The organism is Pseudomonas sp. UBA4617 (assembly GCF_002386445.1).
Classification (GTDB): Bacteria; Pseudomonadota; Gammaproteobacteria; order Pseudomonadales; family Pseudomonadaceae; genus Aquipseudomonas.
Genome location: NZ_DGIR01000019.1, coordinates 1 through 57,671 on the forward strand (window position 1 = coordinate 1; position 57,671 = coordinate 57,671).

A 57,671-nucleotide genomic window follows, 5' to 3' on the forward strand; every position below is an offset into this window, starting at 1 on the left:
CCCTGGACCAGCTTCGGCCGCCTGCGCCCGCTGCATACCAACCTGGTGATTTTCGCCTTCGGGGGCTGTGCGCTGTTCGGCACCAGCTACTACGTGGTGCAACGCACCTGCCAGACCCGGCTGATCTCCGACAGCATGGCCGCCTTCACCTTCTGGGGTTGGCAGGCGGTGATCGTCGGTGCACTGGTCACCCTGCCGATGGGCTACACCACCACCAAGGAATACGCCGAACTAGAATGGCCGCTGGCGATCCTGCTGGCCGTCGTCTGGGTCACCTACGGGCTGGTGTTCTTCGGCACCATCGTCAAGCGCAAGACCCGGCACATCTATGTCGGCAACTGGTTCTACGGCGCCTTCATCGTGGTCACCGCGATGCTGCACATCGTCAACCACATCTCGCTGCCGGTAAGCCTGTTCAAGTCGTACTCGGCCTACTCCGGGGCCACCGATGCGATGATCCAGTGGTGGTACGGCCACAATGCCGTGGGCTTCTTCCTCACCACCGGCTTCCTCGGGATGATGTACTACTTCGTGCCCAAGCAGGCCGAGCGGCCGATCTACTCGTATCGCCTGTCGATCGTGCACTTCTGGGCGCTGATCACCCTGTACATCTGGGCCGGCCCGCACCACCTGCACTACACCGCCCTGCCCGACTGGGCACAGTCACTGGGCATGGTGATGTCGATCATCCTGCTGGCACCGAGCTGGGGTGGCATGATCAACGGCATGATGACCCTGTCCGGTGCCTGGCACAAACTGCGCACCGACCCGATCCTGCGCTTCCTGGTGGTTTCGCTGGCGTTCTACGGCATGTCCACCTTCGAAGGCCCGATGATGGCCATCAAGACGGTGAACTCGCTGTCGCACTACACCGACTGGACCATCGGCCACGTGCACGCCGGCGCGCTCGGCTGGGTGGCGATGATCTCGATCGGTGCCGTGTACCACATGATCCCGCGCCTGTATGGGCGCGAGCAGATGCACAGCGTCGGCCTGATCAACGCGCACTTCTGGCTGGCCACCATCGGTACCGTGCTGTACATCGCCTCGATGTGGGTCAACGGCATTACCCAAGGCCTGATGTGGCGCGCCATCAACGATGACGGCACCCTCACCTACTCCTTCGTCGAAGCCCTGCAGGCCAGCCACCCTGGCTATATCGTCCGCGCCCTGGGCGGCGCGTTCTTCGCCAGCGGCATGCTGCTGATGGCCTACAACGTGCTGCGTACCGTGCGTGCCGCCAACCCGGTACAGGCAGAGGAAGCCGCCAAGATCGTCGTCGTGGGAGCGCACTGATGAAGCATGAAGCCGTCGAGAAGAACATAGGCCTGCTGGCCTTCTTCATGGTCATCGCCGTGAGCGTCGGTGGCCTGACCCAGATCGTCCCGCTGTTTTTCCAGGACGTCACCAACAAACCCGTCGAAGGCATGAAGCCGCGCACCGCGCTGGAGCTTGAAGGCCGCGACATCTATATCCGCGAAGGCTGCGTGGGCTGCCACTCGCAGATGATCCGCCCGTTCCGCGCCGAAACCGAGCGCTACGGCCATTACTCGGTGGCCGGTGAAAGCGTCTGGGACCACCCGTTCCTGTGGGGCTCCAAGCGGACCGGGCCGGACCTGGCCCGGGTCGGCGGCCGCTACTCGGATGACTGGCACCGCGCCCACCTGTACAACCCGCGCAACGTGGTACCGGAGTCGAAGATGCCGTCCTACCCGTGGCTGGTCGAGCACAAGCTCGACGGCAAGGACACCGCGAAGAAGATGGAAGTACTGCGCACTCTTGGCGTGCCGTACAGCGACGCCGACATCGCCGGGGCCCGCGACGCGGTCAAGGGCAAGACCGAAATGGACGCCCTCGTCGCGTACCTGCAAGGTCTTGGCACCATCATCAAGAGCAAACGGTGACGCTGATGGATATCGGGATGATTCGCGGCCTGGGCACCGTCGTGGTGATGGTGGCGTTCGTGGGCCTGGCGCTATGGGTGTTCAGCCCAAGGCGGAAAAAGGACTTCGACGAAGCGACCCAACTGCCCTTCGCGGATGACCCCTCAGCCTGCCGCCACGTCGAGCAAGAGCAAGCAAAAGCTTCTGGGAGCAAACAACAATGACAACCTTCTGGAGTCTGTACGTTACCGTCCTGACCCTGGGCACCATCTTCTCGCTGACCTGGCTGCTGCTGTCGACCCGCAAGGGCCAGCGCGAAGAGGTTACCGACGAAACCGTCGGGCATGCTTTCGATGGCATCGAGGAATACGACAACCCGCTGCCGAAATGGTGGTTCTGGCTGTTTGTCGGCACCATCATCTTCGCCTTGGGCTACCTGGTGCTGTACCCCGGCCTGGGCAACTGGAAAGGCGTGCTGCCGGGCTATTCGTACCTGGACAACGACAAGCAGACCGAGTTTTCCAACGGCCAGCCGGGCTGGACGGGCGTGCATGAGTGGGAAAAGGAAATGGCCAAGGCCGATGCCCGCTTCGGGCCGATCTTCGCCAGGTTCGCCGCCATGCCTATCGAGGAAGTGGCCAAGGACCCGCAAGCACTGAAAATGGGCGCGCGGCTGTTCGCCTCCAACTGCTCGGTATGTCACGGCTCCGACGCCAAGGGTGCCTTCGGTTTCCCCAACCTGACCGACAACGACTGGCGCTGGGGCGGCGAGCCGGACACCATCAAGACCACCATCATGGGCGGCCGTCACGGGGTGATGCCGGCCTGGGCCGAGGTGATCGGCGACCAGGGCGTGGCTGACGTGGCAGCGTTCGTGGTCAGCAAGCTGGATGGCCGCAGCCTGCCGGAAGGCGCGAAGGCCGATGTCGAGAACGGGCAGAAGATCTTCGCCGCCAACTGTGTGGCCTGCCACGGGCCGGAAGGCAAAGGTACCCCTGCCATGGGCGCGCCGAACCTGACCCACCCGCAGGCGTTCATCTACGGCTCGAGCTTCGCTCAGTTGCAGCAGACCATCCGTTACGGTCGCCAAGGGCAGATGCCGGCCCAGGCGCAGCTGCAGGGCAATGACAAGGTGCACTTGCTGGCCGCTTATGTGTACAGCCTGTCACAGCAGGCTGAACCGGCCAAGAGCGAATAACGCAGGCCCGGCCTCTTCGCGGGCTTGTCTGCGAAGAGGCCGGTACGGGCCGGTATTTCTCGCCGGGGAATGACCTGGATCAATTGACACCCGCCATAACACGATTCACGCCACAAACCCAACGCGACTAAAGGTCGCAGTGCGACCCCATACTGCCATCAGCGGCGTATCATGGGCCGCAGAGCGCTAGCAGATTGCGCCAGACTGCGGCCGGCACGCATTGGCCGCGGCGTTTTTCCACTGCCGTGGGACTTGATGATGAGCAAGCAAATTCCGGTACATGACGTCACCCCGCCTGCCAGCAAAGGGAAGGACTCCGTCGACCTGTACGCCTCCCGCGAGAAGATCTACACCCGTGCCTTCACCGGCCTGTTCCGGCGCCTGCGCATGGTCGGCGGTGCCGTGCTGTTCCTGCTCTACTTCGGTACCGTCTGGCTGAACTGGGGCGGCCACCAGGCCGTGTGGTGGAACTTGCCCGAGCGCAAGTTCTACATCTTCGGTGCCACCATCTGGCCGCAGGATTTCATCCTGCTCTCCGGCATCCTCATCGTCGCCGCCTTCGGCCTGTTCTTCATCACCGTGTTCGCCGGCCGCGTGTGGTGCGGCTACACCTGTCCGCAAAGCGTGTGGACGTGGATTTTCATGTGGTGCGAAAAGGTCACCGAGGGCGACCGCAACCAGCGCATGAAGCTGGACAAGGCGCCCATGAGTGGCAACAAGTTCCTGCGCAAGCTCGCCAAGCACAGCCTGTGGCTGCTGATCGGTTTCGTCACCGGCATGACCTTCGTCGGTTATTTCTCGCCGATCCGCGAACTGGCCATCGAATTCTTCACTGGCCAGGCCGACGGCTGGGCCTACTTCTGGGTCGGCTTCTTCACCCTCGCCACCTATGGCAACGCCGGCTGGCTGCGTGAACAGGTCTGCGTGTACATGTGCCCCTATGCGCGCTTCCAGAGCGTGATGTTCGACAAGGACACGCTGATCGTGTCCTACGACCCGCGCCGTGGCGAAACCCGCGGCCCGCGCAAGAAGGACCTGGACTACAAGGCCCACGGCCTGGGCGACTGCATCGACTGCACCATGTGCGTACAGGTCTGCCCCACCGGCATCGACATCCGGGACGGCCTGCAGATCGAGTGCATCGGCTGCGCCGCCTGCATCGATGCCTGCGACACCATCATGGACAAGATGAACTACCCGCGCGGGCTGATCAGCTACACCACCGAACACAACCTGTCGGGGCAGAAGACCCACCTGCTGCGCCCACGCCTGATCGGCTACGCGTTGGTACTGGTGGTGATGATCATTGGCCTGGCCACCGCCTTCGCGACCCGTTCGCTGGTCGGTTTCGATGTCAGCAAGGACCGCGTGCTGTACCGCGAGAACGCCCAGGGCCGGATCGAGAACGTGTACAGCCTGAAGGTGATGAACAAGGACCAGCGCGACCACGTCTACGTGCTGGACGCCGCCGGCCTGCCGGACCTCCGGCTCGAAGGTCAGCGCGAGATCCGCGTGGCGGCCGGTGATATCGTCAGCCTGCCGGTGCAACTGTCGATTGCCCCCGAGAAACTGCCCTCGACCACCAACGACGTCACCTTCATCCTCAAGAGCGCCGATGACAGCGACGCCCAGGTTGAAGCCAAGAGCCGCTTCATCGGCCCACAGATCCGCTGAGAGAGATAACCGACAATGCCTGCCACCGCCGCCAGCCCCTGGTACAAGCACCTCTGGCCCTGGATCATCATCGGCATCTTGGCCACTTCGGTATGCCTGAGCCTGAGCATGGTCAGCATCGCCGTGCGCAACCCGGACAACCTGGTCAATGACAACTACTACGAGGCCGGCAAGGGCATCAACCGCTCGCTGGACCGTGAACTGCTGGCGCAGAAACTGGGCCTGAAGGCCAGTGTGCACCTCGACGAGCTGACCGGCGAAGTGGAGCTGCGCCTGAGCGGCAGCAGCGACCCGCAGAGCCTGGAGCTGAACCTGATTTCGCCGACCCAGCCGGAGAAGGACCGCAAGGTACTGCTGAGCCGTGCCGAAACCGGGCGTTATGTGGGGCAACTGGAAGACAAGGTCGACGGGCGTCGCTTCGTGGAGTTGCTCGGCAGCCAGGACGCGCATGTGTGGCGGCTGTTCGAGGAAGAGAAGGTCGAGCATGGCGTGACCTTGCAACTGGGCGATGAAGCGCTTCAAGGTGCCGAACACCGATGATTGCACCATCACGCCCCCCTTGTGGGAGCGGGCTTGCCCCGCGAAAGGGCCTGACCTGTGAACATCATTTTCCAGGCCTGGCCCTTTCGCGGGGCAAGCCCGCTCCCACAGGGATCTACGTCCCCCTCAGAATTATTGTGTTCGCCTTATGACCCAACCCACCCCCTGCTACCACTGCGCCCTGCCCGTCCCCGCCGGCAGCCGCTTCACCGCCGTGGTTCTGGGCGAGCCCCGGCAGTTCTGCTGCCCCGGTTGCCAGGCGGTGGCCGAATCGATCGTCGCCGGCGGCCTGGAGCATTATTACCAGCACCGCAGCGACAGCAGCGCCAACCCCGAAGCACTGCCAAAACAACTCCAGGACGAATTGACCCTGTACGACCGCAGCGACGTTCAGCAGAGCTTCGTCCGCCATGCTGGGGACCTGGCCGAAACGACCCTGCTGGTCGAAGGCATCAGCTGCGCCGCCTGTGGCTGGCTCATCGAAAAACACCTGCGCAACCTGCCCGGCGTCGCCGAGGCACGCCTGAACCTGTCCAACCACCGCCTCCTGCTGACCTGGAACGACCAGCTGCTGCCTCTGTCGCGCCTGCTCGCCGAGCTGCGCCAGATCGGCTATGCAGCCCACCCCTACCAGCCCGACCAGGCCGCCGAGCAGTTGGCGCGCGAGAACCGCAGTGCCCTGCGCCGCCTGGGCGTGGCCGGGCTGCTGTGGTTCCAGGCGATGATGGCAACCATGGCCACCTGGCCGGAATTCAACATCGACCTGTCGCCCGAACTGCACACCATCCTCAGGTGGGTGGCACTGTTTCTCACCATCCCCATCGTCTTCTACAGCTGCGCGCCGTTCTTCAAGGGCGCCGCGCGCGACTTGCGCACCCGTCACCTGACCATGGACGTTTCGGTGTCGCTGGCCATTGGCCTGGCTTTCGCCGCCGGCATCTGGACCGCCATCACCGGCAGCGGCGAACTGTACTTCGACACCGTGGGCATGTTCGCCCTGTTTCTGCTCACCGGTCGCTACCTGGAACGCCGTGCCCGTGAACGCACGGCAGCGGCCACTGCGCAACTGGTCAACCTGCTGCCCGCCTCATGCCTGCGCCTGGATGCCCACGGCCACACCGAACGCATCCTGCTCAGCGAGCTGCAGCGCGGCGACCGGGTACAGGTGCTGCCAGGCGCGGTGATCCCTGCCGACGGCTGCATTGTCGATGGCCGCTCCAGCATCGATGAATCGCTGCTCACCGGCGAATACCTGCCGCAACCACGCCGCGCCGGCGATCGTGTCACCGGCGGCACGCTGAATGTCGAAAGCCCGCTGCATGTGCAAGTCGAAGCCGTGGGCGCCGATTCGCGGCTATCCGCCATCGTTCGCCTGCTGGAGCGTGCGCAGACTGAAAAACCGCGCCTGGCCGAAATCGCCGACCGCGCCTCGCAGTGGTTCCTGCTCTGCTCGTTGCTCGCCGCCCTGGCCATCGGCCTGTGGTGGTGGCACCTGGACCCGGCGCGGGCGTTCTGGATCGTGCTGGCCATGCTGGTAGCGACCTGCCCTTGCGCGCTGTCCCTGGCCACGCCCACGGCCTTGACCGCCGCCACCGGCACCTTGCACAAGCTTGGCCTGCTGGTTACCCGTGGCCATGTGCTGGAAGGCCTGAACCAGATCGACACGGTGGTTTTCGACAAGACCGGCACACTGACCGAAGGCCGCCTGACCTTGCGCAGCATCCGCCCGCTCGGCAACCTGCCGGCCGAGCGCTGCCTGGCCTTGGCCGCGGCCTTGGAAAACCGCTCCGAACACCCCATCGCGCGTGCCTTCGGCCGCAGCGCCAGCCCTGCCGACGATGTGCAGAGCGTGCCGGGCCTGGGCCTGGAAGGCCAGGTGGCAGGCCAGCTGCTGCGCATTGGCCAGGCCACCTTCGTCAGCGCCCTGAGCGGCGCAGCGCCTCCCGCCGTACCGGAACCGCGCGGCCAGTGGCTGCTGCTGGGCGACCGCCAAGGGCCGCTGGCCTGGTTCGGCCTGGATGATCGCCTGCGCGACGATGCCCCTGCCCTGCTGGACGCTTGCAAGGCCCGTGGCTGGCGCACGCTGCTGCTATCCGGTGACAGCTCGCCGATGGTTGCCGAAGTCGCCGCACAGCTGGGCATCGACCAGGCCATCGGCGGCCTGCGCCCGGACGACAAGCTGGACCGGCTGAAGGCGCTGCAGACGGCCGGGCGCAAGGTGCTGATGCTGGGCGACGGGGTCAACGACGTACCGGTGCTGGCCGCCGCCGACATCAGCATAGCCATGGGCAGTGCCACCGACCTGGCCAAGACCAGCGCAGATGCCGTACTGCTGTCCAACCGCCTGTCGGCGCTGGTACAGGCCTTCGAGCTGGCCCGCCGCACCCGCCGCAACATCCTCCAGAATCTGTTGTGGGCGACTCTGTATAATGGCCTGGTGTTGCCGTTCGCCGCGCTCGGCTGGATCACCCCGGTGTGGGCGGCCATCGGCATGTCGATCAGTTCGCTGGTGGTGGTGCTCAATGCCATGCGCCTGACCCGCGCGCCGCTGGCACCGGGCCTGCCTACGAATGAAGCGTCCTTGCCTGGGAGAAAGCCATCATGCCCGCCCTCTATGTCATGATCCCCGCCGCACTGCTGCTGGTTGGCGTGGCCGTGTACATTTTCTTCTGGGCGGTGGACAGCGGCCAGTACGACGACCTCGAAAGCCCTGCCCACAGCATCCTGTTCGATGACCAGGACCCGCGCCACCAGGCGGCAGTAGCGCCTGACGACGGCCAGGCCGCCCCCGCCAAGGAACCGCCACCCCGTGCCTGACCTGCTTGCCCTGCTCGGCTCGGCATTGATCCTCGGCCTGCTCGGCGGCGGCCACTGCCTGGGCATGTGTGGCGGCCTGATGGGCGCGCTGACCCTGGCCATTCCCCCGGAACAACGCGGCCGGCGCCTGCGCCTGCTGCTGGCGTACAACCTTGGCCGGGTGCTCAGTTATGGCTGTGCCGGCCTGCTGCTGGGCCTGGCCGGCTGGGCCGTGGCCAGCAGCCCTGCGGCCCTGGCGCTGCGGGTGCTGGCGGCGCTGCTGTTGATCGTCATGGGGCTGTACCTGGCCGGCTGGTGGAGCGGGCTGACCCGCATCGAGGCGCTGGGCCGCGGACTGTGGCGGCATATCCAGCCCGTGGCATCGCGCTTGCTGCCGGTGTCCAGCCTGCCGCGCGCATTGCTGCTCGGGGCACTATGGGGGTGGCTGCCATGCGGGCTGGTATACAGCACCTTGCTGTGGGCGGCCAGCCAGGGCAACGCCGGGCACAGCGCAGCGTTGATGCTGGCGTTCGGGGTGGGGACGTGGCCGGTGCTGCTGGCGACCGGGCTGGCGGCAGAACGGGTCAACACTTTGTTGAAACGACGCAGTGTGCGCGTGGCTGGCGGAGTGCTGGTGATGTTGTTTGGCATCTGGACCTTGCCCGGGCCGCACCAGCATTGGCTGATGGGGCATTGAAGGAGGCCGCTTTGCGGCCTCGCAATCCGCCGCCGATTCACCTTGATACAAATCAACACAGATTCCTGCAGACAACCCTAGACTCCGGTGCATTGCTGCTCTTTCCGGGGACCGCCCTCATGCTCGACGACCTACGTTGGGATACCGACCTGATCCGCCGCTACGACCTGGCCGGACCACGCTACACCTCATACCCGACCGCCGTGCAACTGCACAGCGAAGTGGGCTCGTTCGACCTGCTCCACGCCCTGCGCGAGAGCCGTCGGGCCGTGCGCCCGCTGTCGCTGTACGTGCACGTGCCGTTCTGTGCAAACATTTGTTACTACTGCGCCTGTAACAAAGTCATTACCAAGGACCGGGCCCGTGCCGCGCCGTACCTGCAGCGCCTGGAACAGGAAATCCAGCTGATCGCCTGCCACCTCGACCCCAGGCAACGAGTCGAACAGCTGCATTTCGGCGGCGGCACCCCGACCTTCCTCAGCCATGTGGAACTGCGCCAGCTGATGGCCACCCTGCGCCAGCATTTCCAACTGCTGGACGACGACTCCGGTGACTACGGCATCGAGATCGACCCCCGCGAGGCTGACTGGTCGACCATGGGCCTGCTGCGCGAACTAGGCTTCAACCGCGTCAGCCTCGGCGTGCAGGACCTCGACCCGGCCGTGCAGCGCGCAGTCAACCGCCTGCAGAGCCTGGAACAGACCCGGACCCTGATCGAGGCCGCGCGCACCCTGCAGTTCCGCTCGATCAACCTGGACCTGATCTACGGCCTGCCCAAACAGACCCCGGAAGGCTTCGCCCGTACCGTCGAGGAGGTGATCCGCCTGCAACCCGACCGCCTGTCGGTATTCAACTACGCCCACCTGCCCGAACGCTTCATGCCGCAACGGCGCATCGACAGCAATGACCTGCCCAGCGCAACCGCCAAGCTGGAGATGCTGCATGCCACCATCGACCAGCTGACCGCAGCCGGCTATCGCTATATCGGCATGGACCACTTCGCCCTACCCGACGACGAGCTGGCCATCGCCCAGGAAGAAGGCACCCTGCAGCGCAACTTCCAGGGCTATACCACCCACGGCCACTGTGACCTGATCGGCCTGGGCGTGTCGGCCATCAGCCAGATCGGCGACCTGTACTGCCAGAACAGCAGTGACCTCAACACCTACCAGGACAGCCTTTCCAACGCCCAGCTGGCCACCCAGCGCGGGCTGATCTGCAACCACGACGACCGCTTGCGCCGGGCGGTGATCCAGCAGCTGATCTGCCATTTCGAGCTGGACTTCGAGCCGATCGAGCAGGCCTTCAGCATCGATTTCCGCGGCTACTTCAATGACCTCTGGCCAGAACTGCTGACCTTGCAGCGCGACGGCCTGATCCGCCTGGACGACCAGGGCATCCGCATCCTGCCGGCCGGGCGCCTGCTGGCACGCTCGGTGTGCATGGTGTTCGATGGCTACCTGGGGCAGCACAACCGCCAGCGCTTTTCCCGGGTAATCTGAAACCGAGTCGTTCGACCGCATGGACAAGCTTCCTCGCCAGGCACACTATGGGCACAGTAATGGCCCCGGCACACGCACCGGGGCCTGGCCAGTTCGCCGCACGACAGCGCACGCTGGCCTACTACCTATGCCGTGAGTTACCCTTACGTCTTATGTGTGCTTTCCCACAAGGATCGAAGAAAATGTCCGAGCCAGTCAAACTGCGCCCACACAACCAGGCCCATTGCAAGGACTGCAGCCTGGCCCCCCTGTGCCTGCCCCTGTCGCTGAACCTCGAAGACATGGATGCACTTGACGAAATCGTCAAGCGCGGGCGGCCGCTGAAGAAAGGCGAGTTCCTGTTCCGCCAGGGCGACAACTTCGGCTCGGTCTACGCGGTACGCTCCGGCGCCCTGAAAACCTTCAGCCTCAGCGACAGCGGCGAAGAGCAGATCACCGGCTTCCACCTGCCCAGCGAGCTGGTCGGCCTGTCGGGCATGGACACCGAGGCCTATCCGGTGTCGGCCCAGGCGCAGGAAACCACCTCGGTGTGTGAAATCCCCTTCGAGCGCCTCGACGAACTGTCGGTGCAGCTGCCCCAGCTACGTCGCCAGCTGATGCGGGTGATGAGCCGGGAAATCCGCGATGACCAGCAAATGATGCTGCTGCTGTCGAAAAAGACCGCTGACGAGCGCATCGCCACCTTCCTGGTCAACCTTTCGGCGCGCTTCCGTGCCCGCGGCTATTCGGCCAACCAGTTCCGCCTGAGCATGTCGCGCAACGAAATCGGCAATTACCTTGGCCTGGCCGTGGAAACCGTGTCGCGGGTGTTCACCCGCTTCCAGCAGAACGGCCTGATCCGCGCCGAAGGCAAGGAAGTGCACATCCTCGACCCGATCCAGCTGTGCGCGCTGGCCGGCGGTGCGATGGAGGCCTGAGGCGGCGTTTAGCAGGTATACTTGGGCATTCGTTTTCCCAGGATACCCGCAACAATGCACAGCGACGCCTTCGACCTCAAAGCCCTGATCCGCCCGGTAGTGGACTTCCCCAAGCCGGGCGTGATCTTCCGCGACATCACCCCGCTGTTCCAGTCGCCGCGCGGGCTGCGCTATGTGGCAGACCAGTTCATCGAGCGCTATGTCGAGGCCGAGTTCAGCCACATCGGTGCCATGGATGCGCGAGGCTTCCTGATCGGCTCGATCATCGCCCACCAACTGAACAAGCCGCTGATCCTGTTCCGCAAGCAAGGCAAGCTGCCCGCTGATGTGCTGAGCGAGGCCTACCAGACCGAGTACGGCGAAGCGTTTCTGGAAGTGCACGCCGACAGCCTGTGCGAAGGGGATGCGGTGCTGATCTTCGATGACCTGATTGCGACTGGCGGTACGCTGCTGGCAGCGGCCAACCTGGTGCGTCGGACCGGTGCGCGGGTGTTCGAGGCGGCGGCAATCATCGACCTGCCGGAGCTGGACGGGTCGCGCCGACTGCAGGCGGCGGGTGTGCCGACATTCTGTCTGACCGAGTTTTCGCTCAGCGAATATTGAGTTGGAAATTGGGGCTGCCTTGCAGCCCCGATGACTCAGAGCGAAATCGGCCGCCGCCCGGCGAAGGCATGGGCCAGGGTTCCGCCGTCAACCAGCTCCAGCTCCCCACCCAGCGGCACACCATGGGCAATGCGCGACGCCACCAGGCCCTTCTCGCTCAGCAGCTGGGCAATGTAATGCGCAGTCGCCTCACCTTCCACCGTCGGGTTGGTTGCCAGGATCACCTCGGTGAAGGTGCCCTGCTCCTCGATCCGCGCCATCAGTTGTGGAATGCCGATCGCCTCCGGGCCCAGGCCGTCCAGCGGCGACAGGTGGCCCTTGAGCACGAAATAGCGGCCACGGTAGCCCGTCTGCTCCACCGCATACACATCGGTCGGTCCTTCGACCACGCACAACTGGGTATCGTCACGGCGCGTGTCGGCGCATTGCGGGCACAGCTCCTGCTCGGTCAGGGTACGACACTGGCGGCAATGCCCTACCCCTTCCATGGCCTGGGTCAGGGCCTGTGCCAGGCGCAGGCCGCCGCTGCGGTCACGCTCGAGCAGCTGCAGGGCCATGCGCTGGGCGGTTTTCTGGCCGACACCCGGGAGAATACGCAGGGCATCGATCAGTTGGCGGATGAGAGGGCTGAAGCTCATGGGAAAGGCCTGACAATTCAATAAGAGGCGGTTTATACCCAGCGGTGACAATGCCGTCAAATCAGCAGACCGCGTCCGCGGAGAAATCTCACCTGAAAAAAAAACCGCCGCTGTCATGAGCGGCGGTCCCTGGTAATGCAATGCCCTCAGAACGGCATCTTGAAGCCCGGCGGCAATTGCATGCCGGCAGTCATGCTGCCCATCTTTTCCTGGCTGTTCTGCTCGACCTTGCGCACGGCGTCGTTCAGTGCAGCGGCGATCAGGTCTTCCAGCACTTCCTTGTCGTCTGCGTCAGTCGACATCAGGCTCTGGTCGATGCTGACGCGCTTCACATCGTGACGGCCGGTCATCACAACGCTCACCAGGCCGCCACCGGACTGGCCGGTAACTTCGGCGTTGGCCAGCTCTTCCTGCATCTTCTGCATCTTTTCCTGCATCTGCTGGGCCTGCTTCATCAGGCCGGCCATGCCACCTTTCATCATGGGGTATACCTCGATTGGGTCATGTGATGCGGCCGGCACCTGGCCAGCCGCATGGTTATCCGTTACTGGCCCTGATTGGCCAGGGCCTCTACAGGTTCAATAGTATCCTGCCGCACCTTGGCACCGAACAGCTTGATCATCTGCTGGATCAACGGATCCTGCTCGATCGACACCACTGCATCGTGCTGACGCTCCCTGCGCTTGCGCGCTGCCGCCTGGGCCGGGGTTTCCTGCTCGGGCTGAATCAGCTCGATACGCAGGTTCAGCGTACGCCCCAGGTGCTGGTTGAGCGCTTCGTTCAGGCGTCGCTGCTGGGTGGCATTGAACAGCGCCCCTTGGCCAGGGTCCAGGTGCAGCAGCCAGTCGTCGCCATCGACGGCGATCAAGGTACAGTTCGCTGCGATGTTGCCTGTCATACCGGACACAGGCAACTGGGGGAACATTTCCAGCCATTGCAGGGCCAGGCCGGTAGCCGGCTTGGCCGCTGGCAGCGGCTCGGCGACTGGTTTGGGCGCCTCTTCCTGGACGTGTTCGGCCAGCTCGTCCAGGTAGCTGAAGCCGACCGGGTCGTTTTCGCCGCCATAATAGTCTTCGTCCAGTGGCGGCTCATCGTCGCGGTCCATGCCCACGGCAGCATAGGCCGACGGGTCGAAGGGCGGCTCGTCGTCGTGGGCCGGGGCCGCCTGCATCGGCGCGGGCGCAGGCGGCGGTGCAGGCGCGGGCTCAGGCGCTGCCGGCTCCGACTCTTCCCATGGCAGGTCAACCACCTCTGCGATGGCAACTGGCTCCGGGTCGGGCTCGGCTTGCGGCTCGGGTTCGATAACGGGGGCTGGCTCAGCCGGCGGCACAGGTGCATCAACCGGCAGTGGTGCTGGAACCACCGGCGTGGGTGCCTCCAACTGCGGCGCGGCAACCGCTGCAGCCGGTTGCACGGCAGCGGCTGGCGGTACCGCGGCAAGCGCCGGCGCTGCCACCGGGGTTGCTGGATCAGCTGTGGCCTGGCTGATCCCCACTGGCTTTAGCAGCGGCTTCGGCGCGTCGTCGGTGTCGGCCGGGCGAAAAGCCAGCATGCGCAGCAGGACCATTTCAAAACCACCGCGCGGGTCCGGTGCCAGGGGCAGGTCACGGCGACCGATCAGGCCCATCTGGTAGTAGAACTGCACGTCCTCGGCCGGGAATGCCGCGGCCAGCGCAAGTACCCGGTCGCGGTCGCCCTGGCCGTTGTCCACGGCTTCCGGCAATGCCTGGGCAATGGCCACGCGATGCAGCACATTGAGCATCTCGGCCAATACGCCAGCCCAGTCCGGGCCCTGTTCGGCCAGGTTGCGCACGGCCTCGAGCAAGGCCCGTGCATCACCCTCGAGCAGCGCTTGCAACACACCATAGACCTGGCCATGGTCAAGGCTGCCGAGCATGGCCCGCACATCGGCGGCCAGCACCTTGCCTTCGCCAAAGGCAATGGCCTGGTCGGTCAGGCTCATCGCATCGCGCATCGAGCCATCGGCGGCGCGGCCCAGCAACCACAGGGCATCCGTCTCGAATGGCACGTTTTCCGCAGTCAGTACGTGGCTAAGGTGTTCGACCACCCGCTCCGGGCTCATGTTCTTCAGCGAGAACTGCAGGCAGCGCGACAGGATGGTGGCCGGCAGCTTCTGCGGGTCGGTGGTGGCGAGGATGAACTTGACGTAGGGCGGCGGCTCTTCGAGCGTCTTGAGCAAGGCGTTGAACGAGTGGGTCGACAGCATGTGCACTTCGTCGATCAGGTAGACCTTGAAGCGCCCACGGCTCGGGGCGTACTGCACGTTATCGAGCAGTTCGCGGGTGTCCTCGACCTTGGTGCGGCTGGCGGCGTCGATCTCGATCAGGTCGACGAAACGGCCTTCGTCGATCTCCCGGCACACCGAACAGGTGCCGCATGGTGTCGAGGTGATGCCGGTTTCGCAGTTCAGGCACTTGGCAATGATACGGGCGATGGTGGTCTTGCCCACGCCCCGGGTACCGGTGAACAGGTAGGCATGGTGCAGGCGCTGGTTGTCGAGGGCGTTGATCAAGGCCTTGAGCACATGGGCCTGGCCGACCATTTCGCGGAACGAGCGCGGACGCCATTTACGTGCAAGGACCTGATAACTCATCGAAAAACCATCGTAGCCTGATCGAGCGGAAGATCGCTAATGCTAGCGGAGCGGGGGCAAAAATGCACCCCGCGCAGCTCGTCTAAGCTAGAAACTGTATGTGCTGTCCAGGGAGGATATGCCTTTGCCAAGACTGCTGGCCTTGCTGCTGTTGTGGACTTCGCAATGTCTCGCCGAACAGGCGGTGCTGCGTTTTTCCGTGGCCGAGAGCTGGAGCATGCCGCTGGTGCGCATCGAAGCCGACCAGCCAGTGGAAGGCCTGTTGTACGACCTGACGCAGGCACTGGCCCGAGAGGTGGGCGCACGCCCTGTGTACCACGTCATGGCCCGCCTGCGCCTGCAGGAGGCCATGGAGCATGGCGATATCGACGTGCGGTGCTATGTCAGCAACCAGTGGTTCGACGCCCCACCGAGGAATTTTGTCTGGAGCATCCCACTGATCAACCAGCGCGACCTGCTGGTCGGTCGCCTGGGCGACAGCACGGCAATATCCCCTGAGCAACTGCCGCCACAGGCGATCGGTACAGTTCTGGGTTTCAGCTACCCGGGCTTGCAGCCCTTGCTTGACCAGGGCCGCTTGCAGCGCGAAGACAGCCGCAACCAGTTGCTGGTATTGCAGAAGTTGCAAGCCGGCCGCTATCGCCACGCAGTCAGCAACCAGCTGTCATTGCAGTGGTTCAACCGGGGCCTGCCGGATGCGCAGCGCCTGCAGGCGCTGACGGTGCTGGACGAGCAGGAGCTGGGGTGCATGGTACGCAATGATCCGGCGATACCGACCCAGGGGCTGCTGCGGGCGCTGGCGCGGATGAAGCAGTCAGGGGAAATCGAACGGATTGTGCAGCGCTATGAAGGGCTGGGCCATCAGCACGCCATGCCGGTAGCCCAACCATGAGCAGGTCCGCCCCGCAAAAGCCCCTCACACCAGCGCCACCAGGGCTGCACTGAGGAACAGCCCTACCCCGAACACCGCGTGCGTCACCAGGCTCCTCAGGCAGTTACGCGCCGGTGCCGGTGTCTTTGAAGCGAAGAACCCTGCCCCCATCGCCGGCTGCATGAGACACAGCGGCGCCACCACCGTCCCTGCACCCACCATCAACGCCGGCCACAGGGTCGGCGCCAGCAACCAGCCTTCGCCGACTGTCAGCACCAGCAGCAGGGCGAACAGCACGCCGATGGCGTAATGAATCAGCCATCCCCACACCCGTTCGTGGCGCACCGGCTCCGCACGGGCAATGGCCTGATGTCGCACCCGCCCCTGCAACAAATGCCCCACCCAGCGCCCGACCATGGCGAAGTTCGGCGTGGCGACCCCCAGGCGCCGCAGCAACAAGCCCCACCCATCCATGACCAGCGTGGCACCCACGCCGATCGGCAAGGCAGCAGAAAGCATCGCAGTAAAGGTCATTGAAAAAGCCCTCGAAGGTTGACGGTCATCACTACGCCGCGCAGCATAGAAGTTGAAGTCAACTTCAAGTCAAGGGACAGAAATGGACATTGCCGATGTCGCCAGACGTACAGGCGTACCCGCCTCGACGCTGCGTTACTACGAAAAGAAAGGCTTGCTCAAGTCACTTGCCGGGCGCGGTCAACGACGGCAGTTTGCCGCGGATGTGGCAGACCGCTTGGCACTGATAGCGCTGGGGCAAGCGGCGGGGTTTTCCCTGGATGAAGTGGGAGCGATGCTGGTGGACCTGCAGGTCGACCGGCAGCTGCTGATCGCCAAGGCCGACGAACTGGATGCACGGATCAGGCGCTTGCAGGCAATGAGCAAGGGCCTGCGGCATGCGGCGCAGTGCCCGGAAGCGGATCACCTGGCATGCCCGACATTCCAGCGGCTGATGAAGTTATCGGCAGCGGGGTATGGAAAACAACGAGGCAGATCGACGTCTATCTCGAAACACCCAGGGTAGGACCGTCAACGCCGTGCACCGAGAACAGTACTTACGTTTCAACGACATTGCTGAGCAAAAGCGTTTATGCAAACGAAGTTCGCTGGCGCCAGCTCTAACAAGACCGTTTGCATCTCAGCGATCGCCTGGGGAAAATCCCCTCTTTTATGCACGAATGGATACGCGCATGCAGTTCGAAAAGACTTGGCAGTACAAGACCGATGAAGGAAATGGAGGGATCGACCCGCAGCGTTTTACCGTGAGGACGGTCATCAGGGCCTGAGGTGCTCTACATGCCTTACTTCATGCAAGCCGCCTCCTTCTGGTAGCGGGCGCAGTCGTCGTAAAATTCCTGAAACCCTATCCGCTACGCAAGTGGCTGGGCGTAACGTTGCTCGCAACGGGCTCGGTCGGCATTTTCAAAGTCGGCCAGCAGCAGGTGCTGGGCTTTGACCGGAGCTGTTGATGCTCCTGGCCATACCGCTGGGTACGGTACTGTTCCTGACCCGGCGGCGGTTCATGGAGGTGGACTGAAGCAGTCCACGCCCTTTCAGAAGCCAGCTCCCCAGCAATAAGGCATGCACTGGCAACAAGACCTTGGAGCAGGCTCCGCTTCGGATCGCCAGCCGTCCGTGCGAAACGCGGGACGATACACATCCGGTTAGAAAGTCGTCAGTATGCCGGGATGGCGCACCAAATAGTGGCATCAGGCACTGGTTAACTACGAAGTTCTGCGAGAAAGCCTTGAGAATTCAAGGACTTGTGTAATGGAGGCAGCCCCACCAGCCACACCCCGGCACTCGATGTTCCCGCTATGGCTGCTCCCTTCCGGGCCATGTCTAGGTCGCATGCAAGCATGCTGGTAATCAACGCAGACCTTATGGGGCAAGGGTTTCAGGCTGATGGGGCAACCAGAGTTCTATCGGTACGCACACCCAGCATGGGTGCTCAAAACTTGGGTGTAGCCAGCACTGTCACACTTTGCTGTAACACTTTGGTGTCACACCCATGGCCTACATCATCAAGCGCGGGGCGCTCTACTACCTGAATCTCAAGCTGCCAAAGCACCTATTCCCGAGGTGTAACACTTTGCGTTTGAGCCTGAACATACGGCATCGTCAAAGCGCCATCTTCATTGCCACATCACTGGTGCAGCGGTTGCATCACCACCTTAGCGAGCACCCTCTTGCAGACCCCCAGACGCTTCGTACGTTGTGTTCACAGTGGCGGGACTCTACACCCACGCCCACTATCCAAGCCGCTCCACGGATCGCTACGGCAGTCTCAGCGAAACGGAATAGCGACAGCCCTACCCTCGCTGCACTCTCCAAGCTCTATATAGAGGAAGGGAAACGGGGAGGCACATGGCGACAGGTCAGCACCGAGGAAGTCGAGCGAGCCTTATCAGACCTTTTCGAGTTGGTGGGTGACATGCCCGCCAAAGCCTTCGATGCGCACCAAGCACGCCTTCTAAAGGAACGGCTCAGCCTATGCCCGCAATATTTCGGCTTACGCCCCGAGTTCAAGGGAAAGACACTGAGGCAGGTGGTTGACTCAGGAAGTTCTTACAAGACCATCACCGCTGTCACAGTGAACAATCGGCTACGCAAGCTCACCGCCTTCCTGAACTGGTGCAAAACGAATGGGTACGTCACAGACAACCCACTGACGGGCATGAAAGTCATGACAGGATCAGCGAAGGAAGCCCGGCTGTCTTTTGAACGACACGACCTAAATGCCCTGCTGAACCACGATGTACTGCGAAGAGAAGCCCGAAAGCACCCGTGGCGTTACTGGCTGCCACTCCTTGGGCGAACCACTGGGGCACGATTGGAAGAACTGTGCCAACTGCGAGTCGATGACTTCATTGAGCAACAGGGCGTCCAGTGCATCCGCATCGATGACAGCCGTGAAGGCCAGAACCTTAAGAGTGCCAGCAGCCGCCGAGTACTTCCCCTGCACCCTTCACTGATTGAGCTGGGATTGTTGCAGTACGCTGAATCGGTGAGGACAGATGGAGCTGATCGCCTGTTCCCCGAGCTTGAAGCAGTACGTGGGAAGCTCGGGCATGCAGCCTCAAAATGGTTTGGCCGCTATAAGGCGAAACTGGGTATCACCGACCCACGCAAAACTTTCCACAGCTTCCGCCACACCTTCATCGATGACCTGCGTGATGCTGGCGTGCAAGACTCATTAATCAAACGCATGGTGGGACACGAAGACAGCTCCGTAACCTTTGGCATCTACGGCAGCAGGACGCCAATTAAGGCGATGGTCGAGGCCATGAAGCACATCAAATAACCTCGAATAACCTGCCGTAAACCTTGCCAAAACCTCGCTCTCGAACGACGCTAGCCATCCTCCGTGCTTTGTCAAACCCAGTGTTTACGGGGCGTAAAGGGGGTCTGAACTAAACAAAGCCCTTCCCTCTCCCTACAAAAAGGTTTTTCGCTTTTTTCTCCAAGATTGCGAAAGGCAAGAGATAGATCAGCCCCCGAGCGCCCTGTCAACACCTATTGACAAGCGGTCGCCCATTGTGAGACTATACGATTCTGCTCAGCGGCAGAACAGATTACCGAGAAACCTCTACGCGACCACGGTGTGTACAAGCCACCCGAAAATCGCAGGAGGTTTTTTAACGCCTGAATTTTGGCTGACCACCACCGACGGTCTATGCAGCTCATGAGAACTACCCATGACAAATGCAATCGCAGCAACACCAACCTTGAGGTCTACGACATCGAATAGCTGAGTTCCCACTCCTCCGTAACGAGAAGAATGACTAGCCCGATGCCGACCTTGAGTCGGTTTTTTTTGCCCATTTTTCAACTGAACGGAGGTAACAACATGTCTCACCCCAGAATCAATGACATCACACGGACCATCCTTGTAGCACCTTGCGTGGCCGGAATTCACCTTGACTACAGCCTCGGGGAAGAACTTCCGCTGTTCGGCCCACTGATCGGTGAGACATTGCTGTGCGGTGTCGGCTATAACTCGATTGAGAGAAGGAAGGCACTGGCCTTGCCTTATCACGAAAAAACAGCCCGCGCCTACTCCCACTGGAAATACATGCTGAATCGGTGCTACGGGTCAGATGCCTCAGCCTATGAGGGCTGCACAGTTTGCAAGAAGTGGCACGATTTCCAAGAATTTGCCGACTGGTACGTCGCCCAACCTTATGCGAACGCGGCGGACGCGGAACTGGACAAAGACATCCTCGACCGACACAACAGAATCTATTCGCCGGAGTTCTGCTCACTGGTTCCAAGGCTTATCAATCAGATGTTTCGGGACACCCGCAGTCAGCGTGGCAGATTGCCCATTGGCGTGAAGCAAGGACCAAGGCAAAAAGGGTTCACGGCTCGAATTTCCAAGTATGGCAAGCAAGTTCACCTCGGAACGTTTCGCGATGTATTCAGTGCATTCGCGGCCTTGAAGGCAGCATACTCGACCTACTGCTGTGAAGTTGCTGACAAGTATGAGGGCAAGATTGATCAACGTGTGATTGATAGACTTCGCACTTGCCAGCTTCACATTCACGACTGACGAACTGACTTCACACCACCGCAGGCTTGGACATTGGCCTGCGGAGTACCAACTTACCAACAAACCGGCACAACCCGAGAGGAATGCCTATCGAGAATGAACTAGAGGAGATTACGAATGCAGCACCCATCCGTTTTGAATTTGCCTGCCAGCTCGGCCAATGACGAGCACGCTCAAGCACCTGCCCCCACCCCACAAGAACCGACCACCACCGCGCCAACCCCAGAAGAATGGGCGGTGGAACTGCGTCGTGAGGGAAAATCTTACGCTGCAATCGTGGCAGCCACTGGGCTTGCTGAGCGTAAGGTAAAACTGCTTGTTAAAGATGTACCAAAGGAAATCGCCACTCCACTGAGCAAGTCGGTGAGTCGCGTATACGAGCTCGCAATTCGTGCACAAGGAGTCAAAGACTTTGAGCTCCGGGGCATTCTGCACGAAGAATACGGCTGTAAGTGGAACGCTGCCGAAGGACGCTATGAGAGCTCCTTTGATTCCAGCGTAATCAGACGTGTCAAAGAGAAGGTGCGTGAACGCTCCACCTCTAACGGCACCCAATCTGTGTTCGTTATGGATTGGGTCGATGACCAAGCACCTACTGCAAGTCGTCTGCACCTTGAGCAGTCAGCATTGAATCTGATGGCTCGGGTCGATGAAGTCATCAACGAATACATGGAGCTCCACGCTGTTTGTGCCTCAGAAGACAGTGAACGTGCTGACTTGGCTCAGCAAAAGCAAGCGTATGCTGCTCGACAGCACATCCTGAAGCTTGTCAGTGGACTTGGTACAGAGCCAACGGCAAAGCTCCTTGAACGCACTACCAAGGTCACGAATGCTCTTCAAGGTACTCCAGACGCCGAAGCACCATCGGTACGGAATACTGAGGATAGGCGCCATATGCCAGAGCCGACTGGTGCTGATCCCTTCCTTGACTTCGCTGAGTCACAGGGATGGCTGGCAGCAGCCAACTGACTCCTGCCATATGCGTGTCCGAACAGCGCCCACCATATGTATAGGGTCGGACATCGGACAGCACGCACCGGGACAACAAACAACAAAAATGAAAACAGCTATCGCTGTTAGCTGACGCTAACGGCCAAACGTACTAGTCCAACAAACCAATAACATGGTTGGACAACAAGAATGCGAGCAGCCACTAGAGCTACGCTCTGATCGTGCAAAACTCTATCCTGCGGATCAGAAGGGCTCGGATGTTGTGCACAGGAGGAACAGCGTCAGCTTTGGATAGTGAGGGTTAGTAGGTTTGGGGGGGTGGTTGTTTCACCCCCTCTACACCGTTAGGTGTCCACGATCCTGACCTACGATCATGCACAGTGCAATCAGCTGAAAGCTAGCCGCTTTCGGTGCAAACGCCCAGCGGAGCTGATCAAGGAATTTGCTTTGACGCTCCGCTGAAGGTGCGCAGCCTCTACCGAAGGTAGAAGTACATGAACACTACCAGCAGCACAACGAAGATCACCCTCCCTTGAAGCACATCAGCATTCAGCTTGTCTGTCTTCATCTGCTGGTACGTGGCTGCATCGCTCAAGCCCTGAGACTTGTAGTGCATGATATGGTCGATTTCCCTATCGATCTTCTTGTTCTGACCATCGTTGCTTCGCATTGTGATGCCCCACACGATCAACCAAAGCCCTCCAGTCAGAAAGGTCAGGATCAGGTGCAGGATGTGGTTTGTCTTCTTCTTGCGACTGGTCAGCACGAACAGTTTTTCATTCATTTCGTTGATCTCTCAGAGCTAGGCGTTCGCTTCCCCGGCGTAAGGGGGCCTGAGATAATTGTATCAGTTAGTGTGTCAACATTTGGAGTGTCATCGATCAGTGTGTTCACGATCAGGGTGCATCCAACCATCATGCAGGGATGCAGACAAACCAACACCTACGAAAGGCCTTTGGCCAACGAATCCGAAACCTACGCAGCAGCCAAGGCTTCAGCCAAGAAGCATTCGCTGACAAATGCGGCTTTGTTCGCACCTACATGTCTCGCATTGAGATGGGTACGGCCAACCCAAGCCTTGAAGCGGCCAAGGTGCTTGCTGACGGGCTGAGCATGTCCCTATCAGAGCTGCTTGAAGGTCTGTAGCCACATAAATCGACGCTACACTCAGGCTCGCCCCCTCGCAGGACTACTTATATGGATGACCGTATTCCAATCACAGCTGACACACTTGAATTGCTGCACCTCAATCAAATCGCCATACGTGCAGCTTTGGAAGAGGTGGGCCTGTGGATCAGTCAACGCGGGTCAACCAACGTGCATGACAACGTGCTGAGTATCATGCATACCCTCGACACGAATGCCGAAGCCATCGCCTCAGGAATAGAGTCCCTGAGGTCAACTTAAAATTCACGATTTGTCATTTGCTTAGACGAACGTCTGCGTAATTGACAATTACTCATGGCAGTTGCTAAATTGGCCTCACACAGACGGGCCATCATCATGACAAACGTTGTTGCTTATATTCGGGTATCTACCAAGAGCCAAGGTGACTCTGGCCTAGGTCTGGAAGCCCAGCGTGATTACATCCAACGTGCAGCTCAAGCGAACGGCTGGAATGTCATTGGTGAATTTGTGGATGTGGTATCTGGCAAGCTCGCCCTTGAGGATCGGCCAGAGGGTCGAAAAGCTCTGGCAGCCTGCAAACAGCACAACGCTCAATTGCTGGTTGCCAAGCTGGACCGTCTTTCCCGCTCCGTGCTGCACATTGCTCAGCTGATGGAGCAAGTTGATTTCAAAGTGGCCACGATGCCACAGGCCAACACCTTTCAACTCCACCTTTTCGCTGCTCTTGCCCAGCAGGAACGAGAGTTCATTGCCACCCGCACAAAGGAAGCTCTAGCATCCCTCCAGAGACGTGCAGACGCTGGTGATACAGTAGCCCAGCAGAAGGTGGCTAACCGTGCAGAATCTCAAGCTAAGGGCCGTGCAATGGCTGATATCACAGCAGCCAACACCGCCCGCATGAATAAGATCAGCACCTATCAAGATGGCCTCCGTCCGCATTTGGAATCATGCCTGTACAACAAGGTGAATACGTTGCAATCGGTCGCTGAATGCCTGAACAAGAAAGGGCTTCGCACCCCACGTGGCAGTGAGTTCAATGCTACAGCTGTACGTCGTCTAATGCTTTCTCTGAGCGTGTCGTTCTAACAAGGTAGATAGATATAGCCAGATGTTATTTCCATATTTTGGGGACTTCTAGAAGTCAGCTTTCCGAACGGGCTAAATCGATTTGCTGGTTTTCTGGCGAATCGTTCCAGCCCTTGCAGTCTTATTTACTAAGGCCTGAAATGAGAGTTCGCATTTGACACGCACTTCCCTTCCACAGGAAATTGGTGCCTTGCCAACCTAGCCACCCCCAGCTATTGAGCATATCTCAAAGTTTTTCCTTCAGAAGGATGACGCTGGTAAACTATACCTTTGGCTGGCTTGGGGGCTCTTGTGGATATCAATGGAAAGTGGGGCAAGGCACGCGCCCTAGCAGGGCTTGCAGCCATAGGTTTTGTTGGCAGCGTTGGCCAATACACTATTCAAAACAGCAAATTCCCTGATTGGCTTTCCAGCTTGTTCGGATGGCTTGGCACTTATGGCGATTCTATTGTTAGTGCGTTCATGGTCACTACCATCCCACTATGGCTAGTCACACTATTGGGCTGTGCACTAGCGGGGTCATTGTGGATCATTCTGTCACAATACACCATTGACCATGAGAAACTAACCAGTGCTAACAAGGAGCTTTCTGAAAAATGTACAAGCTTAGAAGCCAGTGTCGCCAGCCTCAGAGTTGAGTCCAAGCACGCTAATGATTCCCGACGAAAAGCTCAAGACGAGCTCTTAGAAGCCCGCGTCACCCGAAACTCTGCTCTTGAACAAGCAGAAAAGACTGCGTTTGCACACACCAAACTTGCTCAACAGCACGAGGCGCTGCAAGTCAGGTATGAAGGGCTTGAAATCAGACTAGCAGCCGTTCAGAAACAATTCGATAGCTCCAACTTGAATAGGGTAGATTCGACAGATATTTCCCCCACCGCCGTCAATATGGTTAAAAGTTATATAAATAATCAGGCCACAACCGGCCAAGCTGCAACAATTACCCGCATCGCCAAAGACCTCAGCTATACATCTAGCACCGTTCAAAATGCTATAAATAACCTTACAAACTTGGGTTTAATCCGTTCCGGCACTACTTTGAGAGGAGAGAAAACCTATTTACCCAAATAAAATGATGAACCTAACAACGATCTTTATTGTGTTCTAGAGCTCCCGATTTATTGACTGAGCCCATCGACGAGTCCGGACATAGAGTCATTTCGGTAGCAATTTTCGACAACTAGCATGATGCCATTTAAATTCGCACGATCAAGTAGCTTGGAGTATTAAGCGAGTCGATAAACGAGCTACCGGTCTCTACACCATCATCCCATACATTAATACAGGATGGCGAAACTTAAAACCAGATGGTAGCACTAATCAAGATAGGCCGATTCATCACAGCCCTACTCTTCCTATAGGCTTAATATTAACCAGATAAAGATAGCAGTTAGGAGACTGGAAATCCGCATATGTTTTGCGAATAAATTCTAAATGTGACGACTACAAAGCCTTATCATCAAATTCGATGCTTTCCTTGATCAGAAGTGCATACTCGATCAGCACGTTAAAAAAGTAGGACATAGTGTCGTGATAGGCACCAATCACCGAACCCGGCCCAGCCTCAGCGGGATATTCAAGAAGGTCAATCAACTTGGCCCCTCTGTGAGGGATAAGGTACGCATCAAAATAAGACCGTACACCTTTGAAACTTACCCCACTTAAATCCCTTTGCACCTTTTTCATAAGGCTTTCAAAGTTAGTACAGTAGCCGCCCTCATGCACTATCAGATGGCGGAACTTTTCGATCAAAACAAATACCACTCGATATTTGCTATCATCCTTAGCCTCATGTGTGCGGAAGTGCTCAGAACGTTCTCGAAACGCGTTTAGCTGTACATAAGGAGTACTACTGCCTTTTCGCCTAGGCTTCAAATAGTCACTTAACTTTTTTGACCCTTCATGCCTCCAGCCCTCAGGTCTAACCCAAAGATTGCTACCTCTGACACCGCAGTCCGCATAAACCGTCTCGACAAAATCCTCGAACGCTTCATATGCATCGGCTAATAGCCACTGATAAGTTTTCAATTTATGCAGTGTATTTAGTTCAATTTGATCATCAAGCTTGTATGTCTTAGTTTTGATTGTAACTTCTTTCAATGTTGATGGCGACGAGTACCTAACAAAGTAATAAGGACCATGTTCCTCCTTCTCAATCCATTCAGGAAGCTGCTCGTGCTGCCTAATTAGTGAGACCTCACGCTCATGAAAAATATCAGCTGTTACTCGTTTGTAGACGTCGGCATGAGTAATTTTTTCCAAGAGCTTTTGAAACTCCGCGTGCACTACCATTTGATCATTCCTTATTTATATCCGCTCCCAAAACCATGCCGCGCCACCTCATCCAAAACCTGCCACCGCCCTCCATGGGCCGCACTCACTCAACCTGAAAACCTATCTCACCCGTATTACAATTAATCAGTACAGCTCGAAACTTAACCCAACCTCATCAAGGACCTTGCCAAGCTCGCTAGCCGACTTTAAATAATCTGTATACGGATTTTCTAAGAACTGAGCACTCAACATAACAAGTCGAAGAAGAGAGAAATCAGTAAAATTTATTAGCGTTAGGTAATGCGACTCTCTATCTTCTAAAGAAAATCCGTTGGCATCACTTAACTTATCAGAAATCAGTTTAACCATATTGTAGAAAATCCTAGTCATCCCGTATATCTGATCGGTAGGATCAACCGCCTCCAAATATGAGGGAACCAACTCAAGACAATCTTCACCATAAACCGTTCGAAGGCTCTCTACCTCATCCTCAAGGACAAGAACCGCACTAACACCTACTCGTTCTAAAACACCGCGAAATGATACTTCATTAATCTTAAACATCTCAAACGCTGTTCTTTGGGAGCCAATCATATGAAACAACTGGGTCTCAAATGAGCGTAGCCTTTCAGTTTTCCGTGTATTTTGCATTTCTTTCTTCATCTCAGCATTTGCTTCATTTTGCGAAGACAAAGATTTGACCACAAAAATAAACGTCATGAAACTAAGCAGAGGATTTACTAAACCCCCAATGAAATCACCTAACTGCCCCCAATCTTCTGGATCGTCGGAAATCACATACCCCAACTTATAGTAAAAATGCCACGCATAAAATAAGCAAACGCTTACCGCCAGCGAGACCGCCCACACCACATACTTATTAAGCTTCATGAAGACCAGCAACTACATACTTAATAATCCGACCATCAAACAATTTAATAGGGTAAGCTTCGATTTCCAGATATCTCCAATTTTCAGAATCTATTCCATTATTAAAGTCAAGATTTTCGGAAAACTTCTTTTTAGTGGCAAACCTGACATCCCTGTACACCTTCTCAAACCCAAAGGCTACAGTTTCACTGCCTCCTAAAATCTGCAGGCGACCATTACCCGTATTCGTATTGAACCTACGAATCGCCGCACTTATGCTGACCTTAACATTTGACCTTTTCGCTTCCAATGCTAATGCAGTCGTGCGATCGAACTTTGCAATCACGACTCGCTCAGCACCACTCTTAAATCTAACCTTCACATCATTGCCAAATTTCTTAGGAACTTCATGCGCGTCTTTCATTATAGATGTACGTAACTGCCTAACTAGCCTTTCCGCATTATCACCAAGCTTGGCAACTATCTTTTCAGATTTTTCAGAAAGCTCCGCAACTTCCAAGTCTAAAGCCTCCTTCATAAAGAAGCCCATCAATTCAGAAAAAGCTGTATTTCCGATTTTTCTATACTCTTTCTTCAGCTCATCATCGGACAAGTATAAACTGAAATTTTGCCCGTAAGACCCTTTGAAAGTTCGCTTGAGCGTAGTCCTAACACTACTTTTACTAGATTTTCGTTGCGGAACCTTTCCCGTCAGGAGAGTTTCAGCAATAGTTCTAGTAGCATCAGAAATACCTTGAAGGGTATCAAGCCCCGCCTTCATATCTACTTCATATTCAGGGGTATCAATCACGACATCTAAATTTATTGCCATGGTTTTGTGAGCCCTTAGATGCAAAAGATATTGCATCACCGTTGTCGATGTCCGTCCGTGGGCGCCTCAACGCAGTCGTCAAAAATAGGCAAGCCCCAGAAGCATTAGTAGCAAGATGCCATGCTTTTTATACTTCAGCTGAAAAGATAATGCACGCACGTTTTCACCCGTGACGGAGGTCAGATGGCTGCTCTTCAGCTGTGTGCTAGTAGAAGAAAAATTCAGAAGGAGAAAGGAGTAACACGCGAACAGCCCTTGACTTCGATCATCAGTCAGCAAGCTAAAAGTGATGAGCACTACGCTCTCAGAGGATCAACGGTTCGAAAGGTCTTGGATGATGAGCTCGGCATGAGTAGGATACAGACGTCGTGCACCACTCAGGTGTACCTAAACGCTGTCACACTTCGAGATTTTTGAGAGAGAAAGCCTTGAGAATTCAAGGACTTGCGTAATGGAGGCGGCCCCACCAGCCACACCCCGGCACTCGATGTTCCCGCTATGGCTGCTCCCTTCCGGGCCTGACCAGGTTAACGGGTAATCAATGCGGGGGGACCGATGGGACCACCACTACAGAGCTCGCTGAGCAGCGAGTGGCGCCATTGTACCGGTCTTGAGAGCAGATACAACCTCTGGGGCGAGAAAAAGTCATCATTTCTCAATGACTTGTCCGGATTGAGAAGGCCTGGCGGGCCTCTTCGCGGATTGGCGCGCACCTTCACGGGGCGCGTCACCTTGCAGAGCCTGAGCAGGACAGGGCGTCCGTGCAAGCCTGGGCGTGGGTCTCGAGCCAACATTGCCGGGGCCGCTTTGCGGCCCTTTCGCGACGCAAGGCCGCTCCTACAGGAAATTGCGCAGGGCGTCAGACGGCTATGCCCTGCTCGGCCAGGAAGGCGACGAAGGCGTCTTCGTCCAGCACCTTCACCCCCAGCTCGCTGGCCTTGGCCAGCTTGGAACCGGCCCCCGGCCCTGCCACCACGCAGTGGGTCTTGCCAGACACCGAACCGGCCACCTTGGCCCCCAGGCTTTCCAGCTTTTCCTTGGCAATGTCACGGCTCATGCGCTCCAGGGTGCCGGTCAGCACCCAGGTCTGGCCAGCCAGTGGCAAGCCTTCGGCCACTTTCTTCTCACTGCTCCAGTGCATGCCGAACGCCAGCAACTGCGCTTCGATGGCGCGCGCCAGTTTCTGGTTGGCTTCGACCTTGAAGAATTCACGCACGGCCTCGGCCTGCTTGGCGGCCAGGGCCTGGCGCAGGTCGATGCCGTCAGCAGCGATGATCTTGTCCAGGCTGTCGAGCCTGGCCACCAGCTTTTCGGCGCCGGTCGGGCCAACCGAAGCAATGTCGAGCTTGGCGATCATCCCGGCCAGGGTAGTGCTGGCAGCGAATTCCGCAGCCAGGTCGCCTTCGTCCTGCAACTGCATGCCGCTATCGAGCAGTTGCCTGATCACCTTCTGGTTGTGCTCGTCTTCGAAGAAATTGTGAATCTCGTAGGCCACCTCCAGGCCGATGTCCGGCAGGTAGGTGAGCACTTGCGGCAGCGCCTGCTGCACGCGCGCCAGGCTGCCCAGCGAACGGGCCAGCACCTTGGCGGTCTCCTCGCCGACATCGGGAATGCCCAGGGCATAGATAAAGCGCGCCAGGCTCGGGCGCTTGCTCGCTGCGATGGCGTCCAGCAGCTTGCGGCTGGAAACCTCGGCGAAGCCTTCCAGGCCGACGATCTGTTCGAACTCCAGCTTGTACAGGTCTGCCGGCGAGCCGATCAGGCCTTCGTCCACCAGTTGCTCGACGCTCTTCTCACCCAGGCCTTCGATGTCCATGGCGCGTCGCGATACGTAGTGAATGATCGCCTGCTTGAGCTGGGCAGCACAGGCCAGGCGGCCGACGCAGCGGTACACCGCGCCTTCGCTGGTGGTTTCCTTGCCTTTGCTGCGCTTGACCAGCTGGGTACGCTCGACCTGCGAGCCGCATACAGGACATTGACTTGGCACTTGCACCGGGCGGGCATCTTCCGGGCGGCGCTCCAGCACCACCTGCATCACCTGCGGGATCACGTCCCCGGCGCGGCGGATGATCACCGTATCGCCAATGCGCAGGCCCAGGCGCGCGATTTCGTCCATGTTGTGCAGGGTGGCATTGGATACGGTCACGCCAGCCACCTTGACAGGCTTCAGGCGGGCCACCGGGGTTACCGCGCCGGTGCGACCGACCTGAAACTCGACGTCCAGCACCTCGGTCAGCTCTTCCATGGCAGGGAACTTGTGGGCGATCGCCCAGCGCGGTTCACGAGCGCGAAAGCCCAGTTCGCGTTGCGCAGCCAGGCTGTTGACCTTGAACACGACACCATCGATTTCGTAAGGCAGGCTGTTGCGCCGCTCGCCGATATCGCGATAGTAGGCCAGGCACTCTTCGATGCCGGCAGCGTGCCTGAGCTCGCGACTGATCGGCAGGCCCCAGGCCTTGAGCTGCTCAAGGATGCCGATGTGGCTGTCGCCGATGCTCTGCGACACCTGGCCGACGCCATAGCAGCAGAACTCCAGCGGACGGCTGGCGGTGATCTTCGAATCCAGCTGGCGCAAGCTACCGGCAGCGGCGTTGCGCGGGTTGGCGAAAGTCTTGCCACCGGCCTCGGCCTGGGCGGCGTTGAGCCGGTCGAAACCGGCCTTGCTCATGTACACCTCGCCGCGCACCTCCAGCACCGCCGGCCAGCCCTCGCCCTGCAGCTTGAGCGGAATGTTGCGCACGGTGCGCACATTGGCGCTGATGTCTTCGCCAGTTGTGCCGTCACCGCGGGTAGCGCCCTGCACCAACAGGCCGTCACGGTACAGCAGGCTCACTGCCAGGCCGTCGAGTTTGGGTTCGCAGCTGTAGTCCACTGCTCCGGGCTGGTCGAGGCCATCGACCACGCGGCGGCCGAACTCACGCAGGTCAGCTTCTTCGAAAGCGTTGCCCAGGCTGAGCATGGGCACTTCGTGGCGCACCTGGCTGAACGCGGCCAAGGCCGTGCCGCCAACCCGCTGGGTCGGCGAGTCGGGGGTCACCAGGTGCGGGTGTTCGGCTTCAAGCGCCTTGAGCTCGTTGAACAGGCGGTCATATTCGGCATCGGGCACGCTGGGCTCGTCGAGCACATAGTAGCGGTAGTTGTGCTGGTCGAGCTGGTGACGGAGTTCGTGGATACGGGATTCGACGGTCATGGGGTTGTCTTCTCTTGCAAAGCAAAAGAGCAGCCTGGGGGCGTCCAGCACCGCCCTCAGGCTGCTCTTTCGTCTGGATCTGTCAGCGCTTCTGGGTCAGCGCACGGCGCTCGAACTCGACGATGCGCTGGCGATAATGCTCGATGGTCTGCGCGGTCAGCACGCTGCGCTGGTCGTCCTTGAGCTCGCCGTTCAGTTCGTGGGCCAGCTTGCGCGCCGCAGCCACCATCACGTCGAAAGCCTGCTTCGGATGACGCGGGCCCGGCAGGCCGAGGAAGAAGCTCACCGCACGGGTGCTGAAGTGGTCGATATCGTCCAGGTCGAATACGCCAGGCTTGACCGCGTTGGCCATGGAGAACAGCACTTCACCGTGGCCGGCCATGCTCTCGTGACGGTGGAAGATGTCCATTTCGCCGAAGCGCAGGCCACTTTCCAGAATGTTCTGCAACAGCGCCGGGCCCTTGAAGCCACCCTCGTCGCGGGAGATCACGCTGATCACCAGCACTTCTTCGGCCGGTGGCAGCTCCTTGACGCTGCTGCTGGAAGATGCCGGGTTGCTGCTGCGGGGGTTTTCCGCAGCAAAGTCGTCATCGCTGTCGGCAAACAGGTCGGCCTCACGCGGCTCGGCACTCAGGTTCAGGTCGCCCTGCTGCGCCTCGGCAGCCGCAGTGGCTCGCTTGCTGCGCTTGCTGGCTTTGGCCGGCCTGGGTTCGCGTTCGCGGTCACGTGCAGAAGCGCTGAGCGACGGCAGGTCGCTTTCATCCAGCTCAGGCTCCTTGTGGGTTTCCAGCACCCGCGACGGACCAAGCACTTCGGCATTGCCTTCTTCGTCCGGCAGGTTGGAATAACTGCGATCCAGACGGAATTTCAACTTGCCTTTCCCGCCGCGCATGCGGCGCCAGCCGTCGAAAAGAATCCCGGCAATGACAATGATGCCGATGACGATCAGCCACTCGCGCAGACCGATTTCCATGTAATCCCGTGCCTCTATAAAAATATGCTTGAAAACAAAGGGTTCAAAGCCCTTTAACACGTGGCGCCAACTCTATGTTCTGACAGGCGTTTTACCCACGCAAAAAACGAGTGACATTAAGCTAGCACGACCAAAGACAACTTTACACCGTCTGTCGCACATGGCGGGGGCATTTCGCTACAGAATATGCCCCATCGTCGCGTATCAGGCGTCGACCATGGCCATGGCCTCCTCCACGTCCACCGCTACCAGCCTTGAGCAGCCCGGTTCATGCATGGTCACCCCCATCAACTGGTCGGCCATTTCCATCGCGATCTTGTTGTGGGTGATATAGATGAACTGCACGCTTTCACTCATTTCCTTGACCAGGCGGGCATAGCGCCCGACGTTGGCATCGTCCAGCGGCGCATCGACCTCGTCGAGCATGCAGAACGGTGCGGGGTTCAACTTGAAGATGGCAAACACCAGCGCCAACGCGGTCAGTGCCTTCTCGCCGCCGGACAGCAAATGGATGGTGCTGTTCTTCTTGCCCGGTGGTCGCGCCATGATCGTCACCCCTGTATCGAGTAGATCTTCGCCCGTCAGTTCCAGATAAGCGCTGCCACCGCCGAAAACTTTTGGGAAAAGTGCCTGTAATCCGGCATTTATCTGATCAAAGGTATCCTTGAAACGGTTGCGGGTTTCCTTGTCGATCTTGCGAATGACGTTTTCCAGGGTCTCCAGCGCTTCGGCCAGGTCGGCGTCCTGAGCATCCAGGTAACGCTTGCGCTCGGACTGCTGTTCATACTCCTCGATGGCCGCCAGGTTGATCGCCCCCAGGCGCTGGACCCGCGCATCGAGTTGTTGCAGTTCCTGCTCGGTGCCCTGCTCGGTGGCCTCAGCCTCGAGGGTGGCAAGCACGCCCTGCAGATCGTAGCCATCGGCCAGCAGCTGTTCCTGCAGGGTCTTGCGCCGCACGTCCAGGCCCTGGCATTCCAGACGCAACTGCTCCAGCTGGCCGCGCAGCAGCTGGGCTTGCTGTTCGGCCTGGGTACGGCGCTTCTCGGCATCGCGCAACTCACGGTCCGCTTCGTCCATGTGCAGGCGGGCCAGGCGCATTTCCTCATCGACGCCCATGCGCTGCTCCAGCAGCGCTTCGAGCTTCAGGCGCAACTCCTCCAGCGGCGCCGCGCCTTCTTCCAGGTTCAGGCTCAGTTGTTCCTGCCGCTCGGTCAGGCGCGCGGCCTGCTGCTCCAGACGCTCCAGGGCCTGCCGGGTGGAATCGTGCTGGGCGCGCAGCGAACCCAGGCGCACGGCCAACTGGTGGGCGTGGTCCTTGTGCTGGCGGGCCTCCTGGCGCACGCGGTCGAGGCTTTCGCGCAGGGTGTCGCGACGGGCCATCAACTGCTCGCGCTGCTCGGTGTCCTGGGCCATCAGCTCAAGGGCCTCCTGCAACAGCAGGCGCGCTTCACCCAGCTGCTCGTGCTCCAGGGCCCGCTGCTGTTCCACTTCAACCAGCTCTTCCTGCAGGCGTTGGCGCCGCAACTCGACCTGCTCGGCGCGCGCCCGAACGGCTGACAGGCTGGCCCTGAGCTCGCCGTGATGGCGGTTTTCTTCCTGGGTACGGCGGCGCAGCTGCTCACGCTGCTCCTCCAGGCCCAGCTGTTGCTCGCGCAGGGCCTGCAACTGCTGCTCCAGCTGCTCGAGCGCCGCTTCCTGCTGCGCCTGTTCATGGCCCAGGCGTTCGATTTCCTGGCCACGCGCCAGCACCCCGCCTTCGGCCTCGCCGCCACGGCGTATGCGCAGGAAATGCCGGCCAACCCAGTAGCCATCGCGGCTGACCAGGCTCTGGCCGTCACCGAGCGAGGCGCGCTGCGCCAGCGCTTGTGCCAGGTCTTCGACAGGCCGCACCAGGCCCAGCCAAGGCGCCAGGTCGATACCGCCGGAGACCTTTTCCAGCAAGCTGCCAGGCAGCGAAGCACTGTCGCCGCTGGCCAGCAACAGACGCAACTCGCCCTGCTCCAGGCCGGCAAAATCGAGGCGGTTGAAATCGTCTACCAACACCGCCTGCAAGTCGGCGCCAAGCACCGTTTCCACGGCCAGCTCCCAGCCCGGCTCCACGCGCAGCCCTTCAGCCAGGCGTGGTTGCAGCTCAAGGCCTTGGCCGTGCAGCCAGTCGGCCAACCCTGCGCCCGGCTCCAGCGCAGCCTGCTGCAAGGCTTCGAGTGAAGCCAGGCGGCCGCCCAGGCGCTGCAGGTCGCCCTGCGCCTGCTGCTGGGCCTGGGTGGCCTGTTGCAGTTGCTGACGCAGGCCTTCCAGGCGCTCGACCACCTGCTCTTCGGACAACTGCAGTTCTTCGAGCAACATTTCGCTGCTGGCCAACTGCTCGGACAATTCCAGCATGGCGGCGTCCTGCGGATCGCTGCCCAGTTGCTCGCGCTCCTCGCCCAGCTTGCGCTGGCGTTCGGCCAGCCGTTCGAGACTGGCCTCCAGCTGCACCAGGCGCGCCTGCTGTACTTCGGCCTGACGGCGCGGCTCGGCGGAGCGGCTGTTGAAGCTGTCCCACTGCTCCTGCCAGCCGTGCATGCCCAGTTCGGCCTCTTCAAGAGCGGCGGCGGCTTCTTCAGCAGCGGCCAAGGTCATTTCCTGCTCGGGCTCGAGCATGGCCAGCTCTTCGCCCAGGGTCGCCAGCAGAGTGCGGTCGTGGCCCAGGTGCGATTCGGTCTCCAGGCGCGTGCGCTCGGCTTCCTTGAAGTCATCCTGCAACTGGCGCAGGCGCTGCTGGCCGTGCTGGATGCTCTGCTCGACCCGGGCGATATCCCCTGCCACCGAATAGAAGCGGCCCTGCACCTGGTTGAAGCGCTCGGACAATTCGTGATGGCTGTCGCGCAGGCGCTCGATACTGGCATCGGCGTTGCGCTGCTCGGCGACCAACGCTTCATGGGCCACGTCCTGGTCGCCGATCACGGCCTCGCGCTGGCGCACGCGTGCATCCAGGTCACGCCAGCGCAAGGCCGACAGGCGAGCCTTCAGCTGGCGTTCCTGGGCCTTGTATTCGCGGTACTTTTCCGCGGCCTGGGCCTGCCGGTGCAGACGCTCCAGCTGGCGCTCCAGCTCTTCGCGCAGGTCGGTCAGGCGCGCCAGGTTTTCCTGGGTGCGGCGGATGCGGTTCTCGGTTTCGCGGCGGCGTTCCTTGTATTTGGAAATACCGGCGGCTTCCTCGATGAAGTTGCGCAGCTCCTCGGGCTTGGCCTCGATCAGCTTGGAGATCATCCCCTGTTCGATGATCGAATAGCTGCGCGGGCCGAGGCCGGTACCGAGGAAGATATCGGTAATGTCGCGGCGCCGGCACTTGGTGCCATTGAGGTAGTAGCTGTTCTGCCCGTCACGGGTGACCTTGCGACGGATCGAGATTTCGGCGTAGGCAGCGTATTCACCGACCAGGGTGGTTTCGCTGTTGTCGAACACCAGTTCGATGCTGGCCTGGCTGACCGGCTTGCGGCCACTGGAGCCGTTGAAGATGACGTCGGTCATCGACTCGCCACGCAGGTTCTTCGCCGAACTCTCGCCCATTACCCAACGCACGGCATCGATGATATTGGACTTGCCACAGCCGTTGGGGCCGACCACGGCCGCCATGTTGCTGGGGAAATTGACCATGGTCGGGTCGACGAACGACTTGAACCCGGCCAGGCGAATGCACTTCAGGCGCATCGGTCAGACTCGGGCCAGCGCCGCCAGCACCAGTTCGCAGCTGCGCTGGCAGTAGGCGGTGAGCACCTCGCGGATGCGCGGCAGGTCGCGGGCGACCACGGCGTCGAGCAGGCGGGCGAACAGGTCGAGGTAATCGCTCATGCTGGCCTGGCGCTGGTCCAGCGCCAGGTAGTAGGCGCGGCTCATGGCTGGCTGCAGGTTTTCCACGGTTTCCTGCAGGAACGGGTTATCGGCGAACGAATAGGCCGCACGCATGACCGCGAAACTGTCGGCGACGAAGGCCTTGATATCGAGCTGCTGATGCGCCCGCTGCAGGCGCTGCTGGATGTCCAGGAACGGGCGCAGGTCGGCATCGGTGCGCCATTTTTGCGCGACCGCATTGCCCAGCAGGATGTAGAACTCGCTCATCAGCGCACACAGGCTGCGTACGCCGCGCTCGTCCAGCTTGGTCACGTGGGCACCGCGGCGCGGCAGGATCGCCACCAGGTGCCGGCGCTCGAGAATCAGCAGCGCTTCACGCACCGAGCCACGGCTGACGTTGAGCGCCTGGGTGACCTTCTGCTCCTGGATACGCTCGCCTGGCACCAGCTCGCCGCGGATGATGCGTTCGGCCAGGTAATCGGCAATCTGCTCGGAGAGGCTGTCCGGGGCCTTGAACGTCATGGTTGTCCTTCAAAATCAGTGAACTGGGCACAAGCAGCGGATTGTAGCGCACTTGCCCGGTAATCGCGCAGAGGGGCCAGGCGGATTATTTGACCCGCCAGGCAACCCCGCGCCCGGCGCGATCTATGCTTGGCATATGGGCAATGTGAACCGTTGGGCAGCTACATACATAATTTCCTGACCTTCGAGTCAGAAAATTATTGACCAGCAGGACAGGTGTTGCTTAGAGTCCGCCCAACAACAATAAAACCATTGCGAGGCTATCCCCGTGATCCAGTTTCTCGTCAACCAGGAGCTGCGTAGTGAGCATGCCCTGGACCCGAACATGACGGTGCTGCAGTACCTGCGCGAGCACCTGGGCAAACCTGGCACCAAGGAGGGCTGCGCCAGTGGTGACTGCGGCGCCTGCACCGTGGTGGTCGGCGAACTGACCCAGGACGACCAGGGCAACGACAGCCTGCGCTACCGCAGCCTCAACTCGTGCCTGACGTTTGTTTCGTCGCTGCACGGCAAGCAACTGATCAGCGTCGAGGGGCTCAAGCACCAGGGGCAACTGCACAGCGTGCAACAGGCCATGGCCGATTGCCATGGTTCGCAATGCGGCTTCTGCACCCCTGGCTTCGTCATGTCGCTGTTCGCCCTGCAGAAGAACAGCAATGGCCCCGACCTGCACCAGGCTCAGGAGGCCCTGGCCGGCAACCTGTGCCGCTGCACTGGCTACCGGCCGATCCTCGAAGCCGCCGAGCAGAGCTGCCGGCAGCCGTGCCGCGACCAGTTCGATGCCCAGCAGGCGCAGACCATCAGCCGCCTCAAGGCGATTGCGCCAACCCACACCGGTGAGCTGAACAGCGGCGACAAACGCTGCCTGGTGCCGCTGACCGTGGCCGACCTGGCCGACCTGTACAGCTCGCACCCCGAGGCGCGGCTGCTGGCCGGCGGCACCGATCTGGCCCTGGAAGTCACCCAGTTCCACAAGACCTTGCCGGTGATGATCTACGTCGGCCACGTGGCCGAGCTCAAGCGCATCGAGAAAACCGCCAGCCACCTGGAGATTGGCGCCGCTACCCCACTCACCGACTGTTACGGCGCACTCAACGAGGAGTACCCCGACTTCGGCGCCCTGCTGCACCGTTTCGCCTCGCTGCAGATCCGCAACCAAGGCACCCTGGGCGGCAATATCGGCAACGCTTCGCCGATCGGCGACTCGCCGCCCCTGCTGATTGCCCTGGACGCGCAGATTGTCCTGCGCCAGGGCGAGCGCCAGCGGGTGATGGCGCTGGAAGACTATTTCATCGACTACCGCATCACTGCCCGCCAGGACAGCGAATTCATCGAGAAGATCATCGTGCCGCGTGCCACCTCCGACTGGGCGTTTCGCGCCTACAAGGTATCCAAGCGCCTGGACGATGACATCTCCGCGGTGTGTGGCGCCTTCAACTTGAGCATCGAAGACGGTGTGGTCAGCGGCGTGCGCATCGCTTTCGGCGGCATGGCGGCCATCCCCAAACGCGCCCGCGCCTGCGAGGCAGCGTTGCGCGGCAAGCCATGGAACCAGGCCACCATCGAGCGTGCCTGCCAGGCCCTGGCCGAAGACTTCACCCCGCTCAGCGACTTCCGTGCCAGCAAGGAATACCGCCTGCTGACCGCGCAGAACCTGCTGCGCAAGTACTTCATCGAACAGCAAACGCCGTACATCGAAACCCGGGTGACCGCTTATGTCTAACCATCACGTAGCCAAGAGCCAGGCCGAGATGGCCGAACTGTTCAGCCAGGATCTGACCACCGGGGTTGGCCGCAGCGTCAAGCATGACAGCGCCGACAAGCATGTGTCCGGCGAGGCCGTGTACATCGACGACCGGCTGGAATTCCCCAACCAGTTGCACGTCTACGCCCGCACCTCCGATCGCGCCCATGCGCGTATCCTGCGCATCGACACCGCGCCCTGCTATGCCTTCGACGGTGTGCGCATCGCCATCACCCATGAAGACATTCCCGGCCTCAAGGACATCGGCCCGGTGGTGGCCGGCGACCCGTTGCTGGCCATCGACAAGGTCGAGTACTTCGGCCAGCCGGTGCTCGCCGTGGCCGCCCGCGATCTCGACACCGCACGCCGTGCGGCGATGGCCGCGATCGTCGAGTATGAAGACCTGGAGCCGGTGCTGGATGTGGTCGAAGCGCTGCGCAAGAAACACTTCGTGCTCGACAGCCACACCCACCAGCGCGGCGACGCTGCTGGCGCCCTGGCCACTGCCCCACACCGCCTCCAGGGCACCCTGCACATCGGTGGCCAGGAGCATTTCTACCTGGAAACGCAGATCTCTTCGGTAATGCCCACCGAAGATGGCGGCATGATCGTCTACTGCTCCACGCAGAACCCCACCGAGGTGCAGAAGCTGGTCGCCGAGGTTCTCGATGTGCCAATGAACAAGGTGGTACTTGACATGCGCCGCATGGGTGGTGGTTTTGGCGGCAAGGAAACCCAGGCTGCCAGCCCGGCGTGCCTGTGTGCCGTCATTGCGCGCCTGACCGGGCAGCCGACCAAGATGCGCCTGTCAAGGGTCGAAGACATGACCATGACCGGCAAGCGCCACCCCTTCTATGTCGAGTATGACGTGGGCTTCGATGACGACGGCCGCTTGCAGGGCATCAACCTCGACCTGGCCGGCAACTGCGGGTATTCACCTGACCTGTCCGGCTCGATCGTCGACCGTGCCATGTTTCACTCCGACAACGCCTACTACCTGGGCGATGCCACCGTGCACGGCCACCGCTGCAAGACCAACACCGCGTCCAATACCGCCTACCGCGGCTTCGGCGGCCCGCAGGGGATGGTCGCCATCGAGCAGGTGATGGACCACATCGCCCGCCACCTGGGCCGCGACCCGCTGGCGGTGCGCAAGGCCAACTACTACGGCAAGAACGAGCGTAACGTCACTCACTACTACCAGACCGTCGAGCACAACATGCTCGAGGAAATGACCGCTGAACTGGAAGCCAGCAGCGACTATGCCGAGCGCCGCGAATCTATCCGCCGCTTCAATGCCAACAGCCCGGTGCTGAAAAAGGGCCTGGCGCTGACCCCGGTCAAGTTCGGCATCTCGTTCACCGCCACCTTCCTCAACCAGGCCGGTGCGCTGATCCACATCTATACCGACGGCAGCATCCACCTCAACCACGGCGGCACCGAGATGGGCCAGGGCCTGAACACCAAGGTCGCCCAGGTGGTGGCGCAGGTCTTCCAGGTCGATTTCAGCCGTATCCAGATCACTGCCACCAATACCGACAAGGTGCCCAATACCTCGCCGACCGCCGCGTCCAGTGGCGCCGACCTGAACGGCAAGGCTGCGCAGAATGCCGCCGAAATCCTCAAGAAGCGCCTGACCGAGTTTGCCGCGCGGCACTATCAGGTAACCGAGGAAGACGTCGAGTTCCGCAACGGCCATGTGCGCGTGCGCGACCAGATCGTCAGCTTCGAGCAGTTGGTGCAGCAGGCCTACTTCGCCCAGGTGTCACTGTCCAGCACTGGTTTCTACCGCACACCGAAGATCTACTACGACCGCAACCAGGCGCGCGGCCGGCCGTTCTACTACTTTGCCTTCGGCGCCGCTTGCGTGGAGGTGATCGTCGACACCCTGACCGGCGAATACAAGATGCTGCGCGCCGATATCCTGCACGACGTGGGCGCTTCGCTGAACCCGGCCATCGACATTGGCCAGGTGGAAGGCGGCTTCATCCAGGGCATGGGCTGGCTGACCAGCGAAGAACTGGTGTGGAACGCCAAGGGCAAGCTGGTGACCAACGGCCCGGCCAGCTACAAGATCCCGGCCGTGGCCGACATGCCGCTGGACCTGCGGGTGAAACTGGTGGAAAACCGCAAGAACCCGGAGGACACCGTATTCCATTCCAAGGCCGTGGGTGAGCCGCCGTTCATGCTCGGCATCGCGGCCTGGTGCGCGATCAAGGACGCCGTGGCCAGCATCGCCGACTACCGCGTGCAGCCGGCCATCGATGCACCGGCAACACCGGAGCGGGTGTTGTGGGGTTGCGAGCAGATGCGCAAGGCGGTGGCTGCGGCGCAACCTGCCGAGCCGGAACTGGAAACCGTGCCTCATTGACAATGCAGGGGCCTGTAGGAGCGGGTTTACCCGCGAATGCGATAATGGCTTCAGCGCCGCATTCGCGGGTAAACCCGCTCCCACAGGATCTGCAGCATGGCTTAGAGAGGTTGCATCATGCACCAATGGATCAACGCCCTTGCCGACCACCAGTCCCGTGGCGAAGCCTGCGTGCTGGTCACCATCATCGAGGAGCGCGGCTCGACCCCGCGCAACGCTGGCTCGAAAATGGTTGTCAGCGCCACCGGCCTGTTCGACACCATCGGCGGCGGCCATCTGGAATACAAGGCGCTGCACATCGCCCGGCAGATGCTGGAGGAGCAACGCAGTACCCCGCACCTGGAACGCTTCAGTCTCGGCGCCAGCCTGGGCCAATGCTGCGGCGGCGTCACCGTGCTGCTGTTCGAACCCATGGCCGCGGTGCAGGCGCAGATCGCCGTGTTCGGCGCGGGCCATGTCGGCCGCGCTCTGGTACCCTTGCTCGCCGCGTTGCCCTGCCGGGTGCGCTGGATCGATTCGCGCGAGCAGGAATTCCCGGCCCGGGTGCCCGACGGGGTAACCAAGGTGGTCAGCGAAGAACCGGTCGACGAAGTCGCCAGCCTGCCACCGGGCTGCTACTGCATCGTCATGACCCACAACCACCAGCTCGACCTGGAGCTGACCGCGGCCATCCTCAAGCGCAACGACTTCACCTGGTTCGGCCTGATCGGCTCGAAGACCAAACGGGTCAAGTTCGAACACCGCCTGCGCGAACGCGGCTACGACAATGCCGTGCTGGCGCGCATGCGCTGCCCGATGGGCCTGGCCGAGGTCAAGGGCAAGCTGCCCATCGAGATCGCCGTGTCCATCGCCGCCGAAATCATCGCCACCTACAACGCCTGCTTCGGCCAGCACGACGCTGCGGCCAATGCCGGCCCCATTGCCCAGTTGCTGCCGCCCTCCCGGCGCAGCCAAGCCCATTGACGAGTGTGTTATGACCGTTACCCGCAAAGCCTACCGTGCCGCCATCCTGCACAGCATCGCCGACCCGGCCGAGGTAGGCCTGGAAGCTTCCCATGAGTATTTCGAGGACGGCCTGCTGGTGGTCGACGATGGCCGTATCCGTGCCGTTGGCCATGCCAGCGAACTGCTGCCGAGCCTGGATGCCGACATCCCGGTCGAGCACTACCAGGACGCGTTGATCACCCCAGGCTTCATCGACACCCATATCCACTTCCCGCAGACCGGCATGATCGGTTCCTACGGCGAACAGCTGCTGGACTGGCTGAATACCTACACCTTCCCTTGCGAAAAGCAGTTTGCCGACAAGGATCACGCCGATCAGGTCGCGAAGATCTTCCTCAAGGAACTGCTACGCAACGGCACCACCACTGCGCTGGTGTTCGGCAGCGTGCACCCGGAATCGGTCAACGCGCTGTTCGAAGAGGCCGAGCGCCTCGACCTGCGCCTGATCGCCGGCAAGGTGATGATGGACCGTAACGCCCCGGACTACCTGACCGACACCGCCGAGTCTGGCTACGCCGAAAGCAAGGCCCTGATCGAGCGCTGGCATGGCAAGGGCCGTCTGCACTATGCCGTCACCCCGCGCTTCGCCCCGACCAGCACCCCACAACAGCTGACCCTCGCCGGCCAGTTGCTCAAGGAACACCCGGGCGTGTACATGCACACGCACCTGTCGGAAAACCTCAAGGAAATCGATTGGGTCAAGTCGCTGTTCCCCGAGCAGAAGGGCTACCTCGACGTGTACGACCACTTCCAGCTGCTGGGCGAGCGCTCGGTGTTCGCCCACGGCGTGCACCTGTGCGACGAGGAATGCCAGCGCCTGGCCGAGACCGGCTCGGCCGTGGCCTTCTGCCCCACCTCCAACCTGTTCCTCGGCAGCGGCCTGTTCAACCTGCCCCAGGCCGAACGCTTCAAGGTCAATGTGGGGCTGGGCACCGACGTCGGCGCCGGCACCAGCTTCTCGCTGCTCAACACCCTCAACGAAGCGTACAAGGTGATGCAGCTGCAGGGCGCGCGCCTGCACCCGTACAAGTCGCTGTACCTGGCCACCCTGGGCGGCGCCCGTGCGCTGCGTCTCGACGACCGCATCGGCAGCCTGCGCCCGGGTAACGATGCCGACTTCGTGGTGCTGGACTACAAGGCCACGCCGTTGCTGGACTACCGTATCCAGCAGTCCAACAGCATTGAAGAGACGCTGTTCGTGCTTACCACCTTGGGCGATGATCGCACCGTGCGCGAAACCTACGCCGCCGGGCGTTGCGTGCACCAGCGCTGATAACAGAAAGGGGCCGCAAGCGGCCCCTTCGTTCATTCAGGCAAACGATCAACCCTTGGCGGCCACCTTGGGCTTTTTCAGCAAGTGCGAAAACACCGCATGCAGGTCGTCCGAGGCGCTTTCCTCGTCCAGATTCAGCTTGCTGTCGATGTGGTCCATGTGGTGCATCATCAGGCTCACGGCCTGCTCGGCGTCACGCGCTTCGATGGCATCGATCAGTTGCATGTGCTCGTCATACGAGCAGTGCGAGCGGTTGCCGCTTTCGTACTGGGCAATGATCAGCGAGGTCTGCGACACCAGGCTGCGCTGGAAGCTGACCAGTGGCGCGTTACCCGCAGCCTCTGCCAGCTTGAGGTGGAACTCGCCGGACAGACGGATGCCGGCGCCCCGGTCACCACGGGAGAAACTGTCGCGCTCGTCACGCACCATCTGCCGCAGTTCGTTGAGCTGCTCTGGCGTGGCGTGCTGCACCGCCAGCTCGGTGATGGCCCGCTCGACCATGCGCCGTGAGAAGAACACCTGACGGGCTTCTTCCACGGTGGGGCTGGCCACCACCGCGCCACGGTTTGGCCGCAGCAGCACCACGCTCTCGTGGGCCAGGCGCGACAAGGCGCGGCGGATGATGGTGCGGCTGACGCCGAAGATCTCGCCCAGCGCTTCCTCGCTCAACTTGGTGCCCGGAGCCAGACGCTGTTCGAGGATCGCCTCGAAGATATGCGCGTAGACGATGTCGTCCTGGGTACCACTGCGGCCGGCCTTGCCGTTGCGCGCAGGTTTCTTCAGAGGTTGCAGCTGTTCGTTCATGGGCTCTCGAGGCACGAAGGAAAGTATGGCGCCATTGTACACAGGCTGAGCCGATTCTGCAGGTGGCCTTTTACCTATATAGCCGTTGTACGCCACATTGCGCGCACAAAAGATAAAACATTATTTGCATTCTTTGTACACAAAAGCATAATCCACCGAGCAACTTCTTGACCTGCAAGTCAACAAAAGCGGTCAGACGTCTGCCTTCCCTCGCGGGGCCGCCAAGTGCATTGCGCAGGAACCGGGCCCAAGAACAACAAGAAAGACTTGAGGAGTACCTGCTGTGGAAAGCCGCAAATCCGAAGCCCCTACGCTGGATCTCGCCCCACCGCTCGAAACGAGCTGGCTGGAGCGGATTTTCAAACTCAAGCAACACGGCAGTACCGTCAGGACCGAAATGATCGCCGGGGTGACTACCTTCATCACCATGGCCTACATCATCTTCGTCAACCCCAACATCATGGCCGACGCCGGCATCGACCACGGCGCCGCCTTCGTCGCCACCTGCATCGCCGCCGCGCTGGGCTGCCTGTTGATGGGCCTGTATGCCAACTGGCCGGTGGGCCTGGCCCCCGGCATGGGTCTCAACGCCTTCTTCACCTACACCGTGGTCGGCACCATGGGCTACAACTGGGAAACGGCACTCGGCGCGGTGTTCGTCTCGGGCGTGCTGTTCATGTTCCTGACCTTGTCGAAAGTGCGCGAATGGTTGCTCAACAGCATCCCGGTCAGCCTGCGCCATGCCATGGGGGCCGGCGTCGGACTGTTTCTCGGGCTGATCGGCCTGAAAACCGCAGGCATCATCGTCGACAGCCCTGCCACCCTGATCAAGCTGGGCTCGCTGCACGAGCCGGGGCCGCTGCTGGCGGCGCTGTGCTTCCTGCTGATCGCCATCCTCAGCTACAAACGGGTGTTCGGTGCAATCCTGATCAGCATCATCGGCGTCACCCTGGCGGGCTGGGGCCTGGGCCTGGTCAAGTTCGGCGGGGTGATATCGATGCCACCGAGCCTGGCCCCGACCTGGATGGCCATGGATGTGGCCGGGGTGTTCAACGTCAGCATGATCAGCGTGGTGCTGGCATTTCTCTTCGTGCATATGTTCGACACGGCCGGCACCTTGATGGGCGTGGCGCAGCGGGCCAACCTGGTGGCGCCGGACGGGCGCATCGAGAATCTGTCGCGGGCGCTGAAGGCCGACAGTGCTTCGAGCGTGTTCGGTGCCGTGGTCGGTGTACCGCCGGTGACCAGCTATGTGGAGAGTGCTGCAGGGGTTGCCGCAGGTGGCCGCACCGGGCTGACGGCAGTGGTGGTCGGCGTGCTGTTCATTGCCGCGATGTTCTTCGCGCCATTGGCCGGAATGATTCCCGCTTATGCGACTGCCGGCGCGCTGATTTACGTGGCGATGCTGATGATGGGCAGCATGGCCCACATTCATTGGGACGAAGCTACCGACAGCATCCCGGCAATCGTCACGGTGATAATGATGCCGCTGACCTTCTCCGTCGCCGATGGTATCGCCCTGGGCTTCATCAGCTACGTGGCGCTGAAGGCGGGTACCGGCAAGTACAAGGAAATTTCCGCCAGCCTGTGGGTACTGTGCGCAATCTTCATTGCCAAGTTCGTGTTCCTCTGAACCCCTGCTGCAGCGACCAAGGGCGCTTCGGCGCCCTTTTTGTTGGTTTGTCGCAGTAGATCTGGCGCCTGTGAGATCGAGCGCCGCCCGCGCGGCGCATCGCGAGCTGCGCTCGCTCCTACGGTTGTTTCGGGCCAGTTATTCCTGGGGGATTTGCGCGCGTACGCCTTGGCGCATGACGGGATATCGCGTCGCACCAACCAGGCGGTCGCGCGCCTGTCACAGGCTTTACTGGCCTGAATCAAACGAAGGAGCGAGCGCAGCTCGCGATGCGCCGCGCGGGCGGCGCTCGATCTCACAGGCGCCACTCCTCTAAACCCCACCACATCACTTTCCAACAGACGAAAAAAAGCCCGCCAGTGTGAGAGCGGGCCAAGGACCTACGAAGATTCTTCTAGCGACCAACTAGCTTCCACGATAGGTCGAATAGCTGTACGGCGAGATCAGCAGTGGTACGTGGTAGTGCTCTTGCTGCTGGTCAATGCCAAAACGCAGCACGACAACATCCAGGAACGCCTGGGCTGGCAGCTGCACACCGCGGGCGCGGTAGTAATCGCCGGCGCTGAACTGCAACTGGTAGACGCCGGTGCGGTAGTCGTCACCCTGCAGCAGCGGCGCGTCGACGCGGCCATCGCTGTTGGTCAGGGCAGTAGTCACCAGTTCGAGCTGCTGGCCTTCGACACGGTACAGCTCGACCTTGATCGAGCTGCCCGGGCAGCCATGCGCGGCATCCAGTACGTGTGTGGTCAAACGTCCCATTGCTTGTCGCCTCTTGTTCAATCTGTGGGCAAAAAATACACGGCCAGCATCACGGCAAAGACCGTCGCTGCGCGGGAAGGACACCATTAAGACATTTGAGCGGCGGATTGTACACAATTTTTTGAACCAATCCGCTTCGCCGGGCGTTTCGTATCCAGTCACATTCCTTTGGTCGTAAATACATAGGCAACTCAGGTTCCGAGCCGACGTCAACGTCACAAGCTGACCAATCAGGCAGGTTTCTTGCAGTACATGCTTCAGCCGCTGCCAAGCGACAAAAGGGAAGAAATGCGGAAAAACAGGCTTACAAAAGATTTCAGAAGTTGTATACAATCAGCCCATCCGGTGGTGCGACATCCCGACGCGGTCCGCCCACCCCGCACAAACGCACAAGAAGGAAGACTGCAGTGAGCGCTGACTATCCTCGCGACCTGATCGGTTACGGCAACAACCCTCCTCACCCGCAATGGCCGGGCAACGCTCGCATCGCGCTGTCTTTCGTCCTCAATTATGAAGAAGGCGGCGAACGTAACATTCTGCACGGGGACAAGGAATCCGAAGCGTTCCTCTCCGAAATGGTCGCTGCCCAGCCGCTGCAGGGCGTGCGCAACATGAGCATGGAATCGCTCTACGAGTACGGCAGCCGCGCCGGCGTGTGGCGCCTGCTGAAGCTGTTCAAGGACAGCGGCGTACCGCTGACCATCTTCGCCGTAGCCATGGCCGCCCAGCGCCACCCCGACGTGATCCGCGCCATGGTCGAAGCCGGCCATGAGATCTGCAGCCACGGCTACCGCTGGATCGACTACCAGTACATGGACGAGGCCCAGGAGCGCGAGCACATGCTCGAAGCCATCCGCATCCTCACCGAAATCACCGGCGAACGCCCGCTGGGCTGGTACACCGGCCGCACCGGCCCGAATACCCGCCGCCTGGTGATGGAAGAAGGCGGCTTCCTCTACGACAGCGACACCTATGATGACGACCTGCCCTACTGGGAGCCGAACAACCCCACCGGCAAGCCGCACCTGGTGATCCCCTACACCCTCGACACCAACGACATGCGCTTCACCCAGGTACAGGGCTTCAACTGCGGCGAGCAGTTCTTCCAGTACCTCAAGGACGCTTTCGATGTGCTGTACGCCGAGGGCGCCGAAGCACCGAAGATGCTGTCTATCGGCCTGCACTGCCGCCTGGTCGGTCGCCCGGCGCGCCTGGCCGCGCTGAAGCGCTTCGTCGACTACGCCAAAAGCCATGACCGGGTCTGGTTCGCCCGTCGCGTGGACATCGCCCGCCACTGGCACACCACCCACCCGTACCAGAAAGAGAACGCCTGATGACCGCCTTCAAGACCCTCAAGCCATCCGCCCTGGACCGTGAAGCCTTCGTCAAGGCCTTCGCCGACATCTACGAGCACTCGCCCTGGGTTGCGGAAAAGGCCTACGACCTGGGCCAGCTGGCTGAACTGGACGAAATCGAGGCGCTGCACCAGCGCATGAGCGACATCCTGCTCAGCGCCAGCCACGCCGAGCAGCTGGCGCTGATCAACGCGCACCCGGACCTGGCTGGCAAGGCTGCCATCCAGGGCGAACTGACCGAGTCGAGCACCAACGAGCAGGCCGGCGCCGGTATCCACCAGTGCACCGCGGAAGAATTCGCCCGTTTCACCGAGCTGAACGATGCCTACAAGGCCAAATTCCAGTTCCCGTTCATCATGGCGGTAAAAGGCAGCAACCGGCACCAGATTCTCGCCGCTTTCGAAAAGCGCATCCACAACGACGCCGATGCCGAATTCAAGGAAGCCCTGGCGCAGATCAACCTGATCGCCCTGTTCCGCCTGCTGCAGCTGTAACCGGCGCGGCAACGCTTGAACCTGAACCAGAACAACGAACATAGAAGAGATATCCGCATGCGCACCCTGATGATCGAGCCCCTGAGCAAAGAAGCCTTCGCCCCCTTCGGAGACGTGATCGAAACCGATGGCAGCGACCACTTCATGATCAACAACGGCTCGACCATGCGCTTCCACAAGCTCGCCACGGTGGAAACCGCCGAGCCTGAAGACAAGGCGATCATCAGCATCTTCCGCGCCGACGCGCTGGACATGCCGCTGACCGTGCGCATGCTGGAACGCCATCCGCTGGGCAGCCAGGCTTTCATCCCGCTGCTCGGCAAACCCTTTCTGATCGTGGTCGCGCCGGTTGGCGATGCACCTGTATCAGGCTTGGTCCGGGCCTTCCGCAGTAATGGCAGGCAGGGCGTTAATTACCATCGCGGCGTCTGGCACCACCCGGTGCTGACGATCGAAAAGCGGGATGACTTCCTGGTGGTTGATCGCAGCGGTTCTGGCAACAACTGCGACGAGCATTACTTCACCGAGGAACAGATGCTGATCCTCAATCCCCACCAATAAGAAAAGGTCGGTCATGCAACGGCCCAGCCTGAGCGGGTGACCGGCAAGAGGTACATACTGTGGAAGCACACCTTCACGAATGGCTGAACCTGAGCATTCGCTGGGTTCACATGATCACCGGCGTAGCCTGGATCGGTGCATCGTTCTACTTCGTCTGGCTGGAGAACCACCTGAACCGAAGCAACCCGCGCGATGGGTTGTCGGGTGATCTCTGGGCAATACACGGCGGTGGTATCTATCACCTTGAGAAGTACAAGCTCGCACCACCGAAAATGCCCGAGAACCTGCACTGGTTCAAATGGGAAGCCTACTTCACCTGGATGTCCGGTATCGCCCTGCTGTGCGTGGTGTTCTACTGGAACCCGACGCTGTATCTGCTGGCCCCTGGCAGCACCCTGAGCGGCGCCGAAGGCGTGGCCATCGGTATCGGCTCGCTGATCGCCGGCTGGTTCATCTACGACTTCCTGTGCGACTCGCCCCTGGGCAAGAAGCCAGCGCTGCTCGGTGCCGTGCTGTTCGTGCTGATCATCGCCGCCTGCTGGGGCTTCAGCCTGGTGTTCAGCGGCCGTGGTGCGTACCTGCACACTGGCGCGATCATCGGCACCATCATGGTCGGTAACGTGTTCCGCATCATCATGCCGGCCCAGCGCCAGCTGGTGGCGGCGATCGAGAACAACCAGACGCCCGACCCGGTACTGCCGGCAAAAGGCCTGCTGCGCTCGCGCCACAACAACTACTTCACCCTGCCGGTGCTGTTCATCATGATCAGCAACCACTTCCCGAGCACCTACGGTAGCCAGTACAACTGGCTGATCCTGGCCGGCATTGCAGTAGCCGCGGTCCTCATCCGCCACTACTTCAACACCCGCCATGACAGCAACAAGTACGCCTGGACCCTGCCGGTCGGTGCCCTGGCGATGATCTGCCTGGCCTACGTGACCGGCCCCAAGCCAATGGCCATCAGCCCTGACCAGGCCGCAGCGCAGATCGAGTACCAGCCGCTGCCGGCGACCGCTGTGGGTGGCAAGACCGCTGCCGAGCAACGTGCCGAGGACGCCGCCAAGGCTGCCGCAGCGCCTGCCGCGCCCGCCGAAGCCCCAGCCCAGGGCACGGCCCAGGCAGGCGGCGAGAGCTTCGACAAGATCCACAATGTCATCCAGGAACGCTGCACCGTGTGCCACTCGTCCAAGCCGACCAGCCCACTGTTCAGCAGCGCGCCTGCTGGCGTGATGTTCGACACCCCGCAGCAGATCCAGGCCCAGGCCGCGCGCATCCAGGCGCAAGCGGTCGCCAGCCAGATCATGCCGCTGGGCAACATCACCCAGATGACCACCGAAGAGCGCAAGCTCGTCGGTGACTGGATCGCCAAAGGCGCGCCGGTCAACTGAAACACCACTGTCGGGGCAACACCGCTTCCTGTGGAAGCGGGATTACCCGCAAAGAGGCCGGCACGCCCGGCCTCGAACCTGAAGATTCACGCAACAAGCAAGCATCGAGCGTCAGCCCCCAGGCGGCACCCCAGGCTCAGCGTGAGCCTGCCGCCTGGTGCCGGCGCTTGGATCCGAGAATAAAAACAAAACTCGAGGTGCTGCATGTCCGAGTCACGCAAGGCGTATATCCCTGTTGCGCCGCCGCGAGAGCCCTTGCCCCTGCTCCAATTGATCCTGGTTGGTCTGCAACATGTCCTGCTGATGTACGGTGGCGCGATCGCCGTGCCGCTGATCATCGGCCAGGCCGCCGGGCTGTCCCGTGAAGAAGTCGCTTTCCTGATCAATGCCGACCTGCTGGTGGCGGGTGTCGCCACCATCATCCAGTCATTCGGTATCGGCCCGGTGGGCATCCGCATGCCGGTGATGATGGGGGCCAGTTTCGCTGCCGTCGGCAGCATGGTGGCCATGGCCGGCATGCCCGGGGTGGGCCTGCAGGGGATCTTCGGCGCGACCATCGCCGCCGGGTTCTTCGGCATGCTGATCGCGCCGTTCATGTCCAAGGTCGTACGGTTCTTCCCGCCTCTGGTCACCGGCACGGTGATCACCTCGATCGGCCTGTCGCTGTTCCCGGTGGCGGTCAACTGGGCCGGTGGCGGCCAGCAGGCAGGCACCTTCGGTGCGCCGATCTTCCTGTTGGTGGCCGGCCTGGTGCTGGCGGTGATCCTGCTGATCAACCGTTTCATGCGTGGATTCTGGGTCAACGTGTCGGTGCTGGTAGGCATGGGCCTGGGCTACATCCTGGCCGGCGCCATCGGCATGGTCGACCTGTCGGGCCTGAGCCAGGCACCGTGGCTGCAAGTGGTCACCCCACTGCACTTCGGCATGCCGACCTTCAGCCTGGCACCGATCCTGTCCATGTGCCTGGTGGTGGTGATCATCTTCGTCGAGTCCACCGGCATGTTCCTGGCGCTGGGCAAGGTGACCGGCCGCGAAGTTACCCCGGGCATGCTGCGCCGCGGCCTGTTGTGCGACGCCGGAGCATCCTTCGTCGCCGGCTTCTTCAACACCTTCACCCATTCCTCGTTCGCCCAGAACATCGGCCTGGTGCAGATGACCGGGGTACGCTGCCGCTATGTCACCGTGGTGGCCGGCGCGCTGCTGATCCTGCTCAGCCTGCTGCCCAAGGCGGCCTTCCTGATTGCCTCGATCCCGCCGGCGGTACTGGGCGGCGCCTCCATCGCCATGTTCGGCATGGTTACCGCCACCGGGATCAAGATCTTGCAGGAGGCGGACATCGGCGACCGTCGCAACCAGTTGCTGGTTGCCGTGAGCGTCGGCTTCGGGCTGATTCCCGTGGTGCGCCCGGAGTTCTTCGCCCAGATGCCGCAGTGGATGGAACCTATCACCCACAGTGGCATTGCCATGGCCACGGTCAGCGCCCTGGTGCTGAACGTGCTGTTCAACATCCTCGGCGGTGCCGATCGCGCGGCGCACAACGCCTGCCACCAGCACTGAAACAAGCCGCCCTGGAGCAACAGGGGGCGGCGCACTGCCGCCCCTGCCTCGTCCTGGTCGTAAACGCTGCACCGTCGGCCCGCCGGAATGGGCCGCCCGGGGCGCCTGTGCGCCAAAAAAACCCAACAAAAACAATAAGTCCGGGAACCACGACATGAAACGCATCACCTCGTCCCTCTTGCTGGGCAGCAGCCTGCTGGCCACCCTCCCCGCCCACGCCGGGGAATGGCTGCAGTGGCACGGCGAAAGCCTGACCTACCTGTACGGCAAGGACTTCAAGGTCAACCCCCGCATCCAGCAGACGATCACCTTCGAGCACGCCAATAAATGGAAGTACGGCGACACGTTCATGTTCGTCGATAAAGTCTTCTACAACGGCAAGGCCGACCCGGGGAAAGGCGTCACCAGCTACTACGGCGAGTTCAGCCCGCGCCTGTCGCTGGGCAAGATCACCGGTCACAAGTTTGAACTGGGCCCGATCAAGGATGTGCTGGTGGCCATGACCTATGAGCGCGGCGAGGGCGACAACGAGGCGTACCTGATAGGCCCCGGCTTCGACCTGGCGATCCCCGGCTTCAACTATTTCACCCTGAATTTCTACCTGCGTAACACCGAAGGCAGCCGCCCCGGTGACAACGTCTGGCAGATCACCCCGGCGTGGTCATACACCGTGCCTGTGGGCAAATCCGACATTCTGATCGACGGTTACATGGACTGGGTGGTGGACAATGACCAGACCCGTCGCGGTACCTACCACGCCAACCTGCAATTCAACCCGCAGGTCAAGTACGACCTCGGCAAAGCCCTTGGCCTGGGCGCCAAGCAGCTGTACGTGGGCATCGAGTACAGCTACTGGAAGGACAAGTACGGCATCGACAGCCAGGACAACGTCGACAGCAACCAGAGCGTCACCAGTGCACTGGTCAAGGTGCACTTCTAAAAAACTGACCAAACGCACAAGTTTGGTCCGTCGCGCTCCAGGACGGAGCACTTGAGGCAAGGCGCGCAAGCCAGTAATCTGCGCGCCCCCTCGATCAGGGCAGAACGGATTCTGCCTGCGTTTACTGACCGCTCAGTCAATGAATACGGGCGGTTGGCCAACGTGTTGCCAGCCTGAAAGACCCTTTTCATCCGTTCAGAACGAAGTCGAGCAGGAAGGTTTTGCCAGCCCGGGAAAGTTGGCTCAACCCTTGCCAAACAGCTGTGGCCCATCGAAAAAAACTGACTCGAAAGACAAAAAAAGCGCGATGACGCGCTGACAACAGATCAAACAAGGGAGCGAAACTCGCAATGCGTACCATCAACAGCCTGATCCTCGCCGGCGGCCTGCTGGCCTGCGGCACCACCTTCGGCGGCGACCTGCTGCAATGGCAGAACAACAGCCTGACCTACCTGTGGGGCAAGAACTTCAAGGTCAACCCGGCGATCCAGCAAACGCTCACCTTCGAGCACGCCGACGCCTGGAAGTACGGCGACAACTTCATCTTCGTCGACAAGATCTTCTACCAGGGCCAGAAAGACGCGGGTAATGGCCCGAACACCTACTATGGCGAGATCAGCCCACGCCTGTCCTTCGGCAAGATCTTCGACCAGAAGCTCGAGTTCGGCCCGGTCAAGGACGTGTTGCTGGCGATGACCTACGAATTTGGCGAGGGTGACACCGAGGCGTACCTGATCGGCCCTGGCTTCGACCTGGCCATCCCCGGCTTCGACTACTTCCAGCTGAACTTCTACAACCGCACCACCGATGGCAGCCGTGCCGGCGACAACGTGTGGCAGATTACCCCGGTGTGGTCGTACACCATCCCGGTCGGTTCCTCCGACGTGCTGATCGACGGCTTCATGGACTGGGTGGTGGACAACGACGAGAACCGTCGCGGCACTTACCAGGCCAACCTGCACTTCAACCCGCAGATCAAGTACGACCTGGGCAAGGCCTTGCACCTGGGTGAGAAGCAGCTGTACGTGGGCGTGGAGTACGACTACTGGAAGAACAAGTACGGCATCAAGGATTCCGATGCCTTTACCACTGACCAGAACACCATGAGCTTCCTGGTGAAGGTGCACTTCTGATCGGAGCATAGGGGCTGCTGGACAGCCCTTCGCGGCACAAGGCCGCTCCTACAGGTACGGCACAGGTTGCGCAAACTGTGTATTCCCTGTGGCAGCGGGCTTGCCCGCGAACCGGGGCAAAGCCCCCGGCCATGCAACTCAGGTGGCCGGCCGAAGCGCCCGCCACAGCTTCCCCGCAATGCCCACCACAGCTAGCACCACGGCACCGGCCACAACCCCGACACCGCCGTTCAGCAGCGCCACGGTCAATGCCCCGCCACGCCCTTCGCTGAACGCCTCGATGGCGTGATGCAACGGCGCGATGCCATGTACCAGGATCCCGCCGCCAACCAGGAACATCGCCGCAGTGCCGATCACCGACAGGCTCTTCATCATGTACGGCGCAGCCCGCAAGATGCCGTTACCCACTGCCTGGGCCAGGCGGGATGCCTTGCGCGTCATCCACAGCCCGAGGTCATCAAGCTTGACGATACCACCCACCAGCCCGTACACGCCGATGGTCATGACCACCGCAACGCCCGCCAGCACGATGACTTGCTGGCTCAACGGCGCGTCGGCGACGATGCCCAGGGTAATGGCGATGATTTCCGCGGAAAGAATGAAGTCGGTGCGCACCGCGCCCTTGATCTTGCTCTTCTCGTACGCCACCAGGTCAACGTTGGCATCCGCCAACGCCTCCTTGCGCGCCTCGTGCTGCGCCTCGTCCTCCGCCTTGCTGTGCAGGAACTTGTGCGCCAGCTTCTCGAAGCCCTCGAAGCACAGGTAGGCTCCGCCCAGCATCAGCAACGGCGTCACCGCCCAGGGAATGAACGCACTGATCAACAGCGCCGCCGGTACCAGGATGGCCTTGTTCAGCAGCGACCCTTTGGCCACCGCCCACACCACCGGCAGCTCGCGGTCGGCACGCACACCGGTGACCTGCTGGGCGTTCAGCGCCAGGTCATCGCCCAGCACACCTGCGGTCTTTTTTGCCGCTACCTTGGTCATCAGCGAGACGTCATCGAGCACCGTGGCGATGTCGTCGATCAGTACCAGTAGACTGCTTCCTGCCATGTTTGTCTGCTTCCGGATGAATGAATGCTGCCGATTCTAGCCCAAAGCCGCTGCCTTGAGCCCCCGTCGAGCCCGGTGCTACCATGCCCGATCCCTCTTAGAGGTGGCCAGACACGAGGAAGATCCCTGACCATGAGCACCATTCGCGAGCGCAACAAGGAACTAATCCTGCGCGCGGCCAGCGAGGAATTCGCCGACAAGGGCTTCGCCGCCACCAAGACCAGCGATATCGCGGCCAAGGCGGGCCTGCCCAAGCCGAACGTGTATTACTACTTCAAGTCCAAGGACAACCTCTACCGCGAGGTGCTGGAAAGCATCATCGCGCCGATCATGCAGGCGTCGACCCCGTTCAATGCCGAGGGTGACCCGAAAGAAGTGCTGAGTGCCTACATTCGCTCGAAGATCCGCATTTCGCGCGACCTGCCGCATGCGTCCAAGGTGTTCGCCAGCGAGATCATGCACGGCGCCCCGCACCTCTCGCCAAACCAGGTGGCGCAGCTGAACGAGCAGGCCCGGCACAACATCGAATGTATCCAGCGCTGGATCGACCGCGGCCAGATCGCCCATGTCGACGCGCATCACCTGATGTTCAGCATCTGGGCAGCGACCCAGACCTATGCCGATTTCGACTGGCAGATTTCGGCGGTCACCGGCAAGGCCAAGCTGGCCGACAGCGATTATGACGCGGCAGCCGAAACCATCATCCGCATGGTGCTCAAGGGTTGTGAGCCCGAGGTGGCCTGACCCCGGGCGCAGGCTTCTTCGCGGGTGAACCCGCTCCCACAGGGATACCACGCGCTTCAAGCCTGCGATGATCCTGTGGGAGCGGGTTCACCCGCGAATAGGCCGGAACAGCCAATAGAGAATTAGGCTGCTACACCCGCATCCGCCCGCAACCCCACCTCCTCGATCGCACTGATCGCACACTGCTCGTCGATATCCGAGGTATCGCCGCTTATCCCCACCGCACCCAGCACCTTGCCGTCCTGATCACGCACCAGCACGCCGCCCGGCGCCGGCACCACCGGCCGTTCACCCAAGCCGTTCAGCGCGGCAAAGAACGCTGGCCGTTGCTGCGCATCCAGCGCCAGCAAGCGCGAGCCCTTGCCCAGGGCGATCGCGCCCCAGGCCTTGCCGGTAGCTACCTGCGGGCGAATCAGGCTGGCACCGTCCTCGCGTTGCAGCGCCAGCAAGTGCCCGCCAACATCCAGCACTGCCACGGTCAGTGGCGCAGCATTGATCTTGCGGCCCGCCGCCAGCGCGGCGTTCACCAGGCTGACCGCGACTTTCAGGTTCAAAGCGTTCATGGAAAGGTCCTCTTCTTGTTGTGAGAAGCCCTGAGGGCAGTTGAAACCAATAGAACCAATAGAACACAACAGGATGTGTTTTTGTATACACTATTTTGAAACGATCGTATGCGATAGCGCAAACGCCCGTTTTCTCGGGCGCTCGAAGGAAAGCATCCCCTACCGACGAAAACCCGTTGACCTGAGCGGCCAGCCATGAATACACTCTGGCGCAAAACAAGTTGTATACAATTACAAAATCGATGAGGCACAAACCATGAGCAAAATGAGAGCAATCGATGCAGCCGTTCTGGTCATGCGCCGTGAAGGTGTAGATACCGCGTTCGGCATCCCGGGGGCTGCCATCAACCCGTTGTACTCGGCCCTGAAGAAAGTCGGTGGCATCGATCACGTCCTCGCTCGCCACGTCGAAGGCGCCTCGCACATGGCCGAGGGCTACACCCGCGCCAATCCGGGCAACATCGGCGTATGCATCGGTACCTCCGGTCCGGCCGGCACCGACATGGTCACCGGCCTGTACAGTGCCTCGGCCGACTCCATCCCGATCCTCTGCATCACTGGCCAGGCGCCGCGCGCTCGCCTGCACAAGGAAGACTTCCAGGCAGTCGACATCACCAACATCGTCAAGCCGGTGACCAAGTGGGCCACTACCGTTCTGGAGCCAGGCCAGGTGCCATATGCGTTCCAGAAAGCCTTTTATGAAATGCGCACCGGCCGCCCAGGCCCGGTATTGATCGACCTGCCGTTCGACGTGCAAATGGCCGAGATCGAATTCGACATCGACGCCTACGAGCCGCTGCCCGTGCACAAGCCGTCCGCCACCCGCGTACAGGCCGAAAAGGCTCTGGCCCTGCTCAATGACGCCGAGCGTCCGTTGCTGGTCGCCGGCGGTGGCATCATCAACGCCGACGCCAGCGACAAGCTGGTCGAGTTCGCCGAACTGACCGGCGTGCCGGTCATCCCGACCCTGATGGGCTGGGGCACCATCCCGGACGACCACGCGCAGATGGTCGGCATGGTCGGCCTGCAGACCTCGCACCGCTACGGCAACGCCACCCTGCTGAAATCCGACCTGGTGTTCGGCATCGGTAACCGCTGGGCCAACCGCCACACCGGCTCGGTCGACGTCTACACCGAAGGCCGCAAGTTCATCCATGTCGACATCGAACCGACCCAGATCGGCCGCGTGTTCACCCCGGACCTGGGTATCGTTTCCGACGCCGGCAAGGCGCTGGACGTGTTCCTCGAAGTGGCCCGCGAGTGGAAGGCCGCTGGCAAGCTGAAGTGCCGCAGGGCCTGGCTGGAAGACTGCCAGCAACGCAAGGCCAGCCTGCAGCGCAAGACCCACTTCGACAACGTGCCGGTCAAGCCGCAGCGCGTCTACGAAGAAATGAACCAGGTGTTCGGCAAGGACACCTGCTATGTCAGCACCATCGGCCTGTCGCAGATCGCCGGTGCGCAGTTCCTGCACGTGTACAAGCCACGCCACTGGATCAACTGCGGCCAGGCTGGCCCGCTGGGCTGGACCATCCCTGCCGCCCTGGGCGTGGTCAAGGCCGACCCGAAACGCAAGGTGGTCGCCTTGTCGGGTGACTACGACTTCCAGTTCATGATCGAAGAACTGGCGGTGGGCGCGCAGTTCAACCTGCCGTACGTGCACGTGCTGGTGAACAACGCCTACCTTGGCCTGATCCGTCAGGCACAGCGTGGCTTCGACATGGATTACTGTGTACAACTGGCGTTCGAGAACATCAACGCCACCGACGCCGCTACCTATGGTGTCGACCACGTTGCCGTGGTCGAGGGCCTGGGCTGCAAGGCCATCCGCGTGTTCGAGCCGGCAGACATCGCCCCAGCCCTGCTCAAGGCGCAGAAGATGGCTGAAGAGTTCCGCGTGCCGGTGGTGGTCGAAGTGATTCTCGAGCGCGTCACCAACATTTCCATGGGCACCGAGATCAACGCGGTCAACGAATTCGAAGACTTGGCCCTGGTCGGCAACGACGCGCCAACCGCCATCTCGCTGCTGGACTGATCGCCCGACGCCCCCGTGCCGGCCCCTGTTGCAGGGGCGCCGGGGGCCTTCACCGCAAGGAGACACACCATGCCTCGCTTCGCTGCCAACCTGTCCATGCTG

At 60.9% G+C, this 57,671-nt stretch carries 52 protein-coding genes and 1 other RNA gene (1 of these 53 running past the window's edge); 36 read left to right on the top strand and 17 right to left on the bottom strand.

The genetic code is table 11. The annotated features are described in order from the left end of the window. From ccoN to B4L76_RS06965, 12 genes are all read left to right on the top strand, one after another. On the top strand, nt 1-1,296 hold a 1,296-nt coding region (gene ccoN / locus B4L76_RS06910; RefSeq protein WP_296231407.1), incomplete at its 5' end, for a cytochrome-c oxidase, cbb3-type subunit I. Further along, the gene (gene ccoO, locus B4L76_RS06915; RefSeq protein ID WP_289135854.1) at nt 1,296-1,904 is read left to right on the top strand and encodes a cytochrome-c oxidase, cbb3-type subunit II; all 609 of its coding nucleotides are present in this window, start codon (nt 1,296-1,298) and stop codon (nt 1,902-1,904) included. The genes ccoN and ccoO, both read left to right, overlap by 1 nt. 5 nt (nt 1,905-1,909) lie before the next feature. Further along, nucleotides 1,910-2,107: a cbb3-type cytochrome oxidase subunit 3 gene (locus B4L76_RS06920; RefSeq protein ID WP_296231632.1), complete on the top strand. Its 198-nt coding sequence runs from the start codon at nt 1,910-1,912 to the stop codon at nt 2,105-2,107. Continuing rightward, a complete protein-coding gene (ccoP, locus tag B4L76_RS06925) occupies nt 2,104-3,081 on the top strand; it encodes a cytochrome-c oxidase, cbb3-type subunit III (RefSeq protein WP_296231410.1) in 978 nt (325 codons plus the stop codon). Before B4L76_RS06920 ends, ccoP begins: the two co-directional genes overlap by 4 nt. A gap of 258 nt (nt 3,082-3,339) precedes the next feature. Beyond that, nucleotides 3,340-4,755 carry a cytochrome c oxidase accessory protein CcoG gene (ccoG, locus tag B4L76_RS06930; RefSeq protein WP_296231411.1) on the top strand — a complete coding sequence of 472 codons (1,416 nt, stop codon included), beginning with the start codon at nt 3,340-3,342 and terminating at the stop codon, nt 4,753-4,755. A 15-nt stretch (nt 4,756-4,770) separates the two neighbouring features. After that, nucleotides 4,771-5,295, top strand: coding sequence for a FixH family protein (locus tag B4L76_RS06935; RefSeq protein WP_296231412.1), 525 nt, complete (start codon nt 4,771-4,773; stop codon nt 5,293-5,295). A gap of 148 nt (nt 5,296-5,443) precedes the next feature. Then, nucleotides 5,444-7,918: a heavy metal translocating P-type ATPase gene (locus tag B4L76_RS06940; protein WP_296231414.1), complete on the top strand. Its 2,475-nt coding sequence runs from the start codon at nt 5,444-5,446 to the stop codon at nt 7,916-7,918. After that, on the top strand, nt 7,897-8,112 hold the full coding sequence (ccoS, locus tag B4L76_RS06945; protein ID WP_296231415.1) for a cbb3-type cytochrome oxidase assembly protein CcoS: 216 nt from the start codon (nt 7,897-7,899) through the stop codon (nt 8,110-8,112). The genes B4L76_RS06940 and ccoS overlap by 22 nt, the downstream gene beginning before the upstream one ends. Further along, the gene (locus tag B4L76_RS06950) at nt 8,105-8,788 is read left to right on the top strand and encodes a sulfite exporter TauE/SafE family protein (RefSeq protein ID WP_296231416.1); all 684 of its coding nucleotides are present in this window, start codon (nt 8,105-8,107) and stop codon (nt 8,786-8,788) included. Before ccoS ends, B4L76_RS06950 begins: the two co-directional genes overlap by 8 nt. Nucleotides 8,789-8,907: 119 nt before the next feature. Continuing rightward, complete coding sequence (gene hemN, locus B4L76_RS06955) at nt 8,908-10,290, top strand: oxygen-independent coproporphyrinogen III oxidase (protein WP_296231417.1); 1,383 nt, start codon at nt 8,908-8,910, stop codon at nt 10,288-10,290. Nucleotides 10,291-10,472: 182 nt separating this feature from the next. Next, nucleotides 10,473-11,207: a Crp/Fnr family transcriptional regulator FnrA gene (fnrA, locus tag B4L76_RS06960; protein ID WP_015271145.1), complete on the top strand. Its 735-nt coding sequence runs from the start codon at nt 10,473-10,475 to the stop codon at nt 11,205-11,207. Between the two features lie 54 nt (nt 11,208-11,261). Continuing rightward, nucleotides 11,262-11,810, top strand: coding sequence for an adenine phosphoribosyltransferase (locus B4L76_RS06965; protein WP_296231419.1), 549 nt, complete (start codon nt 11,262-11,264; stop codon nt 11,808-11,810). A gap of 35 nt (nt 11,811-11,845) precedes the next feature. Here the strand turns inward: B4L76_RS06965 and recR are convergent, their stop codons facing one another. The 3 genes from recR to dnaX form a co-directional block, all read right to left on the bottom strand. Continuing rightward, nucleotides 11,846-12,448 carry a recombination mediator RecR gene (gene recR / locus B4L76_RS06970; RefSeq protein WP_003259670.1) on the bottom strand — a complete coding sequence of 201 codons (603 nt, stop codon included), beginning with the start codon at nt 12,446-12,448 and terminating at the stop codon, nt 11,846-11,848. A 146-nt stretch (nt 12,449-12,594) separates the two neighbouring features. Next, the gene (locus B4L76_RS06975; RefSeq protein ID WP_023381418.1) at nt 12,595-12,930 is read right to left on the bottom strand and encodes a YbaB/EbfC family nucleoid-associated protein; all 336 of its coding nucleotides are present in this window, start codon (nt 12,928-12,930) and stop codon (nt 12,595-12,597) included. A 62-nt stretch (nt 12,931-12,992) separates the two neighbouring features. After that, complete coding sequence (gene dnaX, locus B4L76_RS06980) at nt 12,993-15,062, bottom strand: DNA polymerase III subunit gamma/tau (RefSeq protein ID WP_296231420.1); 2,070 nt, start codon at nt 15,060-15,062, stop codon at nt 12,993-12,995. A gap of 118 nt (nt 15,063-15,180) precedes the next feature. Between dnaX and B4L76_RS06985 the strand changes: the two genes are divergently transcribed. Continuing rightward, on the top strand, nt 15,181-15,954 hold the full coding sequence (locus B4L76_RS06985; protein ID WP_296231421.1) for a substrate-binding periplasmic protein: 774 nt from the start codon (nt 15,181-15,183) through the stop codon (nt 15,952-15,954). 24 nt (nt 15,955-15,978) lie between these two features. Here the strand turns inward: B4L76_RS06985 and B4L76_RS06990 are convergent, their stop codons facing one another. Continuing rightward, nucleotides 15,979-16,467 carry a DUF2938 domain-containing protein gene (locus B4L76_RS06990; protein ID WP_296231422.1) on the bottom strand — a complete coding sequence of 163 codons (489 nt, stop codon included), beginning with the start codon at nt 16,465-16,467 and terminating at the stop codon, nt 15,979-15,981. Nucleotides 16,468-16,549: 82 nt separating this feature from the next. Here B4L76_RS06990 and B4L76_RS06995 point away from each other — a divergent pair, with 82 nt between their 5' ends. The 4 genes from B4L76_RS06995 to B4L76_RS07010 all read left to right on the top strand — a co-directional run bounded on the left by B4L76_RS06995 (nt 16,550) and on the right by B4L76_RS07010 (nt 21,469). Beyond that, entirely contained in the window at nt 16,550-16,972 is a 423-nt protein-coding gene (locus B4L76_RS06995) for a helix-turn-helix domain-containing protein (RefSeq protein WP_296231423.1), read from the top strand. Between the two features lie 987 nt (nt 16,973-17,959). Continuing rightward, nucleotides 17,960-19,252, top strand: a complete 1,293-nt coding sequence (locus tag B4L76_RS07000) for a site-specific integrase (RefSeq protein ID WP_027615220.1) — start codon at nt 17,960-17,962, stop codon at nt 19,250-19,252. Nucleotides 19,253-19,798: 546 nt separating this feature from the next. Beyond that, a complete protein-coding gene (locus B4L76_RS07005) occupies nt 19,799-20,500 on the top strand; it encodes a hypothetical protein (protein ID WP_027615221.1) in 702 nt (233 codons plus the stop codon). 117 nt (nt 20,501-20,617) lie between these two features. Then, nucleotides 20,618-21,469, top strand: coding sequence for a hypothetical protein (locus tag B4L76_RS07010; protein WP_027615222.1), 852 nt, complete (start codon nt 20,618-20,620; stop codon nt 21,467-21,469). 457 nt (nt 21,470-21,926) lie between these two features. Here B4L76_RS07010 and B4L76_RS07015 read toward each other — a convergent pair whose 3' ends face one another. After that, a complete protein-coding gene (locus B4L76_RS07015; protein ID WP_296231428.1) occupies nt 21,927-22,235 on the bottom strand; it encodes a hypothetical protein in 309 nt (102 codons plus the stop codon). Nucleotides 22,236-22,375: 140 nt separating this feature from the next. On the opposite strand from B4L76_RS07015, the gene B4L76_RS07020 reads away from it, so the two are divergent. From B4L76_RS07020 to B4L76_RS07035, 4 genes are all read left to right on the top strand, one after another. After that, nucleotides 22,376-22,597 (top strand): helix-turn-helix domain-containing protein, encoded by a 222-nt coding sequence (locus tag B4L76_RS07020; protein ID WP_027615224.1) that lies wholly within the window; start codon nt 22,376-22,378, stop codon nt 22,595-22,597. Between the two features lie 51 nt (nt 22,598-22,648). Further along, nucleotides 22,649-22,858 carry a hypothetical protein gene (locus B4L76_RS07025; protein WP_027615225.1) on the top strand — a complete coding sequence of 70 codons (210 nt, stop codon included), beginning with the start codon at nt 22,649-22,651 and terminating at the stop codon, nt 22,856-22,858. Between the two features lie 54 nt (nt 22,859-22,912). Then, the gene (locus B4L76_RS07030) at nt 22,913-23,665 is read left to right on the top strand and encodes a recombinase family protein (RefSeq protein WP_256204586.1); all 753 of its coding nucleotides are present in this window, start codon (nt 22,913-22,915) and stop codon (nt 23,663-23,665) included. Between the two features lie 291 nt (nt 23,666-23,956). Beyond that, nucleotides 23,957-24,736 carry a hypothetical protein gene (locus tag B4L76_RS07035; protein ID WP_155953451.1) on the top strand — a complete coding sequence of 260 codons (780 nt, stop codon included), beginning with the start codon at nt 23,957-23,959 and terminating at the stop codon, nt 24,734-24,736. Between the two features lie 372 nt (nt 24,737-25,108). On the opposite strand, the gene B4L76_RS07040 is transcribed toward B4L76_RS07035, so the two are convergent. The 8 genes from B4L76_RS07040 to B4L76_RS07075 all read right to left on the bottom strand — a co-directional run bounded on the left by B4L76_RS07040 (nt 25,109) and on the right by B4L76_RS07075 (nt 36,160). Continuing rightward, nucleotides 25,109-25,957, bottom strand: a complete 849-nt coding sequence (locus tag B4L76_RS07040; RefSeq protein ID WP_033694614.1) for a hypothetical protein — start codon at nt 25,955-25,957, stop codon at nt 25,109-25,111. A gap of 126 nt (nt 25,958-26,083) precedes the next feature. Next, entirely contained in the window at nt 26,084-26,830 is a 747-nt protein-coding gene (locus tag B4L76_RS07045) for a hypothetical protein (RefSeq protein ID WP_033694615.1), read from the bottom strand. Continuing rightward, nucleotides 26,820-27,677 carry a hypothetical protein gene (locus B4L76_RS07050; protein WP_218186625.1) on the bottom strand — a complete coding sequence of 286 codons (858 nt, stop codon included), beginning with the start codon at nt 27,675-27,677 and terminating at the stop codon, nt 26,820-26,822. The genes B4L76_RS07045 and B4L76_RS07050 overlap by 11 nt, the downstream gene beginning before the upstream one ends. 425 nt (nt 27,678-28,102) lie before the next feature. Next, nucleotides 28,103-28,199, bottom strand: an RNA gene (gene ffs / locus B4L76_RS07055) — signal recognition particle sRNA small type. A gap of 301 nt (nt 28,200-28,500) precedes the next feature. Further along, nucleotides 28,501-30,831 (bottom strand): NAD-dependent DNA ligase LigA, encoded by a 2,331-nt coding sequence (ligA, locus tag B4L76_RS07060; protein WP_296231432.1) that lies wholly within the window; start codon nt 30,829-30,831, stop codon nt 28,501-28,503. An 82-nt stretch (nt 30,832-30,913) separates the two neighbouring features. Next, complete coding sequence (gene zipA, locus B4L76_RS07065) at nt 30,914-31,804, bottom strand: cell division protein ZipA (RefSeq protein WP_296231434.1); 891 nt, start codon at nt 31,802-31,804, stop codon at nt 30,914-30,916. A gap of 204 nt (nt 31,805-32,008) precedes the next feature. Next, on the bottom strand, nt 32,009-35,497 hold the full coding sequence (smc, locus tag B4L76_RS07070) for a chromosome segregation protein SMC (RefSeq protein WP_296231436.1): 3,489 nt from the start codon (nt 35,495-35,497) through the stop codon (nt 32,009-32,011). A 3-nt stretch (nt 35,498-35,500) separates the two neighbouring features. Further along, the gene (locus B4L76_RS07075) at nt 35,501-36,160 is read right to left on the bottom strand and encodes a GntR family transcriptional regulator (RefSeq protein WP_296231438.1); all 660 of its coding nucleotides are present in this window, start codon (nt 36,158-36,160) and stop codon (nt 35,501-35,503) included. A gap of 268 nt (nt 36,161-36,428) precedes the next feature. Here B4L76_RS07075 and xdhA point away from each other — a divergent pair, with 268 nt between their 5' ends. The 4 genes from xdhA (at nt 36,429) to guaD (ending at nt 42,553) form a co-directional block, all read left to right on the top strand. Beyond that, a complete protein-coding gene (gene xdhA / locus B4L76_RS07080) occupies nt 36,429-37,883 on the top strand; it encodes a xanthine dehydrogenase small subunit (protein WP_296231440.1) in 1,455 nt (484 codons plus the stop codon). Beyond that, the gene (gene xdhB / locus B4L76_RS07085; protein WP_296231441.1) at nt 37,876-40,275 is read left to right on the top strand and encodes a xanthine dehydrogenase molybdopterin binding subunit; all 2,400 of its coding nucleotides are present in this window, start codon (nt 37,876-37,878) and stop codon (nt 40,273-40,275) included. The genes xdhA and xdhB overlap by 8 nt, the downstream gene beginning before the upstream one ends. Nucleotides 40,276-40,392: 117 nt before the next feature. Beyond that, complete coding sequence (xdhC, locus tag B4L76_RS07090; RefSeq protein ID WP_296231442.1) at nt 40,393-41,238, top strand: xanthine dehydrogenase accessory protein XdhC; 846 nt, start codon at nt 40,393-40,395, stop codon at nt 41,236-41,238. Nucleotides 41,239-41,248: 10 nt separating this feature from the next. After that, complete coding sequence (gene guaD / locus B4L76_RS07095; RefSeq protein ID WP_296231443.1) at nt 41,249-42,553, top strand: guanine deaminase; 1,305 nt, start codon at nt 41,249-41,251, stop codon at nt 42,551-42,553. A gap of 48 nt (nt 42,554-42,601) precedes the next feature. Here the strand turns inward: guaD and B4L76_RS07100 are convergent, their stop codons facing one another. Beyond that, on the bottom strand, nt 42,602-43,357 hold the full coding sequence (locus B4L76_RS07100; RefSeq protein ID WP_186674849.1) for a GntR family transcriptional regulator: 756 nt from the start codon (nt 43,355-43,357) through the stop codon (nt 42,602-42,604). Between the two features lie 283 nt (nt 43,358-43,640). Here B4L76_RS07100 and B4L76_RS07105 point away from each other — a divergent pair, with 283 nt between their 5' ends. Next, nucleotides 43,641-44,990 carry an NCS2 family permease gene (locus B4L76_RS07105; protein WP_414707174.1) on the top strand — a complete coding sequence of 450 codons (1,350 nt, stop codon included), beginning with the start codon at nt 43,641-43,643 and terminating at the stop codon, nt 44,988-44,990. Nucleotides 44,991-45,395: 405 nt separating this feature from the next. Here B4L76_RS07105 and uraH read toward each other — a convergent pair whose 3' ends face one another. Next, nucleotides 45,396-45,749, bottom strand: a complete 354-nt coding sequence (gene uraH, locus B4L76_RS07110) for a hydroxyisourate hydrolase (protein ID WP_225778619.1) — start codon at nt 45,747-45,749, stop codon at nt 45,396-45,398. A gap of 407 nt (nt 45,750-46,156) precedes the next feature. Here uraH and puuE point away from each other — a divergent pair, with 407 nt between their 5' ends. From puuE to B4L76_RS07145, 7 genes are all read left to right on the top strand, one after another. Next, nucleotides 46,157-47,083 (top strand): allantoinase PuuE, encoded by a 927-nt coding sequence (puuE, locus tag B4L76_RS07115; RefSeq protein WP_296231445.1) that lies wholly within the window; start codon nt 46,157-46,159, stop codon nt 47,081-47,083. Then, the gene (gene uraD / locus B4L76_RS07120; RefSeq protein WP_170031001.1) at nt 47,083-47,598 is read left to right on the top strand and encodes a 2-oxo-4-hydroxy-4-carboxy-5-ureidoimidazoline decarboxylase; all 516 of its coding nucleotides are present in this window, start codon (nt 47,083-47,085) and stop codon (nt 47,596-47,598) included. Before puuE ends, uraD begins: the two co-directional genes overlap by 1 nt. A gap of 57 nt (nt 47,599-47,655) precedes the next feature. Then, on the top strand, nt 47,656-48,159 hold the full coding sequence (locus B4L76_RS07125; protein WP_296231446.1) for an ureidoglycolate lyase: 504 nt from the start codon (nt 47,656-47,658) through the stop codon (nt 48,157-48,159). A gap of 59 nt (nt 48,160-48,218) precedes the next feature. Continuing rightward, on the top strand, nt 48,219-49,547 hold the full coding sequence (locus tag B4L76_RS07130) for a urate hydroxylase PuuD (protein WP_296231447.1): 1,329 nt from the start codon (nt 48,219-48,221) through the stop codon (nt 49,545-49,547). Nucleotides 49,548-49,751: 204 nt separating this feature from the next. Further along, a complete protein-coding gene (locus B4L76_RS07135) occupies nt 49,752-51,104 on the top strand; it encodes a nucleobase:cation symporter-2 family protein (protein ID WP_296231448.1) in 1,353 nt (450 codons plus the stop codon). A 154-nt stretch (nt 51,105-51,258) separates the two neighbouring features. After that, nucleotides 51,259-52,044 (top strand): outer membrane protein OmpK, encoded by a 786-nt coding sequence (locus B4L76_RS07140; RefSeq protein WP_296231449.1) that lies wholly within the window; start codon nt 51,259-51,261, stop codon nt 52,042-52,044. 350 nt (nt 52,045-52,394) lie between these two features. Further along, entirely contained in the window at nt 52,395-53,177 is a 783-nt protein-coding gene (locus B4L76_RS07145; protein ID WP_296231450.1) for an outer membrane protein OmpK, read from the top strand. 138 nt (nt 53,178-53,315) lie between these two features. Here B4L76_RS07145 and B4L76_RS07150 read toward each other — a convergent pair whose 3' ends face one another. Next, entirely contained in the window at nt 53,316-54,230 is a 915-nt protein-coding gene (locus B4L76_RS07150; RefSeq protein WP_296231451.1) for a DUF808 domain-containing protein, read from the bottom strand. A gap of 132 nt (nt 54,231-54,362) precedes the next feature. Between B4L76_RS07150 and B4L76_RS07155 the strand changes: the two genes are divergently transcribed. Further along, nucleotides 54,363-54,974, top strand: a complete 612-nt coding sequence (locus B4L76_RS07155) for a TetR/AcrR family transcriptional regulator (RefSeq protein WP_112253045.1) — start codon at nt 54,363-54,365, stop codon at nt 54,972-54,974. A gap of 122 nt (nt 54,975-55,096) precedes the next feature. On the opposite strand, the gene B4L76_RS07160 is transcribed toward B4L76_RS07155, so the two are convergent. Beyond that, nucleotides 55,097-55,537, bottom strand: a complete 441-nt coding sequence (locus tag B4L76_RS07160; RefSeq protein WP_296231455.1) for a GlcG/HbpS family heme-binding protein — start codon at nt 55,535-55,537, stop codon at nt 55,097-55,099. A 256-nt stretch (nt 55,538-55,793) separates the two neighbouring features. Between B4L76_RS07160 and gcl the strand changes: the two genes are divergently transcribed. Then, complete coding sequence (gene gcl / locus B4L76_RS07165; RefSeq protein ID WP_296231456.1) at nt 55,794-57,569, top strand: glyoxylate carboligase; 1,776 nt, start codon at nt 55,794-55,796, stop codon at nt 57,567-57,569. Nucleotides 57,570-57,638: 69 nt separating this feature from the next. Beyond that, nucleotides 57,639-57,671: the 5' end (the start) of a hydroxypyruvate isomerase gene (gene hyi, locus B4L76_RS07170; protein ID WP_296231458.1), read on the top strand. Its footprint extends 792 nt past the window's final position; the window shows 33 of its 825 coding nt (coding positions 1-33); its start codon is at nt 57,639-57,641; its stop codon lies beyond the right edge, outside the window.

Excerpts from the sequence above, each read along its gene's own strand:
- ccoO (WP_289135854.1), top strand. The coding sequence starts at position 1,296 with ATGAAGCATGAAGCCGTCGAGAAGAACATAGGCCTGCTGGCCTTCTTC.
- B4L76_RS06920 (WP_296231632.1), top strand. The coding sequence starts at position 1,910 with ATGGATATCGGGATGATTCGCGGCCTGGGCACCGTCGTGGTGATGGTG.
- ccoP (WP_296231410.1), top strand. The coding sequence starts at position 2,104 with ATGACAACCTTCTGGAGTCTGTACGTTACCGTCCTGACCCTGGGCACC.
- ccoG (WP_296231411.1), top strand. The coding sequence starts at position 3,340 with ATGAGCAAGCAAATTCCGGTACATGACGTCACCCCGCCTGCCAGCAAA.
- B4L76_RS06935 (WP_296231412.1), top strand. The coding sequence starts at position 4,771 with ATGCCTGCCACCGCCGCCAGCCCCTGGTACAAGCACCTCTGGCCCTGG.
- B4L76_RS06940 (WP_296231414.1), top strand. The coding sequence starts at position 5,444 with ATGACCCAACCCACCCCCTGCTACCACTGCGCCCTGCCCGTCCCCGCC.
- ccoS (WP_296231415.1), top strand. The coding sequence starts at position 7,897 with ATGCCCGCCCTCTATGTCATGATCCCCGCCGCACTGCTGCTGGTTGGC.
- hemN (WP_296231417.1), top strand. The coding sequence starts at position 8,908 with ATGCTCGACGACCTACGTTGGGATACCGACCTGATCCGCCGCTACGAC.
- fnrA (WP_015271145.1), top strand. The coding sequence starts at position 10,473 with ATGTCCGAGCCAGTCAAACTGCGCCCACACAACCAGGCCCATTGCAAG.
- B4L76_RS06965 (WP_296231419.1), top strand. The coding sequence starts at position 11,262 with ATGCACAGCGACGCCTTCGACCTCAAAGCCCTGATCCGCCCGGTAGTG.
- recR (WP_003259670.1), bottom strand. The coding sequence starts at position 12,448 with ATGAGCTTCAGCCCTCTCATCCGCCAACTGATCGATGCCCTGCGTATT.
- B4L76_RS06975 (WP_023381418.1), bottom strand. The coding sequence starts at position 12,930 with ATGATGAAAGGTGGCATGGCCGGCCTGATGAAGCAGGCCCAGCAGATG.
- dnaX (WP_296231420.1), bottom strand. The coding sequence starts at position 15,062 with ATGAGTTATCAGGTCCTTGCACGTAAATGGCGTCCGCGCTCGTTCCGC.
- B4L76_RS06985 (WP_296231421.1), top strand. The coding sequence starts at position 15,181 with ATGCCTTTGCCAAGACTGCTGGCCTTGCTGCTGTTGTGGACTTCGCAA.
- B4L76_RS06990 (WP_296231422.1), bottom strand. The coding sequence starts at position 16,467 with ATGACCTTTACTGCGATGCTTTCTGCTGCCTTGCCGATCGGCGTGGGT.
- B4L76_RS06995 (WP_296231423.1), top strand. The coding sequence starts at position 16,550 with ATGGACATTGCCGATGTCGCCAGACGTACAGGCGTACCCGCCTCGACG.
- B4L76_RS07000 (WP_027615220.1), top strand. The coding sequence starts at position 17,960 with ATGGCCTACATCATCAAGCGCGGGGCGCTCTACTACCTGAATCTCAAG.
- B4L76_RS07005 (WP_027615221.1), top strand. The coding sequence starts at position 19,799 with ATGTCTCACCCCAGAATCAATGACATCACACGGACCATCCTTGTAGCA.
- B4L76_RS07010 (WP_027615222.1), top strand. The coding sequence starts at position 20,618 with ATGCAGCACCCATCCGTTTTGAATTTGCCTGCCAGCTCGGCCAATGAC.
- B4L76_RS07015 (WP_296231428.1), bottom strand. The coding sequence starts at position 22,235 with ATGAATGAAAAACTGTTCGTGCTGACCAGTCGCAAGAAGAAGACAAAC.
- B4L76_RS07020 (WP_027615224.1), top strand. The coding sequence starts at position 22,376 with ATGCAGACAAACCAACACCTACGAAAGGCCTTTGGCCAACGAATCCGA.
- B4L76_RS07025 (WP_027615225.1), top strand. The coding sequence starts at position 22,649 with ATGGATGACCGTATTCCAATCACAGCTGACACACTTGAATTGCTGCAC.
- B4L76_RS07030 (WP_256204586.1), top strand. The coding sequence starts at position 22,913 with ATGGCAGTTGCTAAATTGGCCTCACACAGACGGGCCATCATCATGACA.
- B4L76_RS07040 (WP_033694614.1), bottom strand. The coding sequence starts at position 25,957 with ATGGTAGTGCACGCGGAGTTTCAAAAGCTCTTGGAAAAAATTACTCAT.
- B4L76_RS07045 (WP_033694615.1), bottom strand. The coding sequence starts at position 26,830 with ATGAAGCTTAATAAGTATGTGGTGTGGGCGGTCTCGCTGGCGGTAAGC.
- B4L76_RS07050 (WP_218186625.1), bottom strand. The coding sequence starts at position 27,677 with ATGCAATATCTTTTGCATCTAAGGGCTCACAAAACCATGGCAATAAAT.
- ligA (WP_296231432.1), bottom strand. The coding sequence starts at position 30,831 with ATGACCGTCGAATCCCGTATCCACGAACTCCGTCACCAGCTCGACCAG.
- zipA (WP_296231434.1), bottom strand. The coding sequence starts at position 31,804 with ATGGAAATCGGTCTGCGCGAGTGGCTGATCGTCATCGGCATCATTGTC.
- smc (WP_296231436.1), bottom strand. The coding sequence starts at position 35,497 with ATGCGCCTGAAGTGCATTCGCCTGGCCGGGTTCAAGTCGTTCGTCGAC.
- B4L76_RS07075 (WP_296231438.1), bottom strand. The coding sequence starts at position 36,160 with ATGACGTTCAAGGCCCCGGACAGCCTCTCCGAGCAGATTGCCGATTAC.
- xdhB (WP_296231441.1), top strand. The coding sequence starts at position 37,876 with ATGTCTAACCATCACGTAGCCAAGAGCCAGGCCGAGATGGCCGAACTG.
- xdhC (WP_296231442.1), top strand. The coding sequence starts at position 40,393 with ATGCACCAATGGATCAACGCCCTTGCCGACCACCAGTCCCGTGGCGAA.
- guaD (WP_296231443.1), top strand. The coding sequence starts at position 41,249 with ATGACCGTTACCCGCAAAGCCTACCGTGCCGCCATCCTGCACAGCATC.
- B4L76_RS07100 (WP_186674849.1), bottom strand. The coding sequence starts at position 43,357 with ATGAACGAACAGCTGCAACCTCTGAAGAAACCTGCGCGCAACGGCAAG.
- uraH (WP_225778619.1), bottom strand. The coding sequence starts at position 45,749 with ATGGGACGTTTGACCACACACGTACTGGATGCCGCGCATGGCTGCCCG.
- uraD (WP_170031001.1), top strand. The coding sequence starts at position 47,083 with ATGACCGCCTTCAAGACCCTCAAGCCATCCGCCCTGGACCGTGAAGCC.
- B4L76_RS07125 (WP_296231446.1), top strand. The coding sequence starts at position 47,656 with ATGCGCACCCTGATGATCGAGCCCCTGAGCAAAGAAGCCTTCGCCCCC.
- B4L76_RS07135 (WP_296231448.1), top strand. The coding sequence starts at position 49,752 with ATGTCCGAGTCACGCAAGGCGTATATCCCTGTTGCGCCGCCGCGAGAG.
- B4L76_RS07140 (WP_296231449.1), top strand. The coding sequence starts at position 51,259 with ATGAAACGCATCACCTCGTCCCTCTTGCTGGGCAGCAGCCTGCTGGCC.
- B4L76_RS07145 (WP_296231450.1), top strand. The coding sequence starts at position 52,395 with ATGCGTACCATCAACAGCCTGATCCTCGCCGGCGGCCTGCTGGCCTGC.
- B4L76_RS07150 (WP_296231451.1), bottom strand. The coding sequence starts at position 54,230 with ATGGCAGGAAGCAGTCTACTGGTACTGATCGACGACATCGCCACGGTG.
- B4L76_RS07155 (WP_112253045.1), top strand. The coding sequence starts at position 54,363 with ATGAGCACCATTCGCGAGCGCAACAAGGAACTAATCCTGCGCGCGGCC.
- B4L76_RS07160 (WP_296231455.1), bottom strand. The coding sequence starts at position 55,537 with ATGAACGCTTTGAACCTGAAAGTCGCGGTCAGCCTGGTGAACGCCGCG.
- gcl (WP_296231456.1), top strand. The coding sequence starts at position 55,794 with ATGAGCAAAATGAGAGCAATCGATGCAGCCGTTCTGGTCATGCGCCGT.